This is a genomic window from Streptomyces sp. NPDC107550 (assembly GCF_055639095.1).
This window is the reverse complement of the sequence record NZ_JBVKBC010000041.1, coordinates 1-54,643: the sequence shown is the minus strand read 5'-3', so window position 1 is coordinate 54,643 and position 54,643 is coordinate 1. Positions and strand designations below refer to the sequence as shown.

The 54,643-nt window shown below is 72.5% G+C and carries 43 protein-coding genes, 1 tRNA gene, 1 pseudogene and 1 riboswitch; of the genes and pseudogenes, 26 read left to right on the top strand and 19 right to left on the bottom strand.

Features of this window, described 5'->3' with window-relative positions:
* The 5 genes and pseudogenes from ACZ7LY_RS31790 to ACZ7LY_RS31770 all read left to right on the top strand — a co-directional run.
* Window positions 1-153, top strand: a pseudogene (locus ACZ7LY_RS31790) (flavodoxin-dependent (E)-4-hydroxy-3-methylbut-2-enyl-diphosphate synthase); the annotation flags it as partial.
* 33 nt (window positions 154-186) lie between these two features.
* The gene (gene dxs, locus ACZ7LY_RS31785; protein ID WP_471628220.1) at window positions 187-2,085 is read left to right on the top strand and encodes a 1-deoxy-D-xylulose-5-phosphate synthase; all 1,899 of its coding nucleotides are present in this window, start codon (window positions 187-189) and stop codon (window positions 2,083-2,085) included.
* Window positions 2,082-3,467 (top strand): aspartate aminotransferase family protein, encoded by a 1,386-nt coding sequence (locus tag ACZ7LY_RS31780; RefSeq protein WP_471628219.1) that lies wholly within the window; start codon window positions 2,082-2,084, stop codon window positions 3,465-3,467. The genes dxs and ACZ7LY_RS31780 overlap by 4 nt, the downstream gene beginning before the upstream one ends.
* 91 nt (window positions 3,468-3,558) lie before the next feature.
* Window positions 3,559-4,185, top strand: a complete 627-nt coding sequence (locus tag ACZ7LY_RS31775) for a helix-turn-helix domain-containing protein (RefSeq protein WP_471628218.1) — start codon at window positions 3,559-3,561, stop codon at window positions 4,183-4,185.
* Between the two features lies 1 nt (window position 4,186).
* Window positions 4,187-4,333 carry a DUF6126 family protein gene (locus ACZ7LY_RS31770; RefSeq protein WP_471628217.1) on the top strand — a complete coding sequence of 49 codons (147 nt, stop codon included), beginning with the start codon at window positions 4,187-4,189 and terminating at the stop codon, window positions 4,331-4,333.
* Between the two features lie 12 nt (window positions 4,334-4,345).
* Here the strand turns inward: ACZ7LY_RS31770 and ACZ7LY_RS31765 are convergent, their stop codons facing one another.
* Window positions 4,346-5,143 carry a tyrosine-protein phosphatase gene (locus ACZ7LY_RS31765; RefSeq protein WP_471628216.1) on the bottom strand — a complete coding sequence of 266 codons (798 nt, stop codon included), beginning with the start codon at window positions 5,141-5,143 and terminating at the stop codon, window positions 4,346-4,348.
* A gap of 383 nt (window positions 5,144-5,526) precedes the next feature.
* Window positions 5,527-5,697: riboswitch (cyclic di-AMP (ydaO/yuaA leader) on the top strand.
* A 5-nt stretch (window positions 5,698-5,702) separates the two neighbouring features.
* Between ACZ7LY_RS31765 and ACZ7LY_RS31760 the strand changes: the two genes are divergently transcribed.
* Both ACZ7LY_RS31760 and ACZ7LY_RS31755 read left to right on the top strand, forming a co-directional pair.
* Complete coding sequence (locus ACZ7LY_RS31760) at window positions 5,703-6,458, top strand: M23 family metallopeptidase (RefSeq protein WP_471628215.1); 756 nt, start codon at window positions 5,703-5,705, stop codon at window positions 6,456-6,458.
* A gap of 137 nt (window positions 6,459-6,595) precedes the next feature.
* Entirely contained in the window at window positions 6,596-7,414 is an 819-nt protein-coding gene (locus ACZ7LY_RS31755) for an SGNH/GDSL hydrolase family protein (RefSeq protein ID WP_471628214.1), read from the top strand.
* 364 nt (window positions 7,415-7,778) lie between these two features.
* Here the strand turns inward: ACZ7LY_RS31755 and ACZ7LY_RS31750 are convergent, their stop codons facing one another.
* Complete coding sequence (locus tag ACZ7LY_RS31750) at window positions 7,779-8,399, bottom strand: TetR/AcrR family transcriptional regulator (RefSeq protein WP_471628213.1); 621 nt, start codon at window positions 8,397-8,399, stop codon at window positions 7,779-7,781.
* Window positions 8,400-8,585: 186 nt separating this feature from the next.
* On the opposite strand from ACZ7LY_RS31750, the gene ACZ7LY_RS31745 reads away from it, so the two are divergent.
* Entirely contained in the window at window positions 8,586-10,244 is a 1,659-nt protein-coding gene (locus tag ACZ7LY_RS31745) for an APC family permease (protein ID WP_471628212.1), read from the top strand.
* Here the strand turns inward: ACZ7LY_RS31745 and ACZ7LY_RS31740 are convergent.
* From ACZ7LY_RS31740 to ACZ7LY_RS31725, 4 genes are read right to left on the bottom strand one after another with little or no spacing between them, the layout of a single operon-like run.
* Window positions 10,177-12,255, bottom strand: a complete 2,079-nt coding sequence (locus tag ACZ7LY_RS31740) for an acetate--CoA ligase family protein (RefSeq protein ID WP_471628211.1) — start codon at window positions 12,253-12,255, stop codon at window positions 10,177-10,179. The two genes, ACZ7LY_RS31745 and ACZ7LY_RS31740, sit on opposite strands and share 68 nt — an antisense overlap.
* Window positions 12,252-13,445, bottom strand: a complete 1,194-nt coding sequence (locus tag ACZ7LY_RS31735) for a glutamate dehydrogenase (RefSeq protein ID WP_471628210.1) — start codon at window positions 13,443-13,445, stop codon at window positions 12,252-12,254. Before ACZ7LY_RS31735 ends, ACZ7LY_RS31740 begins: the two co-directional genes overlap by 4 nt.
* Entirely contained in the window at window positions 13,442-15,052 is a 1,611-nt protein-coding gene (locus ACZ7LY_RS31730) for a thiamine pyrophosphate-dependent enzyme (protein WP_471628209.1), read from the bottom strand. Before ACZ7LY_RS31730 ends, ACZ7LY_RS31735 begins: the two co-directional genes overlap by 4 nt.
* The gene (locus tag ACZ7LY_RS31725; protein ID WP_471628208.1) at window positions 15,049-16,206 is read right to left on the bottom strand and encodes an acyl-CoA dehydrogenase family protein; all 1,158 of its coding nucleotides are present in this window, start codon (window positions 16,204-16,206) and stop codon (window positions 15,049-15,051) included. The genes ACZ7LY_RS31730 and ACZ7LY_RS31725 overlap by 4 nt, the downstream gene beginning before the upstream one ends.
* A gap of 260 nt (window positions 16,207-16,466) precedes the next feature.
* Here ACZ7LY_RS31725 and ACZ7LY_RS31720 point away from each other — a divergent pair, with 260 nt between their 5' ends.
* Entirely contained in the window at window positions 16,467-17,624 is a 1,158-nt protein-coding gene (locus ACZ7LY_RS31720; RefSeq protein ID WP_471628207.1) for an MBL fold metallo-hydrolase, read from the top strand.
* A gap of 365 nt (window positions 17,625-17,989) precedes the next feature.
* On the opposite strand, the gene ACZ7LY_RS31715 is transcribed toward ACZ7LY_RS31720, so the two are convergent.
* The gene (locus tag ACZ7LY_RS31715) at window positions 17,990-18,889 is read right to left on the bottom strand and encodes a phosphotransferase family protein (RefSeq protein ID WP_471628206.1); all 900 of its coding nucleotides are present in this window, start codon (window positions 18,887-18,889) and stop codon (window positions 17,990-17,992) included.
* A 338-nt stretch (window positions 18,890-19,227) separates the two neighbouring features.
* On the opposite strand from ACZ7LY_RS31715, the gene ACZ7LY_RS31710 reads away from it, so the two are divergent.
* The 5 genes from ACZ7LY_RS31710 to ACZ7LY_RS31690 all read left to right on the top strand — a co-directional run bounded on the left by ACZ7LY_RS31710 (window position 19,228) and on the right by ACZ7LY_RS31690 (window position 23,482).
* Entirely contained in the window at window positions 19,228-21,375 is a 2,148-nt protein-coding gene (locus tag ACZ7LY_RS31710; protein ID WP_471628205.1) for a sensor histidine kinase, read from the top strand.
* Between the two features lie 137 nt (window positions 21,376-21,512).
* A complete protein-coding gene (locus ACZ7LY_RS31705) occupies window positions 21,513-21,947 on the top strand; it encodes a roadblock/LC7 domain-containing protein (protein ID WP_471628204.1) in 435 nt (144 codons plus the stop codon).
* A 2-nt stretch (window positions 21,948-21,949) separates the two neighbouring features.
* Window positions 21,950-22,324, top strand: a complete 375-nt coding sequence (locus tag ACZ7LY_RS31700) for a DUF742 domain-containing protein (protein ID WP_471628203.1) — start codon at window positions 21,950-21,952, stop codon at window positions 22,322-22,324.
* Complete coding sequence (locus ACZ7LY_RS31695) at window positions 22,302-22,901, top strand: GTP-binding protein (protein ID WP_471628202.1); 600 nt, start codon at window positions 22,302-22,304, stop codon at window positions 22,899-22,901. Before ACZ7LY_RS31700 ends, ACZ7LY_RS31695 begins: the two co-directional genes overlap by 23 nt.
* Window positions 22,898-23,482, top strand: a complete 585-nt coding sequence (locus ACZ7LY_RS31690) for a GAF domain-containing protein (protein ID WP_471628201.1) — start codon at window positions 22,898-22,900, stop codon at window positions 23,480-23,482. Before ACZ7LY_RS31695 ends, ACZ7LY_RS31690 begins: the two co-directional genes overlap by 4 nt.
* A 51-nt stretch (window positions 23,483-23,533) precedes the next feature.
* Here the strand turns inward: ACZ7LY_RS31690 and ACZ7LY_RS31685 are convergent, their stop codons facing one another.
* Complete coding sequence (locus tag ACZ7LY_RS31685; protein ID WP_471628200.1) at window positions 23,534-23,965, bottom strand: hypothetical protein; 432 nt, start codon at window positions 23,963-23,965, stop codon at window positions 23,534-23,536.
* 300 nt (window positions 23,966-24,265) lie between these two features.
* Here ACZ7LY_RS31685 and ACZ7LY_RS31680 point away from each other — a divergent pair, with 300 nt between their 5' ends.
* On the top strand, window positions 24,266-24,574 hold the full coding sequence (locus tag ACZ7LY_RS31680) for a hypothetical protein (protein WP_471628199.1): 309 nt from the start codon (window positions 24,266-24,268) through the stop codon (window positions 24,572-24,574).
* A 148-nt stretch (window positions 24,575-24,722) separates the two neighbouring features.
* Here ACZ7LY_RS31680 and ACZ7LY_RS31675 read toward each other — a convergent pair whose 3' ends face one another.
* From ACZ7LY_RS31675 to ACZ7LY_RS31655, 5 genes are all read right to left on the bottom strand, one after another.
* The gene (locus ACZ7LY_RS31675; RefSeq protein ID WP_471628198.1) at window positions 24,723-26,705 is read right to left on the bottom strand and encodes a DUF2264 domain-containing protein; all 1,983 of its coding nucleotides are present in this window, start codon (window positions 26,703-26,705) and stop codon (window positions 24,723-24,725) included.
* 146 nt (window positions 26,706-26,851) lie between these two features.
* Entirely contained in the window at window positions 26,852-29,281 is a 2,430-nt protein-coding gene (locus ACZ7LY_RS31670; RefSeq protein ID WP_471628197.1) for a polysaccharide lyase 8 family protein, read from the bottom strand.
* Between the two features lie 21 nt (window positions 29,282-29,302).
* Complete coding sequence (locus tag ACZ7LY_RS31665) at window positions 29,303-30,631, bottom strand: M60 family metallopeptidase (protein ID WP_471628196.1); 1,329 nt, start codon at window positions 30,629-30,631, stop codon at window positions 29,303-29,305.
* A gap of 234 nt (window positions 30,632-30,865) precedes the next feature.
* Window positions 30,866-31,972 (bottom strand): LacI family DNA-binding transcriptional regulator, encoded by a 1,107-nt coding sequence (locus ACZ7LY_RS31660; RefSeq protein WP_471628195.1) that lies wholly within the window; start codon window positions 31,970-31,972, stop codon window positions 30,866-30,868.
* An 83-nt stretch (window positions 31,973-32,055) separates the two neighbouring features.
* Window positions 32,056-33,138 carry a hydroxyacid dehydrogenase gene (locus ACZ7LY_RS31655; RefSeq protein ID WP_471628194.1) on the bottom strand — a complete coding sequence of 361 codons (1,083 nt, stop codon included), beginning with the start codon at window positions 33,136-33,138 and terminating at the stop codon, window positions 32,056-32,058.
* A 409-nt stretch (window positions 33,139-33,547) separates the two neighbouring features.
* Between ACZ7LY_RS31655 and ACZ7LY_RS31650 the strand changes: the two genes are divergently transcribed.
* From ACZ7LY_RS31650 to ACZ7LY_RS31610, 9 genes are all read left to right on the top strand, one after another.
* Window positions 33,548-35,005 (top strand): M1 family metallopeptidase, encoded by a 1,458-nt coding sequence (locus tag ACZ7LY_RS31650; RefSeq protein WP_471628193.1) that lies wholly within the window; start codon window positions 33,548-33,550, stop codon window positions 35,003-35,005.
* Window positions 35,006-35,122: 117 nt separating this feature from the next.
* Window positions 35,123-37,465, top strand: a complete 2,343-nt coding sequence (locus ACZ7LY_RS31645) for a right-handed parallel beta-helix repeat-containing protein (protein WP_471628192.1) — start codon at window positions 35,123-35,125, stop codon at window positions 37,463-37,465.
* A gap of 133 nt (window positions 37,466-37,598) precedes the next feature.
* Window positions 37,599-38,846 carry a Gfo/Idh/MocA family protein gene (locus tag ACZ7LY_RS31640; RefSeq protein ID WP_471628191.1) on the top strand — a complete coding sequence of 416 codons (1,248 nt, stop codon included), beginning with the start codon at window positions 37,599-37,601 and terminating at the stop codon, window positions 38,844-38,846.
* Window positions 38,847-39,037: 191 nt separating this feature from the next.
* Window positions 39,038-40,066 carry an L-threonine 3-dehydrogenase gene (gene tdh / locus ACZ7LY_RS31635; protein WP_471628221.1) on the top strand — a complete coding sequence of 343 codons (1,029 nt, stop codon included), beginning with the start codon at window positions 39,038-39,040 and terminating at the stop codon, window positions 40,064-40,066.
* Between the two features lie 138 nt (window positions 40,067-40,204).
* A complete protein-coding gene (locus ACZ7LY_RS31630) occupies window positions 40,205-41,401 on the top strand; it encodes a glycine C-acetyltransferase (RefSeq protein ID WP_471628190.1) in 1,197 nt (398 codons plus the stop codon).
* Between the two features lie 21 nt (window positions 41,402-41,422).
* Window positions 41,423-42,325, top strand: coding sequence for a LysR family transcriptional regulator (locus ACZ7LY_RS31625; protein WP_471628189.1), 903 nt, complete (start codon window positions 41,423-41,425; stop codon window positions 42,323-42,325).
* A 158-nt stretch (window positions 42,326-42,483) separates the two neighbouring features.
* Window positions 42,484-43,434, top strand: a complete 951-nt coding sequence (locus ACZ7LY_RS31620) for an alpha/beta fold hydrolase (protein ID WP_471628188.1) — start codon at window positions 42,484-42,486, stop codon at window positions 43,432-43,434.
* A gap of 67 nt (window positions 43,435-43,501) precedes the next feature.
* Window positions 43,502-43,861 carry an MmcQ/YjbR family DNA-binding protein gene (locus ACZ7LY_RS31615; RefSeq protein WP_471628187.1) on the top strand — a complete coding sequence of 120 codons (360 nt, stop codon included), beginning with the start codon at window positions 43,502-43,504 and terminating at the stop codon, window positions 43,859-43,861.
* Between the two features lie 99 nt (window positions 43,862-43,960).
* Window positions 43,961-45,490, top strand: coding sequence for an MFS transporter (locus tag ACZ7LY_RS31610; RefSeq protein WP_471628186.1), 1,530 nt, complete (start codon window positions 43,961-43,963; stop codon window positions 45,488-45,490).
* Between the two features lie 35 nt (window positions 45,491-45,525).
* Here ACZ7LY_RS31610 and ACZ7LY_RS31605 read toward each other — a convergent pair whose 3' ends face one another.
* Window positions 45,526-46,434 carry a transketolase family protein gene (locus ACZ7LY_RS31605; protein WP_471628185.1) on the bottom strand — a complete coding sequence of 303 codons (909 nt, stop codon included), beginning with the start codon at window positions 46,432-46,434 and terminating at the stop codon, window positions 45,526-45,528.
* 50 nt (window positions 46,435-46,484) lie between these two features.
* Window positions 46,485-47,207 carry a transketolase gene (locus ACZ7LY_RS31600; RefSeq protein ID WP_471628184.1) on the bottom strand — a complete coding sequence of 241 codons (723 nt, stop codon included), beginning with the start codon at window positions 47,205-47,207 and terminating at the stop codon, window positions 46,485-46,487.
* A 149-nt stretch (window positions 47,208-47,356) separates the two neighbouring features.
* Between ACZ7LY_RS31600 and ACZ7LY_RS31595 the strand changes: the two genes are divergently transcribed.
* Window positions 47,357-47,430: transfer RNA gene (locus tag ACZ7LY_RS31595), tRNA-Pro, on the top strand.
* 97 nt (window positions 47,431-47,527) lie between these two features.
* On the opposite strand, the gene ACZ7LY_RS31590 is transcribed toward ACZ7LY_RS31595, so the two are convergent.
* From ACZ7LY_RS31590 to ACZ7LY_RS31575, 4 genes are all read right to left on the bottom strand, one after another.
* Window positions 47,528-47,791, bottom strand: coding sequence for a tyrosine-type recombinase/integrase (locus tag ACZ7LY_RS31590; RefSeq protein WP_471628183.1), 264 nt, complete (start codon window positions 47,789-47,791; stop codon window positions 47,528-47,530).
* Complete coding sequence (locus ACZ7LY_RS31585; protein WP_471628182.1) at window positions 47,722-48,744, bottom strand: site-specific integrase; 1,023 nt, start codon at window positions 48,742-48,744, stop codon at window positions 47,722-47,724. The genes ACZ7LY_RS31590 and ACZ7LY_RS31585 overlap by 70 nt, the downstream gene beginning before the upstream one ends.
* 2,280 nt (window positions 48,745-51,024) lie before the next feature.
* Window positions 51,025-51,744: a pentapeptide repeat-containing protein gene (locus tag ACZ7LY_RS31580; RefSeq protein WP_471628181.1), complete on the bottom strand. Its 720-nt coding sequence runs from the start codon at window positions 51,742-51,744 to the stop codon at window positions 51,025-51,027.
* A 644-nt stretch (window positions 51,745-52,388) separates the two neighbouring features.
* Entirely contained in the window at window positions 52,389-53,756 is a 1,368-nt protein-coding gene (locus tag ACZ7LY_RS31575; RefSeq protein WP_471628180.1) for a transcriptional regulator, read from the bottom strand.
* Between the two features lie 186 nt (window positions 53,757-53,942).
* Between ACZ7LY_RS31575 and ACZ7LY_RS31570 the strand changes: the two genes are divergently transcribed.
* Window positions 53,943-54,284, top strand: coding sequence for a hypothetical protein (locus ACZ7LY_RS31570; RefSeq protein WP_471628179.1), 342 nt, complete (start codon window positions 53,943-53,945; stop codon window positions 54,282-54,284).
* Window positions 54,285-54,643 lie beyond the last annotated feature (359 nt).

Genomic DNA, 54,643 nt, shown 5'->3' with positions numbered 1-54,643 from the left:
GGCAAGGGGCAGATCTTCGTCAAGGGCGAGGTCATCAAGACGGTGCCCGAGTCGAAGATCGTGGAGACGCTGATCGAGGAGGCGATGAAGATCGCCGCACAGATGGAGCAGGACGGCGTCGCGTCGGGCAGCCCCGACGTCACCGTGAGCTGAGTTCTGACGTACGAACGGGAAGGGGGCTCAAGCGTGACGATTCTGGAATCCATCCGGGGGCCGCGCGACCTGAAGGCGCTGGGCGAGCGGGAGGTCGGGCAACTGGCCGGGGAGATCAGGGAGTTCCTGATCCACGCGGTCGCGCGCACGGGCGGTCATCTCGGACCCAACCTGGGCGTGGTGGAGTTGACCATCGCGCTGCACCGGGTCTTCGAGTCGCCGGTCGACAAGCTCGTGTGGGACACCGGCCACCAGAGCTATGTGCACAAGATCCTGACCGGGCGTCAGGACTTCAGCAAGCTGCGCGGCAAGGGCGGCCTGTCCGGCTACCCCTCGCGCGAGGAGTCCGCGCACGACATCGTGGAGAACTCCCACGCCTCCACCGCGCTCGGCTGGGCCGACGGGCTCGCCAAGGCCCGGCAGGTGCAGGGCGGGCACGGCCACGTCGTCGCGGTCATCGGCGACGGCGCGCTCACCGGCGGCATGGCCTGGGAGGCACTGAACAACATCGCCGCCGCCAAGGACCGCCCGCTGATCATCGTCGTCAACGACAACGAGCGCTCGTACGCGCCCACCATCGGCGGCCTCGCGGACCACCTCGCCACGCTGCGCACCACCGACTCGTACGAGAAGGTGCTCGCCTGGGGCAAGGACGTCCTGCTGCGCACGCCCCTCATCGGGCACACCCTGTACGAGTCGCTGCACGGCGCGAAGAAGGGCTTCAAGGACGCGTTCGCGCCGCAGGGCATGTTCGAGGACCTGGGCCTGAAGTACGTGGGGCCCATCGACGGGCACGACGTGGGTGCCGTCGAGTCGGCGCTGCGCCGCGCCAAGCGCTTCCACGGCCCGGTCCTCGTGCACTGCCTGACCGAGAAGGGGCGCGGCTACGAGCCCGCGCTCGCCGACGAGGCCGACCGCTTCCACACCGTCGGCGTGATGGACCCGCTGACCTGCGAACCGCTCGCGCCCTCCGACGGCCCGTCCTGGACCTCGGTGTTCGGCGAGGAGATCGCCGCGATCGGGCGGGAGCGCGAGGACGTCGTCGCCATCACGGCCGCCATGCTGCACCCGGTGGGACTGACCCGGTTCGCCGAGGAGTTCCCGGGCCGGGTGTGGGACGTGGGCATCGCGGAGCAGCACGCCGCGGTCTCCGCCGCCGGCCTCGCCACCGGCGGACTGCACCCCGTCGTCGCCGTCTACGCCACCTTCCTCAACCGCGCCTTCGACCAACTCCTCATGGACGTCGCCCTGCACCGATGCGGCGTCACCTTCGTCCTCGACCGCGCCGGCGTCACCGGCGTCGACGGCGCCTCGCACAACGGCATGTGGGACATGTCCGTCCTCCAGGTCGTCCCCGGCCTCAGGATCGCCGCGCCGCGCGACGCCGACCAGCTCCGCGCCCAACTGCGCGAGGCCGTCGCCGTGGACGACGCCCCGACCCTGATCCGCTTCCCGAAGGAGGCCGTCGGCGCGCCCGTGCCCGCGATCGACCGCGTCGGCGGCATCGACGTACTGCACCGGGACGAGGACCCGCGCGTCCTGCTCGTCGCGGTCGGCGTCATGGCGCCCGTCTGCCTCCAGGCCGCCGCACTGCTCAAGGAGCGCGGCATCGGCTGCACGGTCGTCGACCCGCGCTGGGTCAAACCCGTCGACCCGGACCTCGCCCCGCTCGCCGCCCGGCACGAACTGGTCGCCGTCGTCGAGGACAACAGCCGCGCGGCGGGCGTCGGTTCGGCCGTCGCGCTCGCCCTCGGCGACGCCGACGTGGACGTGCCCGTACGCCGCTTCGGCATCCCCGAGCAGTTCCTCGCCCACGCCAGACGCGGCGAGGTCCTCGCCGACATCGGCCTGACCCCCGTGGAGATCGCGGGCCGTGTCGCGGAGTCCGTCAGGCCCCAGGAGCGCCAAGCCCGCAAGGAGAACGACGCATGACCAAGGAGTTCGACCTCGGTACGCTGCTCGCCGAGCGCGGCGCCGAACGGTACGAGCTGCACGCCAAGTACCTCAACCACCAGCTCCCGAAGATGCTCCACACCATCGGCTTCGACAAGGTGTACGAGCGTGCCGAGGGCGCGCACTTCTGGGACGCCGAGGGCCACGACTACCTCGACATGCTCGCCGGGTTCGGCGTCATGGGCCTCGGCCGCCACCACCCGGTCGTCCGCAAGGCGCTGCACGACGTGCTCGACGCCTCCCTCGCCGACCTCACCCGCTTCGACTGCCAGCCGCTGCCCGGCCTGCTCGCCGAGAAGCTGATCGCCCACAGCCCGCACCTGGACCGCGTGTTCTTCGGCAACAGCGGCACCGAGGCCGTCGAGACCGCCCTCAAGTTCGCCCGGTACGCCACCGGCAGGCCCCGCGTCCTGTACTGCGCGCACGCCTTCCACGGCCTGACCACCGGCTCCCTGTCGGTCAACGGCGAGGACGGTTTCCGCGACGGGTTCGCCCCGCTGCTGCCGGACACCGCCGTCCCGCTCGGCGATCTCGACGCCCTGGCACGGGAGTTGAAGAAGGGCGACGTCGCCGCCCTGATCGTCGAGCCGATCCAGGGCAAGGGCGTCCACGAGGCGCCGCCCGGCTATCTGCGGGCCGCGCAGGACCTCCTGCACCGGCACAAGGCGCTGCTGATCGCGGACGAGGTGCAGACCGGCCTCGGCCGCACCGGCGACTTCTACGCCTACCAGCACGAGGAGGGCGTCGAGCCGGACCTCGTCTGTGTGGCGAAGGCGCTGTCCGGCGGGTACGTGCCGGTCGGCGCCACGCTCGGCAAGGACTGGATCTTCAAGAAGGTCTACTCCTCGATGGACCGCGTCCTCGTGCACTCGGCCAGCTTCGGCTCCAACGCCCAGGCCATGGCCGCCGGGCTCGCCGTCCTCACGGTCATGGAGGACGACCAGATCGTCGCCAACGCCCGCGCCATGGGCGACCTCCTCAAGTCCCGGCTGAGCGAACTCGTCGACCGGTACGAGCTGTTGAGCGAGATCCGGGGCCGGGGCCTGATGATCGGCATCGAGTTCGGCCGCCCCCGGTCGCTCAAGCTGCGCAGCCGCTGGACCATGCTCCAGGTCGCCCGCAAGGGCCTGTTCGCGCAGATGGTCGTGGTGCCGCTGCTCCAGAAGCACCGAATTCTCACGCAGGTCTCGGGCGACCACCTCGAAGTCATCAAGCTGATCCCGCCGCTCGTGGTCGACGAGAGCGACGTGGACCGCTTCGTGGAGGCGTTCACCGCCGTCATGGACGACGCGCACAGCGGCGGCGGACTGATGTGGGACTTCAGCAAGACGCTGATCAAGCAGGCCGTCGCCAACCGCTGAGGCATCAAGCAGGCCGTCGCCAACCGCTGAGGCTTTTGCCTCACAGGCAAGAAAGTTGCCCCGGAGGCAGGGCTCTGGCTGAATCGACAGTATGAGCCCTGCCCTCCCGGAGGAGGCTCCGGAACCTCCGGAGCTGCCCGCCGTCGCGCCCCAGCTCCGCGCCCTGCGCCGCCGCGCCGCCCTCACCCTGGAGGCCGCCGCCCGCGCCGCCGGTCTGTCGCCGGCCCATCTGTCCCGCCTGGAGACCGGCCAGCGCCAGCCCTCGCTGCCGATGCTGCTCGCGCTCGCCCGTACCTACGGTACGACGGTCTCCGAACTGCTGGGCGAGACCCCCGCCGACCGGGACGCCGTCGTGCGCGCCCGCTCCATGGAGCCCACCGAGGCCGGCGGCTGGACCTACTTCCAGGCCGGCGCCCCCGGCCGCGGCATGCAGGCGCTGCGCGTCCACGTACCCCATGGCTCGCAGGGCGACATCGTGCGCGTCCACCCGGGCGAGGAGTGGCTGTACGTCCTCAAGGGGCGGCTGCGGCTGCGCCTCGGGGACACCGCGTACCGGCTGGACGCGGGGGACAGCGCCCACTTCGACTCGCTCACCCCGCACCGGATCGCCGCGGCGGACCAGGGCGGGGCCGAGCTTCTGTTCGTCCACACGCTGTTGCAGAGCCCGACGGCCGCCCTGTGTCTCGGGCCGGCCGCGGGACCGATCCGAGAGGTCTGACATGAGCGACGCACGGCGGCCCGGTGGCCGCAACATCGAGGACAAGCTGCCGCGCGGTCTGTGGGTGCGGCTCGTCGTCTATGTCTTCGCGGGCCACGCGCTCGCCGCGTTCATCTATCTGCTGTTCACGCTCGGCGGCGGCGAGTAGCCCGCGGGCCGGTCAGTCGAGCAGGCGCTCGCGCAGCCGCTCGCGGGTGGCGGGGGAGAGGCCGAGGCCCTTCTCGAAGTAGGCGTCCGTGCCGCCCCAGGTCTCCTCGATGGTCTCGAACGCGGCCCCGAGGTACTCGGTACGGGCGTCGAACAGGGGGTCGAGCAGCTCCATGACCTCGGGGGAGTGGGCGTCAACGCCGGTGGCACTGCGGCGGATCTTGTAGCGGCGGTGCTTCTCGCTCGACTTCAGGTAGTCCGCCTCGATGGCGTCCCGCTCGACGCCGACCGCGAGCAGCGTCACCGCGATCGAGAGTCCGGCGCGGTCCTTGCCCGCCGCGCAGTGCATCAGCGCCGGGACGCTGTCCTCGGCGAGCGCGTGCAGGACGCGGCTGTGCTCGGCGGTGCGGTGGGCGATCATCGTGCGGTACGAGGTGATCATGCGGTGCGCGGCGCGGCCCTCGGAGAGCAGGGCACGCAGCTGCTCGGTGTCGCCGTCGCGGACCATCTGCCAGAACTCGGCGCCGTCGGCCGGGTCGGACAGCGGCAGGTTCACGTTGCGCACGCCCGGGAGTTCCACGTCGGCGCCTTCGAGGCGCTGGTCGGCGGCGTTGCGGAAGTCGAAGACCGTGTGCAGGCCGAGCCCGGCGAGGAACGCGGCGTCCTCGGGCGTGGCATGCGCGAGATGGCCGCTGCGGAAGAGCACGCCGGGGCGCAGACGCCGGCCGTCCACGGTGGGGAGGCCGCCGACATCGCGGAAGTTGCGCACTCCGGTCAGCTCGGGCTCGGTGGACGGGGCGTGCTGCGTCACGGGGGCTCCTCCCGGTCGGACACCGGCCGGCGCGGCTCGCCGGCGGGCGCGTTGTTGACGATACGACATGGGTTCCCGGGGCAACCATCCGTCTGAAGTGCCCTATTTGCCCTGAACTGTCAGGGAATGTACGGACGTTGTGGGACCCTCGTGAGCAGGCTCATACCCGTGACGGTGTGTGGCGGCGGCCCCGGAATTCGCTGCACTCAATTCCCGGTGATTTCGCGCCGCAAAGCAAAAGCCCTTGACGCAGGGTGACACGGTGAACTCCGTAATGATCAAGAAATGCCCCGGCCTTTCCAATTCCTCGCTTGTGGCCGCTGTCGGCACTCCTTTACGGTCCGAGTCATTCCGGTCGGAACGCCTAGTCCTGCCGCCGCCCGGAACTCCGAACCACGACACCCGTGACGGCAGGAGCGGGGGACCCACAGGCAGTACGCCGCCGGGGAACTCCCCCATGCGGCTAGGGGTGAAGCCGGTTCCACCGCGTGGCACCGGCCGGGCATCTCCAGCCCGAACCCGACAGCTCACCTCGTAGGCGACGGAGAGGAAAACCCGCATGTTCGCACAGGGAAAGCACCGCCGCCCCAAGAACCTCCGTATCGGCCGCGCCGCCGCACTCGCCACCGTCGGCGGTGCCGCGCTCGCGCTGCCCCTGATCGGCGCGACCGGCGCCCAGGCCGCCACCGCCCCGACCTACACGGTCAAGGCCGGTGACACGCTCTCCAAGATCGCCTCGGCGCAGCACGTCGACGGCGGCTGGAAGAAGCTGTACGAGGACAACAAGTCCGTCATCGGCGGCAACGCCGACCTGATCGAGGTCGGCGCCAAGCTCACCCTCGCGGGCGGCGGCGCCGCGCAGACCTCCGCGAACCCGGCGAGCACCCCCGCCAAGCCGGCCGCCTCCACCGGCGGCTTCGTCAAGCCCGTCGACGGCGCCGAGGGCACCCCGTACCACCAGAACGGCCCGATGTGGTCCAGCGGCTACCACACCGGCACCGACTTTGTCGTGCCCACCGGTACGCCCATCAAGGCCGTCGGCCCGGGCACCGTCGTCTCCGCCGGTGACGGCGGCGCGTACGGCAACCAGGTCGTCATCCAGCACGCCGACGGCCACTACTCGCAGTACGCCCACCTGTCCTCCCTCGGCGTCTCCGCCGGACAGAGCGTCAGCGCCGGCCAGCAGATCGGCCTCTCCGGCGCCACCGGCAACGTGACCGGCCCGCACCTGCACTTCGAGATCCGTACGTCCCCGAACTACGGCTCCGACGTCGACCCGGTCGCGTACCTGCGCGCCCACGGCGTCTCGCTCTGACGCCCGCTCCCGCGCGACACGCGTGATCCACTCGGCACCCCGGGATATTCCCGGGGTGCCGAGTGGGTTAAATCACCCCACGTCAACCCCTACCTACGATGGCGTAGGTCACAGGCCAGGGTGAAAGATGTGTGGTCGTGGCAAACGAATCGAGATCATTCAGCGGGCGCACGATTCGGTCCTACGCGGCGGTGGGGGACAGCTTCACCGAAGGCGTCGGGGACCCCGGGCCGGACGGCACCTTCGTGGGCTGGGCCGACCGGCTGGCCGTCCTCCTGGACGACCGCGCGCCCGAGGACACCTTCCAGTACGCGAACCTCGCGGTGCGCGGCAAGCTCCTCGACCAGATCGTCGAGGACCAGCTCCCGCGCGCCATGGAACTCGCCCCCGACCTCGTGACCCTGGTCGCGGGCGGCAACGACATCATCCGGCCCGGCACCGACCCCGACGACGTCGCCGAGCGGTTCGAGAAGGCCGTCGCGCGGCTCAGCGAGGCCGCCGGGACCGTCATGGTCGCCACCGGCTTCGACACGCGGGACGTCGCCGTCCTCAAGCACCTGCGCGGCAAGATCGCCACGTACAACATGCATGTGCGCGCCATCGCCGACCGCTACGGCTGCCCCGTCCTCGACCTGTGGTCGCTGCGCTCCGTGCAGGACCGGCGGGCCTGGGACGACGACCGCCTCCACCTCTCGCCCGAGGGGCACACCCGGGTCGCCCTGCGCGCCGCCCAGGCCCTCGGCCTCGACGTCCCCGCCGACCCGGAGCAGCCCTGGCCGGCGCTGCCGCCGCGCGGCACGTTCGAGGTGCGGCGGGACGACATCCACTGGGCCCGCGAGTTCCTCGTCCCGTGGATCGGCCGCCGTCTGCGGGGCGAGTCCTCCGGCGACCGCGTCCAGGCCAAGGGCTTCCGCGACCCCCACACCATCAAGGCCCACCTCCAGGCGGTCTCCTGACGCCATGGCCGACGGGCGTCGCGCTGCGCGGGCGTACGGGGTGGGGCGGGGGCCCGGGGTTCTTCGGCGGGGCTCGGGGTTCTTCGGGGTGCCGGGCCCGCAACTCCCGCGCGGCAGCGAAGGCCCCGGCGCCCCGCCGGGCCGTAACCGCCCCGCGCTCCGGCATCCGCCCCCGGCGAACCGGCCGCGCCGGAAAACGCCGCACCCGCAACACCGGTCCGGGGTCGAACGCCCCGGCGCTCCGGCCGCGCCACAACCGGCCCGCGCTCCGGCATCCGCCCCGGGACGGCTGCTGGCCCGCGTCCAAAACCTGGCTCCCGGGACGGCTAGCGGCCCGCGCCCCAACACCCCGCCCCCGTAACGCCTACCGGCCCGGCGTCGTCAAGTCCGTCCGCTCAAGCCCCAGTTCCCGCGCCAGCGCCTCGTCCACCCACTCCTGGGTGCGGGCGCGGGAGACCGCGCCGGGGTAGGCCGTCATCTGGACGGCGAGGCCGTCGAGGAGGGCGGTGAGGCGCAGCGCCGACGCCGCCGGATCGGGGCACGTGAACTCACCCGCCGCGACCCCCTCGGCGATGACCTCCGCGAGCGCGGCCTTCCAGCGCCGGTCGAGGCCGCTCGCCACCTCCCGCAGCGCGGGCTCCCGCAGGGACGCCGCCCAGCCCTCGATCCACAGGCGCCACCCCTTCGCCTGCCCCGTCGGCGCATACCACCGCACCGCCGCCCGCAGCCGCTTCAGCGCGCTCGTGCGCCGCCCGACCACCTTGGTCAGACGGGCCAGATCGCCCTCCGCCGCGTACGCGAAAGCCGCCGCCACCAGCTTCTCCTTCGTGGAGAAGTGGTACAGCACCAGCGCATTGCTCACGCCGAGCGCCGCGGCCACGTCGGCGATGCGCACGGCCGCCACCCCGCGCGCCTCGATCTGCTCGATGGCGGCCTTGAGCAGCTCCTCACGCCGCTCGGCCACGCTCAACCGGACTCTGGTCACGCGGTAACCCTAAGTGCTCGCACTGACAGCCGGCCTCCCGGCGCCCCGGACACCGCTTCGTGCAGGAGGCTTGACACCCTCTCGTGACGCGCGCCACAGTCCCGACTGTATCCCCCGCTACTGACTGTCCATTCAGTCAATAGCGGGCTCCCGTCGGAGCAGTCCTGTCGTCGCCAGGAGCATCCCGTGACCCAAGCGCCGCCGCACTCCTCGTCCCCGTCCCCGTCCGCCCCGGGCGCTCCCGGCGGCCCGGACCTCTCGGAAGGCTGGAGCGAACAACGCTCCCGGCTCCGGAAGGACCTGCGTCGCCTGGACGTCCTGTTCTTCCTCATCTGCACCCTCGTCGGCCTCGACACCATCGGCTCGGTCGCGGCCCAGGGCCCCGAGGGACTGACCTGGATGGCCGTCCTCGCCCTCGTGTTCTTCCTGCCGTACGGCCTGCTCGTCGCCGAACTCGGCGCCGCCTTCCCCGTACAGGGCGGCCCCTACGTGTGGACGCGGCTCGCCTTCGGGCGGCTCGTCGCGGGCGTCAACCAGCTCCTGTACTGGATCTCCAACCCCGTCTGGGTGGGCGGCAGCCTGTGCATCATCGCCCTCACCACCTGGGAGGAGTTCTTCACCCCGCTGCCCGGCGCCTGGAAGTACGTCGCCGGGCTTGTGTTCATCTGGGGCGGCGCGCTCGCCGTCGTGCAGTCCGTGCGCGTCGGCAAGTGGGTGCCCATCACCGGCGCCGTCGCCCGCGTCGTCCTGCTCGGCTTCTTCCTCGTCTCCGTCATCGTCTACGCGGCCGAGAACGGCGTGCACGCCCTTCCCGCCGACGAGTTCGCGCCCACGTACACGGGATTCATCGCGCTCGTCCCCGTCCTGATCTTCAACTATGTCGGCTTCGAACTGCCCAGCTCCGCCGCCGAGGAGATGCGCAACCCGCGCCGCGACATCCCCCTGTCGATCCTGCGCTCCGGTCTCGCCGCCGTGCTGCTGTACGGCGGCCCGATCCTCGGCATCCTGTTCGTCCTGCCGGCCAAGGAGATCGGCAGCCTCGGCGGCTTCATCGACGCCTGCAAGGCCGTCTTCACCGTCTACGGGGGTTCCATCGCCGCCGACGGCACGGTCACCCTCACCGGCCTCGGCTCCGTGTGCGGCGGGATCGCCGCCGCAGGACTCATCCTCGGCCTGCTCACCTCGGGCGTCACCTGGGCGATGGGCGCGCACCGGGCCCAGGGCGTGGCCTGCGCGGACGGCGCGGGACCGGCCTGGCTCGGCCACATCTCCGCCAAGCACGGCACCCCGGTCCGCGTGAACCTGCTCTCCGCCGTCCTCGCCTCGGTCCTCCTCGTCGTCGCCCTCAACCTCACCGGCGGCAACGGCGAGAAGTACTTCGCCGCCGGGCTCGGCCTGACCATCTGCACGACGTTCATCTCGTACGTCATCACGTTCCCGAGCCTCGCCGTGCTGCGCCGCAAATACCCCGACCAGCCGCGCCCCTACGCCGTGCCGGGGGGACGCGCGGGCGCGCGCGTGGTGAGCGGTCTCGCCACCGGGTTCGTCGCGTTCACGGTCGTCGTGCTGATCTGGCCCGGGTTCGGCGTCGGCTGGTTCGGCACGGCCGGCAGCGCGGCCGACTCGCTGCCCGCCTCCTTCGCGGGCCAGCGCCTCGCCTACACGCTCAGCCAGGTCGTTCCGCTCGCCCTGTTCGTCGCTCTCGGCGCGGTCTTCTACGCGTGCGGGGCGCGCACCCGGCGCCGGGAGAGCGGACCCGGCGCCGCAGCGGCGTCGCTCAGCGCGCCAGCACCCCGTGCGCGTCCAGGGCGAGCGCCCCGCCCGGATGCACCAGCAGGGGATTGACCTCGAGCTCCGCCAGTTCGGGGTGGTCGACGGCGGCCTGTGCGACGGCGCACACGGCCGCCGCGGCCGCTTCCAGATGCGCGGCCGGAGCGCCCCGCCAGCCCGTCAGGAGCGGCGCGTGCCGCAACTCCAGCAGCAGCGCACGCGCGCGTGGCGGATCGAGCGGCGCGAGCGCCAGCGCCGTGTCCGCCTCCAACTCGGCGCTCACCCCGCCCGCGCCGACCATGACGACCGGCCCGAACGCCGCGTCCCGGCGCACCCCGACGATGAGTTCACAGGCGTACGGGGGCGCCGCCATGGCCTCCACGGCGTACCGCCGGGCCCCGGTCGCGGCCCGCATCCGCGTGAACGCCGCCCGCAGCGTCCCCTCGTCCGCGATCCCGAGCGCCACCCCGCCGGCCTCCGTCTTGTGCGCGAGGCCCATCGCCTTGAGGACCAGCGGGTACCCGGTGCGCCGCGCGGCCAGGACGGCGCCGACCGCGTCCGTCACGAACTCGGCGACCGGGAACCCCACCCCGTACGACGCCAGCAGCTCCCGCACGCTCTCGTAGCCGCCGTCGGCCACCCGGTACGCGGGCCTGCGCGCCGACGCCGGGCCGGGCGCCCTGGGCGTCGTACGGGACAGCCGCGCCGCGCCCGCGAGAGCCGTCGCCGCCTGCTCGGCCCGCTCGTAGACCGGCACCCCGCGCGCCCGCAACACCGCGAGGGCGGGCGTGTCCCGGGCCATCGTGTGGACGACGAGGGCGCGCCCGGACGCGGCGGCGGTGTCGGCGAGCCTGCGCGCGACCGCGCACTCCCGGTCCGCCAGCGCGGGATTGGCGCCCGCGTAGTCACCGAAGTAACCGGTGAGCAGCACCGCGTCCACGTCACCGCCGTGCAGCAAATGTGCCGCTACGCGCGCGTAGGCGAACAGATCCGCCTCTCCCGCGCCCGCGAGGTCCACCGGGTTGCCCCGCCCCGCGCCCTCGGGCAGCTCCGCGCCCAGGGCGGCCACGGTGCCAGGCCCGAGCGGCGGCACCCCAAGCCCCCGGGCCGCGCACAGGTCGGCGGCGAGCGCGCCCTGACCGCCGCTGTCCCCGACGACCCCCACCCGGACCGGGCCGGCCCGGCGCACCGGAACCCCGCGCGCCCGCTCCGCCATCAGATACAGCGCGGTGTCCACCAGCTCACCGGCCGAGTCCAGGAGCAGCGCCCCCGCCTCCCGGCACACGGCGGCGACCGTCGCGTACGGGCTGACGAGCGCGCCCGTGTGCGAGGCGGCGGCCCGGCCGGAGGCTGCGCTGCGCCCCGCCGTCAGCAGCAGGACCGGCTTGCCCGCCGCGTGCGCCGCCGCCAGGACGGACGCGAGCCGCCGGCCGTCCCGGAAGTCCTCCACGTACGCGGCGATCACCCGGGTCGGCTCGTGCGCGATCAGCGAGGCGAGCGCGTCCGCCGCGTCGATGTCCCGCTGGTTGCCGAGCGACACGAAACGGGAGAACCCCTCACCCGCGCGCGCGAGATGACAGCCGATCTCCAGCGCCAGATTGCCGCTCTGTGACACCAGCCCGAGACCGCCCGCCGGGAAGTCACCCCAACTGAGCCGCAGTTCGGCCCCCGTGTCGACGACCCCCATACAGTTCGGCCCGAGCAGCCGCGCGCCCCGCGCCGTCACGAGGTCCGCGAGCGCCCGCTCCTCACCGGCCCCGGCCCCGCCCGACGTGATCACCGTGAAGCAGCGCGCCCCGAGAGCGAGCCCCTGCGCGACGATCTCCCGTACGTGGGGCTGCGGCACCGCCACCACCACGTGCTCGGGCGGGGCGGGCGCCGCGGACAGCTCGCGCAGGAACGGTTCACCGCCGAGCCGGCCGCCCTTGCGGTTGACGAGGTGCACGGCCCGCCTGCCCCGGCCGCTGAGCGCACCGGACGCCAGCCAGTAGCCCCACTTCTCCGGGTTGTCGGACGCGCCGACGACCGCGACGGACGCCGGGTCGTACAGCGCCTGGAGGCCCGCCGTCCGGACGGGAGCCGTCACCTGTACCACCCGAACCGCTCCGCGATCACCGGCAGCCGGTCCGCGACGATCGCGTGCGCGGCGGCACGCGGCGTCGTCCCGTCCGCCTCCGCCCGCGCCAGCATCTGGTCGATCAGAGCCCGCATCGAACGCCGTGTGTACGCGAACGCCTCGTCCGCGTCGGCACCGATGTCCCCGAACAGGGTCCACCACCACCAGGCGTTCGTCCCGGAGTTGACCACGACGTCCGGCAGCACCGTGATCCCGCGCCGGGCGAGCAGCTCCTCGGCCTCCGCCAGCACCGGCATGTTGGCGGCCTCGACGATCCAACGCGCGCGCACCCGCTCCTGGTTCCCCGCGTCGATCGCGTACGACACCGCCGCCGGGACCAGCACCTCCGCGTCCACCGCCAGCCAGGCGTCCCCGGGCAGTTCACGGTCCTCGGGGCGCAGCGCCGACCGCTCCACGCTGCCGTACGCGTCGCGCGACTTGAGCAGCGCCTCCACGTCGAGCCCGGCCGGGTTCACGATCGTGCCCTTGAGGTCCGCGACGGCGACGACGTGCAACCCCGCGCGCGCGAGGAAACGCGCGGTGGCGCCGCCCATCGTGCCGAAGCCCTGGAGCGCGACCCGGGCGCCCGCGCGCTGCACGCCCGCCCTGTCCAGCGCCACGAGCACCGCCTCGGCGACCCCGCGGCCGCCCACAAGCTCGTCCAGGCCGATCCCGTCCACGTCCACGGCGAACGCCGCCGCCAGACGCTCCCGGGCCGCTGTCTCGTCGTCCAGCAGCGGGTACACGGCCTGGATCGACGAGACGAGCCCCGCCTCGGCCGCCGCCTTGTCCACGAGATCCTGCGTCAGCCCCAGGTCCTCACCGGTCGTCCAGAACGCCTCGACGTACGGCCTCATGGCCCGCAGATAGCGCACCAGCACCCCGTACGCCTCCGGGGAGCGCGGGTCGCAGTCGATGCCGCCCTTGGCGCCGCCGAGCGGCACATAGCGGGCGGCGGGGTCGTAGTGCAGGGCCTCCTTCATCGTCATGCCGCGCGCGAGGCCGGCGACCTCGGCGAGCGTGCACCCGGGGCGCATGCGCAGGCCGCCGCTGGAGACCCCGCGCACGAGGCGGTCGATCACCAAGTAGCCCGTGCGGCCGGTGACATGGTCGGTCCAGGTCAGCTCGACCAGCGGAACGGAGGGGGCGGGGGCGGTCATGCGGTCTCCTCGGGGACGACGACGATGGTGGGGCCGGGCGTGTCCAGCGCGCGGGCGAGGTGGCCCGCCAGTTCGGCGGGGGAGTGGGCGACCACGCCGTGGCCGCCGTAGGCGCGGGCGAGCGCGGGCAGGTCCACGCGCGCGTGGTCGACAGCGAGCGGATGGTCGCCGCGCGCCCGCATCTCGTCGCGGATCTCGCCGTAGCCGGCGTTGTCGAACACGACGACGGGCAGCGGCAGCCGCGACTGGGCGGCCGTCGCCAACTCCTGGACGCTGAACTGGAGTCCGCCGTCGCCGCTGAGCGCCACCACCTGCCGGTGCGGCTCGGCGTGCTTCGCGCCGATCGCGGCGGGCAGCGCGTAGCCCAGCGTCCCGAACCCGGTCGGGTGCAGGAAGCGGGCGTCCGGCCCGAGCCGCAGATGGGGCAGCGCGCCGTAGTAGCAGCACTGCGCGCTGTCGGACGTGACGACGGCGTCGGGCGCGAGCACCCGGCCCACCGCCTCCATCGCGGGGAGCCAGCGCGCGTCACGCGCGCGTGTTTCGCCGTCCCGCGCCGCGCGCAGTGCCGACACCTCATCGGGCGCGGCGCTCTTGCGGGCCGCGGGAGCGTCCGGGAGGCCCGCCAGGAGGGCGTCGAGGACGGTCCGCGCGTCACCCACCAGCGGCACGGTCGCCTTGATCCCGGCGTACATCTGCGCGGGGTCGGCGTCCACGCGCAGCAGCGCCCCGGACAGGGCCGGCAGCGGCGTCCACGTGTCGGACTCGGCCAGCTCCGTGCCGACGGCCAGCACTATGTCGCGGTCCGCGAGCCACTTCTGCACGGCGGGACTGTGCAGTCCCACTCCGAGGGCCAGCGGATGGCGCTCGTCGACGACGGCCTTGCCGTTCGCCGTGGTGACCACCGGAGCGGCCAGCCGCTCGGCCAGTTCCCGGCAGGCGCCCGCGGCGCCGCGGGCGCCGCCGCCGAGCACCAGCGCGGGCCGCCCGGCACCCGCCAGCGCCGCGACCGCGTCGGCGACCTCCTGCGGGGCGGGCGCGGCCGGCGCGACGGGCGGGGCGAGCCGGACCGGGCCGGCCGGCTCGGCCGCCTCCAGGAGATCGAGCGGGACCTCGATGTGCGCCGGGCGGGGCCGTCCCGTACGCATCGTGGTGAAGGCCCGCGCGACCGCCGCGTCGATCTCCGCGACCGACGAGACCCGGTGGCTGAACGCGGCGACGGCCCGCAGCGCCTCCGTCTGACCCCGCATCTCGTGCAGCAGGCCCGTCGCCAGACGCGGGTGGCGCAGCGGCATGCCGGGGGAGACGACGAGCAGCGGCACGCTGTCCGAGTACGCCTGCCCGACGGCCGCCGCGATGTTCAGCAGCGCCGGGCCCGTCGTCGTGATCGCCACTCCGGGAGATCCCGTCACGCGCGCGTAGGCGTCCGCCGCGTATCCGGCGCCCTGCTCGTGGCGCGGCGCCACATGGGCGACGCCGTAGGCCGGCAGATGGCGGTAGATCTCCAGGTTGTGCGTGCCGGGGATGCCGAACGCGTGCGTCACGCCGTGCGCGGCCAGGGCGCGTACGACGGCCTCGCCGCCGGTCAGCAGGCCCCCGCCCGCGCTCACAGGGACCGCCCGATGACCAGGCGCATGATGTCCGAGGTGCCTTCCTCGATCTCCTCCAGCTTGGCGTCGCGCATCCACTGCTCGACGGGGAACTCCCGCGAGTACCCCCAGCCGCCGAGTGTCTGCACGGCGGCCCAGGTGCAGAACGCGGCGGTCTCCGACGCCGTCAGCTTCGCCATCGCCGCCTCGGCGGTCGCGTCCAGGCCCGCGTCCAGGCGGCGCGCGGCACGCCAGGTCATCAGACGGGCCTGCTCGACGCGGTTGCGCATGTCGGCGAGGCGGAACGCCACCGCCTGGTGCTCGATGATCGGCTTGCCGAACTGCACGCGCGTGCGCGCGTAGTCACGCGCGTACTCGAACGCGGCCCGCGCGACGCCGGTGGCGGCGGCGCCGAGAACCGTGCGGGAGATGTCGAAGGTGCGCATCAGGCCGACGAAGCCGCCGCCCTCCTCGCCCAGCAGGTTCTCCTCGGGCACGAACGCGTCCGCGAAGAAGATCTCCCGGCACACGATCGCGCGCTGCCCCATCTTGCGCATCGGCTCACCGAAGGTCATGCCTTCGGTGTTCTTGCGTACGAGGAAGGCGCTCACTCCGCGCGAACGCAGGCCAGGGTCGGTCTTGGCGAAGACGACGTACTGCTCGGCCTCGCCGGCGTTCGAGATCCACGCCTTCTGGCCGCTGAGGCGGTAGCCGCCGGGGACGCGGGTCGCGGTCGTGGTGATGGAGGCGGCGTCGGAGCCCGCGCCGGGTTCCGTGGTGGCGAGGGCGGTCATGGGGGTGTCGGGGCCGGTCAGCGGCGTCAGCCAGGTCTGCTTCTGCGTGGCGGAGCCGAGGGCGAGGACCGGGTCGGCGAAGAAGCCGTTGGAGCACAGCAGGTTGCCGATGCCGAGGTCGCCGACGCACAGCTCCTCCTGCACGAGCACCTGCGTGAACACGTCCGTGAAGCCGCCGCCTCCGTACTCCTCGGGGAGCATGAACCCGGTGATGCCGACCTTCGCGGCCTTGTGCCACAGGTCCCACGGCGTCTCCACGTCCGCCTCGTCCACGGCACGCGCGCGTGGCCGTATCTCCTCGGCCGCGAACGACCGCGCGAGATCGACGACGGCGCGCTGCTCGGGGCTGAGCGGGACCAGCTCGACGGGGAGTTCCGACACGGTGCCTCCAAGGGACTTTACTGAATCATCGGTCAGTAACCGTCGGCCAGTATCCGGAGGTGCGCTCGGGGCTGTCAATGGACGTGTACTGAATGGCGGGTCAGTTCGGGGTACGGGGGCGTGGGGTGCGGTGCGGGCGGCGCCGGGGCGGGAGTGCCGGGTGTGGCGCGCGGCCCCGGGGAGGGGGCGCGGGGCGCGGCGGGTGGTTGTCAGTGGCGGCGCACATAATGGGGAGCCCTGATCGATCACCGGGAGGCGCCGTGTCACGTTCCCTGAGTTCCGGACTGCGCTCGTTGCAGCCCGCCGCCTTCGGCGCGGAGCCCACCGGCGCCCGCCTGGACCGCATCCGCAGGTCGCCCCATTTCGCGGACGGCTCCTTCCGTAACCCCGAGGGCACGCGCATCCGGCCCGACGCGTCGATGCTGGAGTTCGCCAAGGTGTTCTTCCGCAAGGACGACCGCGCCCGCCGGGCCCCATCCGGGACGGTCCCCGTGCACCCCACGACCCTGGCCGACCTGGCGAAGCCGCCCGCGGACGGGCTGCGGATCACCTGGATGGGGCACTCCAGCGTCCTCGCCGAGATCGACGGCGCGCGCGTGCTGTTCGACCCGGTCTGGGGAGAGCGCTGCTCACCGTTCACGTTCGCGGGCCCGAAGAGACTCCACCCGGTGCCGCTGCCGCTCGCCGCGCTCGGGCGCGTCGACGTGGTCGTCATCTCGCACGACCACTACGACCATCTGGACATGCCCACGATCAAGGCGCTGGCGCGGACGGACACGGTGTTCGCGGTGCCGCTCGGGGTGGGCGCGCATCTGGAGCACTGGGGCGTGCCGGCCGACCGGCTGCGCGAGCTGGACTGGCACGAGTCGACGGACGTCGCCGGTGTCACGCTGACGGCGACGCCCGCGCGGCACTTCTGCGGGCGCGGCATGCGCAACCAGCAGCACACGCTGTGGGCGTCCTGGGTCGTCGCGGGCCCCGACCACCGCCTCTACCACAGCGGGGACACCGGCTACTTCTCCGGTTTCCGGGAGATCGGCGCGGAGCACGGGCCGTTCGACGTGACGATGATCCAGATCGGGGCGTACTCGGAGTTCTGGCCGGACATCCACATGACGCCCGAGGAGGGGATGCGGGCGCACCTCGATCTCCAGGGCGGGCCGGGGGCGGGGCCGATGCTGCCGATCCACTGGGCGACGTTCAATCTGGCGCCGCACGCGTGGACCGAGCCCGGAGAGGGCAGTGTCGAAGCCGCGCGGCGGGCTGCCGCCCGGGTGGCGCTTCCCCGGCCCGGGGAGCCGTTCGAGCCGGGGGTGGGGCTGCCGGGGGAGCGGTGGTGGCGGGGCGTCGCGGTGGTCCCTGTCGGGGGGTGGGCCTCGGAGGCGTCCGGCGAGCCGGAGGTCGTGGTCGCGGGGTGAGGTGCGGGGGCCGGCCTGGGGGCGGTCGCCGGGTGAGGGTTTCGTCGGGGCTGGTCGCGCAGTTCCTCGCGCCCCTTAGGGGGCTGATTTGATCGTCAACTTCCAGCCTCTTCGGCGTTTGAGGGGTGGGGTCTGGGGCGGAGCCCCGGGGTTGAGTGCCGGGTGCGGGTCTGGATGTGGTTGGTCGCGCAGTTCCTCGCGCCCCTTAGGGGGCTGATTTGATCGTCAACTCCCAGCCTCTCCGGCGTTTGAGGAGCGGGGTCTGGGGCGGAGCCCCAGGGGTGAGTGCCGGGTGCGCCCCTTAGGGGGCTGGCTGCGGCCCGGTGTTTTCGGGTGAGTGTCGCCGCGCTGAGCGCGCCGCGGAGTCATGTGAGCAGGGGCGCGAGATAGCCGCCTTCGATGTCGAGGAGGTCGGTGAGCAGACGGCTCGGGCGCCAGTCCTCACGCCGTTCCTCGGGCGAGTCGAGGGCGAGCCAGATATCAAGATCGCGGAGCTGGTCGAGAACCGCGGCGCCGTGGATCAGGGCGCGACCATGAACCGGATCCATGTGACGCGCGGCGATCTCCACCGCGGCGGCGCCTGCCTGCGAGTCGACGAGATGGCCTTCGTCGGACACACGGGCTTCGCACACCAGCCGGCACAGGTCGATCTCGACCGGGCCGAGCACGGCGAACTCGAAGTCCAGCAGGGAGACGACCTCGCCGTCCCACAGCGCGTTCATCAGAGCGAGGTCGCCATGGTTGACGCTCTGCCCGACCGAAGGTGCTGCCCGGAAGTAGCCCTCGATGACGTCATGGAGCCGTGACTTCTGGACGCTGGAGAGTCCCAGCGCGGCCTCGGCGCGTCTGGCCGCCGCCGCAGCATCGCCGAACGTCGCCGGAACATAACCCCCATGTGATGCGACGTACGTCCGGAGAGACGGGCTCGCGTCGTGCACGATCAGGGCTCGCTCCCACAACTGACGGATCGCCTGACGTTGCTCCGCAGGGGCCAGCGTCGGCCAGGCCTCGTGCAGGTTCTGGCCCCGCATCTCCGCGGTCACGATCCATCCATGGCCCTCAACGGTGCCCTCGCCGAGGATCTCCGGGTGCCCGACCTCTCGCGGCAGAGCCCGCACGAACGCGGCCTCGCGGGCCATGTCGACGGGTGTGTGCGCGATCCGCACGGCGATGCCACCGCCGACCCACGTCGCGTTCGAGTACCCGTTGGCTCGTCGCATCCGCGCGAGGTCACCGCCGTACTGGGCCGCGACCTGGGCGGCCAAACCCCGGACGAGGTCTACGCGCGACGGGTCACGATGTTGGTCGAGCGGATGAACGTCCGTACTGGGCTCCTGCATCATCCGAGCACTTTGCCACAAACGTCCGGATGGCGTTCGACGCCCTCTTCTTGGGTTATCGGACTGATGTTCAGAGGGTCATACCAGAGCGGGACGTAGGGCGCTGGAGTTTGGCAACTGCCTCTCGCACGCGCGCCGTCGGCGACTACCGTGAGTGTCCGCCGCGCGACGCCGGGTCGCGCTGCCCGCGTGCCGGTCACCCCCACCCTCCCGACGCCGCGACGACCCCCACGAGACCCAGAGAACGAGGACGAGGACGCCGTATGTCTCAGCTTCGCCAGCCGGCCGCCCGCGCAGAGCGCCGCGAAGGCGGCCGGCACGGCAGGCCCGCCGGGCGGACCGCGCCCCGGCCGGCCGAGACCCACATACGGCCCCAACTGCTGCGCATCGCCGTCCTGCCGCCCCTCGCGGTGGCCCTCGGCGCCAGCGCCGCCGTGCTGTTCACGGTCCGCTCCACGGGCGCCCGGCTCGGCCCGGCGCTCGGGGCCGTGCTCGGCGGTGCGTTCGCCGTCACCGTCCTCGGCATCCTCATCGCGGCCGTGGCCGCCGACCGCGCCGCGTCCGCCGTCCGCGAACGGGTCGTGGGGCTGCGCCGCGCCAGCGCCCAGGGCCAGGCCGAACTACGCGACCTGGTCGAACAGTTGCGTAACGGCGAGGGCCCGCCGCCGCGCCGCGAGCCGCCCGCCCCTGGCCCCGACGCCGACGACTTCGACCGGCTCGCCGCCGATCTGGCCCGCGCCCAGGACGTAGCCGTGACCGCCGTCGTCCAGGCCACGCAGTTGTCCGGGCAGGCCGGCAGCGAGCAGAAGGTCGAGGTCTTCGTGAACCTCGCCCGGCGCCTGCAGTCCCTCGTCCACCGCGAGATCTCCCTCCTCGACGACCTGGAGAACGAGGTCGAGGACCCGGACCTGCTCAAGGGCCTCTTCCACGTCGACCACCTCGCCACCCGCATCCGGCGCCACGCCGAGAACCTCGCGGTGCTCGGCGGCGCCGTCTCCCGCCGCCAGTGGAGCCGGCCCGTCTCCATGACGGAGGTGATGCGGTCCGCCATCGCCGAGGTCGAGCAGTACTCGCGCGTCAAACTCGTGCCGCCCATCGACGGCACCCTGCGCGGGCACGCCGTCGCCGACTGCATCCACCTGCTCGCCGAACTCGTCGAGAACGCCACGGTGTTCTCCGCGCCGCACACCCAAGTCCTGCTCCGCGCCAACGCGGTGACCTCCGGGCTCGCCGTCGAGGTCGAGGACCGCGGCCTCGGCATGCCCCTCACCGAACAGAACAAGATGAACACCCTGCTCCGCGACCCCGACCAGGTCAACGTGGCGAGCCTGCTCGCCGACGGTCGCATCGGCCTGTTCGTCGTCTCCCAGCTCGCCCGCCGGCACGGCATCACCGTACGGCTCCAGACCAACATCTACGGCGGCGTGCAGGCCGTCCTCGTCATCCCGCAGGCCCTGCTCGGCGGCGACGACGAGGGCGGGCGGGCACCCCGGGTGCGCCGGGCCGCCGAAGCCGCCACCGCCGACAGCATGCTCCCCCCGCAGGCCGCGGCCGCGCAGGCGGCGAGCGCCGCCCTCCCCTCCGGGAGCCACCCCGAGCGGGCGGGCGAGCCCATCGCGCACCACGCCCGCGCCGAGCAGGACGCCTTCGCGCCGGGGGCGTTCGGCGAGCCGGACACCTACGAGCACGAGACGCCCGACGAGCACCACGTCTCCCACGGTGCGCAGGACGGGCGCGGCACGTACGGGGGCGGTGCGGGCGGTGACGTACAGGACGGGCAGGTACGAGACAGTCACGTACAAGACGGTCAGGTACGGGACGGGCACGTACAGGGCGGGCACGTAGGGGACGGGCATGCGGAAGGCGGTCACGGGCAGAACGATCGCGCGCACGGCGGAGTTCCCGGCGCGGGCGGGACGGTCGGCGGCGGGGACACGGGAGCCGCCGCGTACGCCGGGGACGGGTACGCGCGCCGGGCGCGCCCCGAGCAGCACCTTCCGCGCCCCCCGGCGGGTGGTACCGCCGTGCCTCGGCAGCCCATGCCGCCCGGCCATGCGCCCCTGCCGCAGCGGACGGCGGGGGGCGCGCGGCCCACGCCCGCCGACGCCGTTCCCGGCATCCGGCCCGAGGACCGGCAGGCGGCGGCCGAGCACGCCGGGACCCTGCCCACCCCGCTCGGGGACGCGGCGCGCGGCGACGGTCCCCGGCCCACGCTGCCCCGGCGCCGCGCGCAGGAACACCTCGCCCCCCAACTGCGGGGCGGGCCCGCGCAGCGGCCCGACGACGAGCATCCCGTCGGGCACGACCCCGGCCTGATGGCGGCCTTCCAGCGTGGCATCACGCTCGCCGAGGCAGCGGAACCCCGTGACGTCCCCCGCCACCAGGACGGCGACGCGGGGAGCGGCGAGTGACCGCTCCGCAGCCCCGGGGCCGGGCCGCACCGAGGCGCCCGTACCGCGCGGCGATACCCGGCGGGGCCCCGCGCCCCGTCCGCGCCGTCCCACCGACCAGCACCACACCCAGCAGTCCACCAAGGAGTCGATCCCCCATGGCGAGCGATGTGCCGACGGGTCATGTGTCCGATCTCGACTGGCTGATGAGCGGCCTTGTCCAGCGCGTTCCCCACACCCACAGCGCCGTGCTCCTCTCCTCCGACGGCCTCGTCAAGTCCGTGCACGGACTCGACGCCGACAGCGCCGACCACATGGCGGCCCTCGCCTCCGGGCTCTACTCCCTCGGGCGGAGCGCGGGCGTCCGCTTCGGTGACGGCGGGGACGTGCGCCAGGTGGTCGTGGAGCTGGACACGGCGCTGCTGTTCGTGTCCACGGCCGGTTCCGGCACCTGCCTCGCGGTGCTCGCGGGACGGGAGGCCGACGCCGCCGTGCTCGGGTACGAGATGGCCATGCTCGTCAAGAGCGTGCGCCCCTACCTCGTGACCGCGCCCCGCCAGCCCGCCGCCGAGCCCACGGCGATGAGGAATTGAGGGTGGCGGCCGCGCAGGACGGGCCGTGGCTCGACGGTGCCGCGGGCCGGCTCGTGCGCCCCTACACCATCAGCAACGGGCGCACCCGGCCCAGCACGTCGATGGACCTGCTCACCCTGGTCATGGCCACCGGGGCGACCCCCCTCGGCTACCTGGGGCCCGAGCACACTCATGCGCTCGACCTGTGTGCCCAGCCCACATCGGTCGCGGAGATCGCCGGGCATCTCACCCTGCCCGCAGCCGTCACCAAGGTCCTCCTGTCCGACCTCGTCGACTGCGGGGCGGTGACCACCAAACCCCCCATGTTCCACGACGACAACCCCACTGACCGGTCCCTACTGGAGGCAGTGCTCGATGGACTACGACGACAGCTCTGAGCTGTTCCCCACCGCGCTGAAGATCCTGGTCGCGGGCGGGTTCGGCGTCGGCAAGACGACGTTCGTCGGAGCGGTCAGCGAGATCGCCCCGCTGAGCACCGAGGAGCTGCTCACCACGGTCAGCGAGGCGACCGACAACCTCGACGGCATCGAGAACAAGGTCGAGACGACCGTCGCCATGGACTTCGGCCGCATCACCCTCGACCCCGAACACGTGCTCTACCTGTTCGGCACGCCGGGCCAGGAGCGGTTCTGGTTCATGTGGGACGAACTGTCCGAGGGCGCGCTCGGCGCCGTCATCCTCGCCGACACCCGGCGACTGGAGGACTGCTTCGCCGCCGTCGACTTCTTCGAGGAGCGCGGCATGGGCTTCATCGTCGCCGTCAACGAGTTCGACGGCGCCTACCGCTACGAGCCCGAGGAGGTGCGCGCCGCCATCGACCTCGACCCCGAGGTGCCGGTCGTGCGCTGCGACGCGCGCATCTCCAGCTCCGGCATCCAGACGCTGCTCACGCTCGTACGCCACCTCCTCGCGCACACCGCGCCCGCCGCGACCGGGTACGGGGCCCACACGTGACGTACGACGCGACGCGCAGGCTGCTGCTGACCCCCATCGACCGGGAAGGGCCCGAACGGGCGCGCAGACTGCGCCGGCTCGACCTCGGACAGCGGGCCGAACCGGCGTTCGACCGGTTCGCGGACCGGCTCGCCGAGGTCACCGCCGCGCCCTACGCGATGGTCAACTTCATCGACGAGAACCGGCAGTTCTTCGCCGGCCTGCACACCCCGCACGGCGAACACCGGGGCGGCGAACTCGGCGCCCTGGCCGCCGGGACCTCGGGCGGCGACGAGGGACGCAGGCTGGCCCGCGAGCACGGGTACTGCCCGCATGTCGTCGCCCGGCGCAAGGCGCTCGTCCTGGAAGACGTCTGCGACTACCCGCGGTTCGCGGGCAACCCCGTCGTCGACGAGATCGGCATCCGCTCCTACCTGGGCGCCCCGCTCATCGACGAGCGGACCGGGCTCGCGCTCGGCACGGTGTGCGTCGTCGACACCGCGCCGCGCCCCTGGGGCCGCGCGGGGCTGGCGACGATCAAGGCGATGGCCGCCGAGCTGATGGAGCGGGTGCGGGGGCGCGGCGATCTGCTCAGCGGATGAGTCCCGCGTGCGTCCTCGCGCGCGTGGCGGTGCGGTGTCCGTGTCAGCGGGTCAGTGGCGGCGCTCCGCGCGCGTGAACCACGCGCGTGCCGAGCTCTGGGAGAGCAGTACGACGAGCGCGATGGCGCCGGCGACCGCCACCAGGCCGCCGCCCGTCCCGCGCGCGGTGGCGCTCAGCGCGATGAGGATCTGAAGGCTCGACAGGACGATGCCCGCGATCCGCACGCCGTTGCCCGCGGTGGCGAACCGGAACGCGAGGATGCCGACGACGAAGCCCAGCGTGTTGCTGCCGAGCGTCGCGCCCGCCGCCTCGGCTCCCCACAGCGCGCCCGCCAGGACCGACCCCACGACCGCGAGTCCCATCAGCACGAACGCGATGGCCCGTGCCGCCGTCACACTTCCCGGCATGGACGTCATCGGCATCTGCCCCGGCGGGTACCCGGGCGCGCCCGCGTAGGGGTACGGGTAGGGCCGGCCGCTCATCGGCTGCTGGTACGGGTGTCCGGCGGGCCCGGGGCCGTACCCGTGGGGCGGCTGCTGCTGTCCCGGAGGACCGAACGCGCCCTGAGGTCCAGGCTGCTGAGGGCCCGGGTTCTGGGGCGGGGGAGGCGGGACGGACACGGGTGACTCCAGGCGGTCGACGGGAAAGTGGCATGAGCATATCCACAAGGACGCGCCTCTTGATCGCGCATTCTTCGCCCGTCAGTTGACCTCAGGTCTGGTTGAGCTTCTACGTTCGGTCTCAGTGGCTCCGACGCCACGGCAGACACGAGAGGAACGCTCATGAAGACACTGGTGCTGGGGAGGACGCCCGCCAGGGTGACGGACGTGGTGGGCACCCTCCGCGAGGACGGGTTCGACGCGCAGGGCGCCAACTCGGACGAGGAGGCGCGCACGCTGCTGGCGAGCGAGGAGTTCGACGTACTGATCATCGGCGGGGGCGTGGAGCCGGAACCCCGCGCGGCGCTCAAGGAGTTCGCGGCCCGGCACCGGGTGCGCCGCGTGATCGACGGGGCGCTCACCGCGCCGTTCGACGTGTACGTGCGGCGCGAGTTCGAGCCGCGGATCCGCGAGGTCGCCGCGGCGGAGTGACGGCGGCGGGAGCCGATCGGGCGGGGCCCCGCGGACACCGGTCCGCGGGGCCCCGGCGCGGTGAGCGGGAGGGCGGGGGATCCCGGGCCGGCCTCAGGGGCGATGCCGGCTCGGGGCAGCGGTCTCGGGGCGAGGCCGGCCCGGGGGCTCAGGGCGAAGCCGGCCCGGGGCGGGGTCGGCCGGGTCCGGTCTCCGGGGCCGGTGGCGGGACCGTCAGTGTCTCGCCGTCCGGGAACGTCACCCTGACGGTGCCGTCGGCGTCCCGCTCGCACGTGATCGCCTCCCGCAGCGCCTCCGGGTGCACGAGGTCGCGGGCCAGCGCCACGAGGGTGACGTGGACGCTGTCGCCGCCCGCGTGCCCGGCCGCCGTGAGGCAGGGCGTCGCGGAGTGCGGGCCGAACGCGTTCGCCTCGACATCGCGCGCGATGTGCGCGTCCTCGTCCCATCCGTACAGGCCGACGATCGCGCTCGTCAGCCCCTCCTGCGTACAGGACAGCGCCCAGCCGGGGCCCTGCTCGGCGTGCGGCCGGGAACGGTCCGCGACCGCGTGCCCGCCCTCGCGGACCGTGACACCTCCCGGCGCCCGCACATGGTGCACGCGCAGCTCCCACGGGCCGTACAGCACGCTCGTGGACACGATCGGGAACTCTTCCTCGCATCCGGGGAGTTGAGCGTGGTGACGGGAGGAGGCGCGGCGGCCCTCGCAGGAGAGGGGATGGATGCGGCGGCGGCGCGAAGGAGTGCCGTCCGGGGCGAGCAGCGCCACGTGGTTGTCGACCGCGCGGGCCCAGGCGTGCGCCGCCGACTCGGGTGCCGTCGCGGAGGAGTAGGCGAGCTTCGCGTAGTGCGGGTCGTCGGTCGCCGGGCCGTCGAGCGGGTTGTGGTCGCTGCCGTGGTTGACGAGGCGGACGATGCCGTCGTGCGGGGTGCCGTGCAGCAGCCAGCCCGGCGCGGGCAGCGCCGTGTACTGACCGGAGGCGCCGTCCTGCGCGGACTCCTCGACGGGCAGCGGCAGTTCGCGCTCCGTCCACACCGGGTGGTCGGCGGGCAGCAGCAGCCCCAGGAACCCCTTGCTCGCCCAGTACGGTGACGCGGGCCCCGAGTACGCCTGCGTCGTCGGCAGGAACGTGTCGTACCAGCCGAGCGTGAGCAGCCCCCGCTCGTCCGGCACGCCGCGTTCCACGAAGTGCCGGGCCGTGCCGGACGCCAGGCGGCGCGTCAGCCCCGGCGCGAGCGGCGAGCAGTCGGCCAGCGCCCCCATCCACACCGGCGCGGCCACCGCGAACCGGTACGTCAGCGAACGGCCCTGGTGCACGGGCGCGCCGTCCGCCCCGAAGAACCGCGGATACGTCCGCAGATACGCCCTCAGCCGCTCCCGGTACACCGTGGCGCGGCCGCCGTCGTCGCCGCCCGGGCCCAGCATCCGCGCCCACAGCAGCGGATACAGATGCATGGCCCAGCCGATGTAGTAGTCGAAGTTGCGGCCGTCGCCGTCGGTGTACCAGCCGTCGCCGACGTACCAGTCCTCGATCCGGTCGAGCCCTGCCTCGATGTCCTCGCGGCTGTGGGGTGCGCCGACCGACGCGAGGAACTGCTCCGCGACCACCTGTAACAGCCGCCAGTTGTTGTCCCAGGTCCGCCCCGAGACGAACCCGGAGAACCAGTCGACCACCCGCTCCTGCACGCGGGCGTCGAGCCGGTCCCAGATCCACGGGCGCGTCTCGTGCAGCGCGACCGCGACGGACGCCGCCTCCACCATCTGCTGAGAGCAGTCGGTGAGCGCCGGCCACGCCTCCGCGCTGTCACGGTCCGTGCCCGTTGTCAGACCCTCCGTATACCTTTCGATCAGGTGGGAGATCGTCGAGGCACCGGCCTCGTCGGTGCCGCCCGCGCCCGCGATCCGGAAGGAGGCCAGCAGAAATGTCCGAGCGAATCCTTCGAGGCCGTCCGAGACGACCCCGGACCAACTGGCCCGGCCCGGCAGCCGGTACTGCGCGCGGCCGGGCGTGGCGTACGGCAGGACCGCGTCCAGTTGCCGGTCGGCCAGGGCCTCCCAGTGCGCTCGCGTCCAGCCCGTCAGGGGCGAGCGGACACGGTCGGTGGGCGGCAAGGAGAGGTACGGGGCGGGCATGGCGGTTCGCTGGCTCCTCGGTCGGACGGCTGGGGCTGCTGCGGCTGCTCGGGCTGCTCGGGCTTCTGTGGGGGCTCCGATGGCTCGGGTCGCTTTGGTCGTCCTGGTGGGGGACGTCGGACGGCGTCTCCCAAGGCGCCCGCCGGTCAGGCGAGTTCCGCGGTGTGCGTGTGACCCCGGGAGCCGCCGACGCGGACCGTCAGCGTGGGCCGGCGGCCCGGTGTCACCGTGACGGTGTCGTCGGCGCGCACCACGCGCCCCACGGGGAACGGCAGCGTCACCGTGAGCGTCGTCGCCGTCCGGCCGGGATCGGCGACCGCCACCGAGACGCCCTCGTCGCGACGCCGGACGAGGACCGTGCCCGGCCCGTCCGACGTCAGGCCCTCGACCGCGCCCGCCGCCCAGAAGTGCGCGGCGAGCAGCCCGAGCCGGGGCGACTCCACGGCCTGCGCCGTCGCCGTGTTGGCGACGATCCGCACCGGCCGGGAGCGGGACCAGGCGTGTGTCGCGGCGGCCGACGCGCCCGGCAGCAGGACGTAGGCGTAGGAGGCGGCCGTGGGGGAGGGCCCATGATCGAACCAGACGGTGGCGTACTGCCGGGACACCGGCCTCGTCGAACCGCCCGTGTCGGCACCGGTGTTGAGCGCGCGCCAGGTGCCCGTACGTTCCTCGCGCAGTGCCCGCAAGGGGCCGCCGGCCGGGAAGACGTAGCCGCCGGTGCCCTCCAGATGCGCCCAGGAAGCGTCCGGGAGCGCGGCAGGCCGGCCCGGGGCGGTCGGCAGCGGGCGCCCGTCGACGGTGAGCCGGGGCGCGCCGTCCGTGTGCAGGTTCCGGTTCTCGACGACCGTCTCGACCGTACGGCCGTCGCTCGCCGTGATGCCGGCGCCGAGTGCGACGACCGCGTTGTCCAGGAAGAACCACGCCTTCTTCGCACGCAGCGACGACCCGTCCGCGATCAGCTCCATCGCCGCCGCGCCCCAGCGCCCGTCGAGCACGGCACCGCCCGCCACCGCGTTCCTCGGGCGGTACGTGCCGGTGCCGGCGCCCGTGCCGAGATCCGCCCGGGGCCGGGTGTCGACGGTCGTGCCCGGCAGCCGGTACGGGTCGACCGTCGGCCAGAAGGCGTCGCCGAACACGTCGAGGTCGTCGCCGTCGTACAGGTACGTCATGCCGTCGCCGGTGTACCAGCCGTGCAGGTTCTCGCCGTTGCCCGCCTCGTACGCGGCGATGCGTTTCGAGGAAAGGGACAGGGCGCACGCCCACCCGGGCCGCCGGTGCACGACGCGGTCCATGTCGGCGAAGACGAAGTGCCCCCTCAGCCGCTCGGCGGGCGCTACCGAGCCGTCCGCCAGCAGCTCCTTGGCGCGGGCCAGGGCGGGGATGCCGACGAGCGAGACGTACGGCGTCCGCCTGTTCCGCTCGATCCAGCCCTTCGCCGCCGCCCGCCAGCGCCGCGCGTACGCCTGCGGGGCGCCCTCCGCGAGTTGGAGGATGTACGACACGGCGACTGCGCCGTCGTCGTGGTCGCGGGCCCGCTCGCGGGAGATCGCCCGACCGCGCACCGCGTCCATCATCACGCCGTCGAACAGCACCGGCGCGAAGGTCCGGTCGACCGCGTCGTGCAGCACCTCGACCGCCGGATCGGTCACCGCCCACGGCGACCCGGCGAGCAGCGCGATCAACTGGCCGGCGCCACCGAGCAGCACACTGCCGTACGTGCCCGTGTAGGCGACGGCGTCGTGCTGGACGAACGAGCCGTCACGGTAGAAGCCGTCCCCCGACGTCACGTACGTGAAGAGACTGTTCCTGCCTCCGTCGCGGACATCGGACAGGCCGTCGCGGGCCAGCGCCAGCGCCGCGGGATCCCGAGCCAGGAGGCCGCGCAGGGCGACGATGACGGCCTTGTCGGAGCGGTTCGCGCCGGTCTCGGCGAAGGTGGGCGCGTTCGTCCGCCGGTCGGGGTTCGGCACGAACCGTGCGACGGTCCTGACGTAGGCGCTCAGGTCCGCCGCGGGCATCCGGGCGCGCAGCAGGACGCAGATGTCCATGAGGGCGCGGGGCGCGCCGATCTCCCAGAACCACCAGTTGCCGGACTCCGCGCGTGTGGGGGAGTAGCCGACGGTGTTCAGGAAGCGCAGCGCGTCCAGCAGTCCGGCGAGGACGCCTTCGTCACCGGTCACGGACGTGCCCGGGGTCGCCCAGGCGAGAGCGACCGTGCGCAGCCGCTGGTAGCTCTGGCCGAACATGCCGGGGTCGGCCGCCGGGGAAAGGTCCGTCCAGAGCGCCTTGCGTCCGGCCGACGCGTCGAGCCGCCGCCACCAGTCGGCGGCCTGCGTGTCCAGGGCTCCGAGGGCGCCGGCGAAGTCCGGGTCGGCCGGGTCGAAGGCGCCGCCGGTGAGCTGCCGGGCAGCCCGCGCGAGCAGGGGCTCGTACGGATCGTCCGAGGCTTCGTCGCCGGTGCCGGAGTCCGGTGTGGTCCCGGTGACAGCGGCGGCGGGGAACTGGGCGAGCGGTACGGCCAGAGCGGTGGCGGCGGCCCCGGCGAGGGCCAGGGTCCGGCGGCGGGTCAAGTCCATGGGCGGGGCTCCCTTACCGGGTCAGTCGGCGAGCGTGGCCGGGTCGACGGACGGCTGCGGCAGGTTCAGGGCGGCCAGCTCCGCGCGGCCCTGCGCGTCCACCGGGAAGGCCCACGTGGTCAGGAAGAACTCGGTGAGGTCCCGGCCGGCGACACGGCTCGCGTAGGTGGCGAGGGCCCGGTAGCGCTTGGCGTTCTCCGTGTAGTCGGACGTCGGGTTCTCCTCGCGGACCAGCCGGTGCAGCCGGGGCCAGAACTCGTCGCCGAACGCGAGTTCCAACTGGCGCAGCGGCACGAGCTTCTCGTACGCGGAGAAGGACTTCTCGTAGGCGAGACCGGCCGTGCCGAACTTGGCGCGGGCGGACTCGAAGTAGGTCAGGCCCGTCTTCGGGTCGACCGTCAGCAGGTTCGAGGGCTGCCCGAGGGCGCGCTGCACGGCCAGCGAATAGATATTGACGGTGACCTCGGTCAGCCCGGCCGGCTTGTACGCCATTTGCTGATGCAGGTGCCCGAGTTCGTGGTACAGGCCCCAGCCGCGCGTGGTCAGTCCCTGCACGGTGGTGGCGCGGTCGAGATAGGCGCGCGGGAAGCCGTTGTAGCCGTGGGTCGCGTAGGCGCCGACGCCGGACGGCACCATCGACACCTCCGTGAAGTGGTAGCCGCCCGCCTTCGGCCGGTGCACCGGCTTGGACGAGTCGAGACCGCTGATGTCGGACTCGGCGTCGATGATCCGCTCCATGAGCCGCAGCAGCGCCGCGTGGTCCTCGTCCCGGTACAGCAGCGCGCCGTCCCGGGTGAGCGTCACGAGGGAGCGCGGCCCGTACAGCTCCACGACCGGAACCGACGTGTATGTGTCCAACTGGCGCTGGTAGTCGGCCTCCTCGGTGTGCCCGAGGGAGAAGACCGCCATGGGCAGCGCACCGCTCTTGAACTTCACGGCGGCGCGTTCGCCCGCGCCCTCCAGCGAGAAGTAGACGGGGCCGCCGTGCGGGTCGGTCACCGTGTTGGACCCGGGCTTGAGCGGGTAGTGGCGCGGCTCGGTGATGGTGCCGTAGTAGTCCCACTGCCCGATCCACAGCACCGGCACCGGGCCGTCGTAGGGCAGGACGTCGAGGCGGAGCGGGGTGCCGGGCGGGACGTAGCGGCCGGTCGGCTGGAACTCGGTGGCGCGCAACGCCTGCCCCAGCCGCAGTCGTTCGGCCTCGGCGGACGGGCGCGCGGTCAGGGGCACGGTGAGCGCGTCGGCGGCGTACGCGGAGGGCACCCCGGCGCACCCGAGGGCGAGCGCGGCGCCGCCGGCCGCGGCGGTGGCGAGGACGGTGCGACGGGACGGACCTGCGGACTGCGGCATGGAAGTCGTCTCCTGACGGTCGTCGGCCGGGCCACGCGGGAGGGCGGCCCGACGGGGGCTCCGCGCGCGGGGGCGCGGCGGGGTGTACGGCGAGCGGGAGAAGCGGGCTGCGCGCCAGCATGTAAGCGGTTGCTGTCCCACCGCAAGAGGGAGAGCCGTGTTTCTGTTCGTTACTACGTCAAGAAGCCTTGATCCGAGCAGCTTCGAGCATCCCCGCTGGTCGCGGGGGGCGCGTCAGGCGGTGCGCGGCGGGGCCACCGAGTCGCGGACCACGAGCTGCGTGCCGAGCCGCAGGGTGCCGGTGGTGGGGGCGCGCCAGTCGTCCTCGTCGCCCCCGTTCAGCGCCACCCGCACCGCCTGGCGGCCCAACTCCTCCAGCGGGATGCGCACGGTGGTCAGGCGCGGGCGCAGCTCCTGCGCGACGGGGATGTCGTCGAACCCGGCCAGCGACATGTCCCCGGGCACGCTCAGGCCGGCTTCCTCCAGGGCCTGGGCCGCGCCCGCCGCGACGATGTCGTTGGCGGCGAACACGGCGGTGAACCGGGGCCCCTCGCGCAGCAGTTCCGTCATCCTGCGGTGACCGAACGCGCGGCTGAAGGCGCCGGGCTGTTCGAGGGCGGGGTCGCGGGCGATGCCCCGCAGTTCCAGTGCGCGCCGGTGCCCCGCGAGCCGGTCCCGCGCGGTGGAGAGGCCGGGCGGCCCGCCGAGGTACAGGATGCGCCGGTGGCCCTGGGCGATGAGGTGGTCGGTGAGGGCGAAGGCGCCGCCCTCGTTGTCGTACTCCACGCCCACGGTCGGCACCTCGTCACCGAGCGAGGGGCGGCCGCACAGCACCAGGACGGAACCGCCGGCGGCCAGTTCGTGGGCGCGGCGGGCCAGTTCGGCCTTGTAGGAGCTGTCGTCGACGCTGCCGCCGACGAGCACCACGGCGTCCGCCCGCCGCTCGTGCATCAGCTCGATGAAGGCCAGCTCGCGCCGCGGGTCGCCCTGTGTGCAGCACACCAGGCACAGCCGGTCGCCCGCGGTCGCCTCCCGCTCCACACCGCGCGCGATGTACGCGAAGAACGGGTCGATCAGCTCGTTGACGATGATGCCGACCGTGCGGCCGGAGGCGCCGGCGAGGGCGCGGGCGTGGGCGTTGACGACGTAGCCGAGGTCGCGCATGGCGGTCTCGACGCGCTCGCGGGTGGCGGCGGCGACGGGATAGTTGCGGTTCATGACGCGGGAGACGGTCGCGGTGGAGACCTCCGCGCGCCTGGCCACGTCCACGACGGTCGCGCGGCGCCGCCCGCCGCCGCCCGCCCCGCCCTCGCCGGACTCCGTGGAACTGTGCCGGGACATCCGTCCCACCCCCTGCTTCTCGTGCCGGTCCGCGTGCGGCCCCGCCGCGCGGTCAGAGCCTATGGCGTGCGGTGCGGGCCCGGTCACGCGATCCGCTCCAGGTCCTCCAGGAGCACCGGGTGGGCGAGGGGCGCCCCGCGCGCGTACCGGGCGAGTTCGTCGACGGCGAGGGCGCCGAGCCGGGCCACCTCGTTGCCCTGGGCGCCCGCGAGATGCGGGGTGAGGAAGACGTTCGGCAGCTCCCACAGGGGGTGGCCGGCCGGCAGCGGCTCGGGGTCCGTCACGTCGAGCACCGCGTCGAGACGCCCGCTGACCAAGTGGGGGACGAGGGCGTCGGTGTCGACGAGGGAGCCGCGCGCCGTGTTCACGACCAGCGTTCCCGGCCGCATGAGGTCCAGGCGGCGCGCGTCCAGCAGATGCCGGGTCTCGTCGGTCGCGGGCGCGTGCAGGGTCACGACGTCGCTGGCCGCGACCAGGGTGTCGAGGTCCGTGCGGGTGGCGCCGAGCAGTTCGGCCTCGGCGTCGCTGACGTACGGGTCGTGCAGGAGTGCCGTGGCGTCCAGGCAGCGCAGCAGACGCAGCACGCGGCGTCCGATGTGCGAGGCGCCGACGACGCCGACCGTCAGGCCCCGGGAGCCGAGCCAGGGGAGCCGGTCGAGATCGGGGGCGGTGCGGTGGGTGCGCCGGGTGCCGAAGAGGTGGGAAAGGGGGAAGGCGCGTTTGGCGCCGAGGATGATCGCGGCGAGGGTGAACTCGGCGGCCGGCACGGCGTTGGCGGCGGCGGCCGAGGAGACGGCGACACCGCGCGCGTACGCCTCCCGGCAGAGGAACGTCTTGACGGTCCCTGCGGCGTGGATCACCGCGCGCAGCCCCGGCGCCGCGTCCAGCTCCCGCGCGCCGAGCCGCGGGCAGCCCCAGCCGGTGAGCAGCACCTCGCACCGGGCGAGGGCGGCGCGGGCGGCCGGGCTGTCGAACTCCCGCAGCACGCCCGCCGGCCGGAGGTCCGCGACCGCCTCCAGCCGCGCCCGGACGTCCGGCGGGAAGACGGCGTCGAGGTGCGCCGGGTCCATGGCCAGGACCGTGCGGGGCCGCCGCAGGGGCGGCGGGGCGGCGATCGGGGCGGCGACGGCCGTGCTCTCGGCCGCCGCCTCGTCAGTGCTGCGCACCCTGCCTCCGTAGGACAGTGGACAGTAAACGTGTTCTATAGCGTGACCGAAAGCTAGGGAGGTCCGCGCGGGAACGTCAAGGTCATGGGGCGGGGCTGGCAGGGAGTTGCCCGGAAAACGCCGTAAACGGGGGTAGGTAGGGAAGGGAGGGGAGTGCTGTTGGAGGTGGAAGGTCGGATGAATCTCTTGACGGGTGGGTTAATCGCTTACTAACTTGCCGCCGCGGCAGCGCAGTTCCCGCGCCGCCGACCGGACCGGCCCGCTCCACCGCAAGCACCGCGCACGCAACCGCCCGCGCCCACCACCGCCCCCGGCTCGTACTCCGGACCCAGTTCGCGCCCACCCACCCCGCCAGGCACGCGTTCCGCACCCGGCTCGCGTCCCTCCGCGCAGAAGGGCACCGCATCCCGTGACCTCCACCAGACGCACCCTGCTCAAGGGCGCCGGCGTCGCCGCGCTCACCGTTCCGCTGTTCGGCGCGCCCGCGTCGGCGGCCGGGTTCGACCCGAAGCCCGGGTCCGACGGTGTCGGCGACCCCCTGTTCCCGACCCTCGGCAACGGCGGCTACCAGGTCGTCCACTACGACCTGACCTTCGACTTCACGCCCGTCGCCTACGACTTCACCGCCCGCGTCGTGCTGTCGGCCAAGGCCACGCAGGACCTCTCCGCGTTCAACCTGGACACCGACGGCCACACCATCGACGCCGTCACCGTGCAGGGCCGCCCCGCCCGGCACGCCCTGTCCCTCGGCAAGTCCGGCCAGGAGCTGACCGTCACCCCGGCCGCGCCGCTGCACAAGGGCGCCCCGTTCACCGTCGCCGTCGACTACCACGGCAACGGCAAGGCGCCACGGGCCGGACTGACCGGCTGGCGGTTCGGCAGCGACGGCGGCTTCGCCTCGGCCGTGCAGTCCTCCCGCGCCGACACCTTCCTGCCCTGCAACGACACCCCGTCCGACAAGGCCGGATGGACCTTCCACATCAGCGCCCCGAAGGGCTATGTGGCCGCCGCCAACGGGGAGTTGACCGGCAAGGACAGGCGCGCGGACGGTTCGGCCGTCTGGCATTTCGCCCTGCGCGAGCGCATGCCCACGGAACTGCTCGGCATCGCCGTCGTCAAGGGCACGTACCTGTACGGCACGTCCCACGCCGGGCTGCCGCTGCGGCACATCGTCCCGCAGGGCCACGAGGACACGTACGGGCCGATCGTCGCGCGCACGCCGGACCATCTGGCGTGGCTGGAGGCGAAGTTCGGGCAGTACCCGTTCTCCGTGTACGGGCTGCACATCTACGACGGGTACACCGACGCCCTGGAGAACTCGACGCTCACCCTCATGGGCACGAACTGGTTCAAGCCCAACCCCAGTGGCGATCCCACGTACGAGAACACGATGGTGCACGAGCTGACGCACCAGTGGTTCGGCGACAGCGTCACCCCGCACGACTGGCAGCAGGCGTGGCTCAACGAGGGGCCCGCCACCTACTACGCCGCCCGTTACGGCGAGGAGCGCGGCTGGTCCGTCATGGCCGACAAGATGCAGGCCACCTACGGCAAGCTCGACGCCGTCCGCGCCCAGGACGGGCCGCCCGGACTGCCCAAGGCGCTCGGCGGGACCAATATCTACGACGGCGGCGCCCTCGTCCTTTACGCGCTGCAACTGCGGCTCGGACTGCGGACGTTCGACCGGGTCATGGGGCAGTGGCCGCGCCGGTTCAAGGACCGCACGGTCACCAGTGAGGACTTCATCCGGCACGCCGTGGACATCAGCGGCGACCGGTCCGTCGAGGCGTTCCTGCGGGCCTGGCTGTTCGGCGCCACGAACCCGCCGATGCCGGGCCACCCGGACTGGACCGCCGGCCCCGCCTGATTTGCTGCTGCCCGAACTGCCGCCCGACCTGCCGCCTGACCTGCCCCCCCGACCTGTTCGTCCGCACGACCTCCGACCCCGCGCCAACCCGCAGGCGCTCAACCAGAAGGTCACGCCATGAGAACCGGCCCCCGCGTTCCCCGCCCCGCCCGCGCCCCTCGCCCCGCCCGCGCCCCCCGCCCCGCCCGCGCCCCCCGCCCGGCCCGCGTCCGCCGCGCTGCCGTCACCGCCCTCCTCGCCCTCGCCGGGTTCGCCCTCACCCCGCTGCCCGCAGCGCAGGCCACCCCCGCCACCGCCGCAGCGCAGCCCACCCCCGCGCCGAAGGCCCTGCACGCCGCCCCGCACGGCAGCGGCGATGTCTGCACCCCCGGCCACCCCTGCTCGCTCACCGGAGCCCGCGACGCCGCCCGCGCGCTCACAGCCCGCGCCGCCACGGGCCGTGCCGTACGCGTCCAACTCGCCGACGGCACCTATACGTTGACCGGCCCGCTCACGCTCGGCGCCGACGACTCCGGTGTCACCTGGGCCGCCGAACCCGGCGCGCACCCCGTCCTGTCGGGCGGCCGCCGGCTCACGGGCTGGACCCGCGCCGCCGACGGCACCTGGACGGCGAAGGTGCCCGAGGGTGTCGCCCCGCGCCAGTTGTTCGTCGACGGGCGCAGGGCCGTGCGCGCCCGGGGCGACTCCTGCCCCGCCGCCGTCTGTGACGCCACGAAGACCGGCATGACCGGCGCCGAGAAGACCGGCATCGCCCACTGGAAGCGGCCCACCGACGCCGAGGCCGTCATCCGGGTGCGCTGGCGCAACTACCACTGCCGTATCGCCGGGGTGCGGGGCGACGCCATGACCTTCGCCCAGCCCTGCTGGACCAACTCCGCGTCCGGCACCGACCGCACCGGGCCTGCCTGGGACTCCACGGCCGTCGACTCGGCGCGCTACACGAAGGTCGCCTTCTTCGAGAACGCGCGTGAACTCCTCGACAAGCCAGGCGAGTTCGTCTGGGACTCCGCTGAGCGGGCCGTCACGTACCTGCCCCGCAAGGGCGAGGACCCGCGCCGGGCGCGCATCGTCACGCCCGCCACCGAGAACCTGCTGGTGCTCGACGGCGCCCACGACGTCCGCGTCACCGGCATCGCCTTCGCCTACGCCGCCTACCTCCAGCCCTCCACCGACGAGGGGTACGCCGGGACGCAGGCCGGGCTCACCCTGACCGGCGCCACCGGACCCGTCGACCACGCGGGCCGCCACTACACCAAGCCGGCCGCCGCGCTCACCGTGCGGGGCGGGCGGAACGTGACCGTCGACCACGCCGACTTCACCCACCTCGGCGGCGCCGGCGCCGTCTTCGAACGGGGCACGCAGGACTCGGCGTTGACCCGTTCGCACTTCACCGACCTGTCCTCGGGCGCCGCCTACATCGGTGACACCGAGCCCCTGCCGAGCGCCGAGCTGACCGGCGCCCGCAACACCGTCTCGTACAACACCGTCCGGGACACCGGAGTCGAGTACACCGACGCGGTCGGCATCTGGGCCGGGTACGAGGCGGGCACCGTCATCGACCACAACACCCTCGAAGACCTCCCGTACTCGGCCATCTCGATCGGCTGGGGCTGGAACCAGCCGGAGGCGCGGACCTCGGTGCTCCGCGACAACCGCGTCACCGCCAACCGGATCACCGACGTCATGCGCGTGGGCGACGAGCAGCACGACGGCGGCGCCATCTACACGCAGGGCTCCCAGCCGGGCACGGCCGTCTCCGGGAACTACATCAACCGCAGCGCCTACGGGAACACCGAGCGCGACGGCAACGGGATCTACCTCGACGAACAGTCCAGCCATATCGCGGTCACCGGCAATGTCATCACCCGCGTCGGCTACAAGTGGGTCTCCAACTGGGCCGATTACGGCATCGACAACCACGCCACCGGCAACTGGGTCGACACCGACGCGCCCGCCCTCGCCGGCACCGGCTCCACCGCCACCGGCAACCACACCGGCCTCGACACGCTGCCCGCCGAAGCCCTCGCCGTCGCCGGACGGGCCGGAGCGGACGGCCACGGCCGCGTCGAACAGCTCCGCCCCGACCTCGCCCGCGCCGCCGCCACCACCCAGTCCTCCACCGAGGGCACGGCGAGCGCGTCCCGGGCCGCCGACGGCGACACCACCACCGACAGCCGCACCCTCGCCGAGCCCGGCGCCTGGTGGCAGGCCGACCTCGGCACCGCCCGGCACATCGGACAGGTCGAGGTGTGGAACGACGCCTCCATGACGACCGGCGCCTTCGACGTCCTGCTCTCGAACGACCCCGGCTTCGCCGACGCCACCACCGTCCGCGTCCGCATCGACGGCAAGGCCCTGCGCCCCACCGTCCTCGACACCGACACCGAGGCCCGCTACGTACGGATCCAGCTCACCGGCACCGGACGTGTCGGGCTCGCCCAGGTCCTCGTCCACCCCTGAACGCAGGGACGGGAAAGCCCGCGTGACCCGCGTACGGGAGAGCCCGCGCCCGCACCCCGTACAGCAGAACCCGCACCCTCACCCCGTACAGCGGAACCCGCACCACCACCCCGTACCAGAAAGGCGGTTACCCATGACCGAGACCGGACGCTCCGCCGTGAGCGGCACCGGGGCGGGCGGCGAGCGCGGTGATCTGCGGCTCGGTGTCCTCGGCTACGGGCTGCGCGGTTCCCTCGCCCGCACCGCCCACCGCCCCGGTGCGGGCTCCCGCGTCACCGCGCTCGCCGACCCCGACCCGGCAGCCCGCACCGACGCCGCGCTCGGTTTCCCCGGCGCGCTGATCACCAGTGACCACGAGAAGGTCCTCGCCGACCCCGACGTCGACGCGGTCCTCGTCCTCACCCCCGACCACACCCACGCCGAACTGACCCGCGAGGCGCTGCGGGCGGGCAAGCCCGTCTTCGTCGAGAAGCCGCTCGAAGTCTCCGTCGAGGCGTGCGACGCGATCCTGCGCACCGCCTACGAGACCGGGACCCGGCTGTACGTCGGCCACAACATGCGGCACATGCCCGTCGTCCGGCTGATGCGCGACATCATCGCGCGCGGCGAGATCGGTGAGGTCAAGACCGTATGGGTACGTCACTTCGTGGGGTACGGCGGCGACTGGTACTTCAAGGACTGGCACGCCGAACGCCGGTACACCACCGGCCTGTTGCTCCAGAAGGCCGCTCACGACATCGACGTCCTGCACTGGCTCGCCGGCGGATACACGCGCCGCGTGCAGGCCCTCGGCGACCTCATGGTGTACGGCGACAACCCGCACCGCCGCGCGCCCGGCGAGCCCAAACACGCCGACTGGTACACGAAGGACGGGCATTGGCCGCCGCACACGCAGCGCGGACTCAACCCCGTCATCGACGTCGAGGACGTGTCGCTCGTCAACCTGCGCCTGGACAACGGGGTGTTGGCCGCATACCAGCAGTGCCACTTCACCCCCGACTACTGGCGCAACTACACCGTCATCGGTGACGCGGGCCGCCTGGAGAACTTCGGCGACGGGCCCGGGGGAGTGGTCAAGGTGTGGAACGCGCGCCGCTCCACGCACCGCGCCGACGCCGACGCCGAGTACCCCGTCCCGGACGTGGAGGACAACGCGGGGCACGGCGGCGCCGATCCGCTGCTCGTCGACGAGTTCGTACGCTTCGCCCGCGACGGGGGACGCACCGACACCTCACCGGTCGCCGCCCGCATGGCCGTCGCCGCCGGCATCCGCGCCACCGATTCCCTGCGCGACAGCGGCACCCCCCGCGAGGTCCCGGACCTCGATCCCGGACTGGTCGCCTACTTCGAGAGCGGACAGGTCCGCCCGGCACGGAAGTGAAGGTGAGAAGGGGCCCGGCCGGGGCAGGCGTAAAGGAAAGCTGCGGCAGCGCTTAAGAAAAGCTCGATGGACCCGGGGCGCCGCCGTACGGAAGAGTCCTGGGCGGCGGCGCCGTGCCCGCCACCCCCACCTCTTCCCCGCCGGCGGGCCGCCCCGCGCTGCCCGTGGACGCGACGACAGGAGCCGAACCGTTGAAGGCGCTGGTCAAGGAGAAGGCCGAACCCGGACTGTGGCTGACGGACGTGCCCGAGCCGTCCATCGGCCCCGGTGACGTACTGATCAAGGTGCTGCGGACCGGGATCTGCGGCACCGACCTGCACATCCGGGCCTGGGACGGCTGGGCGCAGTCCGCCGTCAGCGCGCCGCTCGTCCTCGGCCACGAGTTCGTCGGCGAGGTCGTCGAGACCGGCCGTGACGTCGCCGACATCGCCGTCGGCGACACGGTCAGCGGCGAGGGGCACCTCGTGTGCGGCAGGTGCCGCAACTGCCTGGCCGGCCGCCGTCACCTGTGCCGCGCCACCGTCGGTCTGGGCGTCGGCCGCGACGGCGCGTTCGCCGAGTATGTCGCGCTGCCCGCCTCCAACGTGTGGGTGCACCGGGTGCCGGTCGACCTCGACGTGGCCGCGATCTTCGACCCGTTCGGCAACGCCGTGCACACCGCGCTGTCCTTCCCGCTCGTCGGCGAGGACGTGCTGATCACCGGCGCCGGGCCCATCGGTTTGATGGCGGCGGCCGTCGCGGGGCACGCCGGCGCCCGTAACGTCGTCATCACCGACGTCAGCGAGGAGCGCCTCGACCTCGCCCGCAAGGTCGGCGTCAGCCTCGCCCTGAACGTCTCGAAGTCCACCATCGCGGACGGGCAGCGCGAACTGGGGCTGCGCGAGGGCTTCGACGTCGGCCTGGAGATGTCCGGCAACCCCGTCGCCATGCGCGACATGATCGCCAACATGACCCACGGCGGCAAGATCGCCATGCTGGGCCTGCCCGCCGAGGAGTTCGCCGTCGACTGGGCGAAGATCGTCACCTCGATGATCACCGTCAAGGGCATCTACGGCCGCGAGATGTTCGAGACCTGGTACGCCATGTCGGTCCTGCTCGAAGGCGGCCTCGACCTCGCGCCCGTGATCACCGGCCGCTACTCCCACACCGACTTCGACGCGGCGTTCGACGACGCGGCCGGCGGGCGCGGCGGCAAGGTCATCCTGGACTGGACCGCCTGACGCCCCGTCCCGCTCGTACGAACGCCTGCCCCCCTTCCCGCCCGTACGGACGCCTGTGCACGGCCCGCTCGTACGGCCCCGGCGAACCGCCCCCCGTACGGCCCTCGTGAACTCCCCACGCTGACAAGGACTTTCCGCATGTTCGACCACGTACGCGACGACCTGCGCGCCACCCTCGACGAGATCCGGGCCGCCGGGCTGCACAAGCCCGAGCGGGTCATCGGCACCCCGCAGTCCGCGACCGTCGCCGTCACCGCGGGCGGCCGGCCCGGCGAGGTGCTGAACTTCTGCGCCAACAACTACCTCGGCCTCGCCGACCACCCCGACGTCATCGCCGCCGGGCACGCCGCCCTGGACCGCTGGGGCTACGGCATGGCCTCCGTCCGTTTCATCTGCGGCACGCAGGAGGTCCACAAGGAGCTGGAGGCACGCCTGTCCGCGTTCCTCGGTCAGGAGGACACGATCCTCTACTCCTCCTGCTTCGACGCCAACGGCGGCGTCTTCGAGACCCTCCTCGGCGCCGAGGACGCGGTGATCTCCGACGCCCTCAACCACGCCTCCATCATCGACGGCATCCGGCTGTCCAAGGCCAAGCGCTTCCGCTACGCCAACCGCGACATGGCCGACCTCGAAGCGCAGCTCAAGGCCGCGGCCGACGCGGGCGCCCGGCGCAAGCTGATCGTCACCGACGGCGTCTTCTCCATGGACGGCTACGTCGCCCCGCTCACCGACATCTGCGACCTCGCCGAGCGCTACGGCGCCATGGTCATGGTCGACGACTCGCACGCCGTCGGCTTCGTCGGCCCCGGAGGGCGCGGCACGCCCGAGCTGCACGGCGTCATGGACCGCGTCGACATCATCACCGGCACGCTCGGCAAGGCCCTCGGCGGCGCCTCCGGTGGTTACGTCGCCGCCCGCGCCGAGATCGTCGCCCTGCTGCGTCAGCGCTCGCGCCCCTACCTGTTCTCCAACAGCCTGGCGCCCGTCATCGCCGCCGCCTCCCTCAAGGTCCTCGACCTCCTTGAGTCGGCCGGTGACCTGCGCGCACGCCTCGCCGAGAACACCAAGCTGTTCCGTACGCGGATGACGCAGGAGGGCTTCGACGTCCTGCCCGGCGACCACGCCATCGCCCCCGTGATGATCGGTGACGCGACGGTCGCGGGCCGGATGGCCGAACTGCTGCTCGAACGCGGCGTCTACGTCATCGGCTTCTCCTACCCGGTCGTCCCCGAGGGCCAGGCCCGGATCCGCGTCCAGCTCTCCGCCGCCCACTCCACCAAGGACGTCAACCGCGCCGTGGACGCCTTCGTGGACGCCCGCGCGCAGCTCGGCTGACCGGTTTGGGACAATAGCCGCATGATCGAAGCGCGGCGGCTGCACATCCTCAGGGCGGTGGCCGACCATCGCACCGTGACGGCCGCGGCCGCCGCGCTCTACCTGACCCCCTCCGCGGTGTCCCAGCAGCTCAGCGCGCTGGAGCAGGAGACGGGCCACAAGCTCGTCGAGCGCGGTGCCCGGGGTGTGCGCCTGACCCCGGCCGGCGAGATCCTGCTCACGCACACGAACGCGGTCCTCGCCCAGCTGGAGCGCGCCGAGGCCGAGCTGGCCGCGTACAGCACCGGCGACGCGGGCACCGTCACCCTCGCCTCCTTCGCCACCGGCATCGGCCTCGTCGTCGGCCCCGCCCTCGCCCGCCTCGCCGCGTCCGCGCCCGGCATCCGGGTCCGCGTCCGGGACGCCGAGGGTGACGCCAGCCTCCCGATGCTCCTGGACCGGCAGATCGACGTCGCCGTCGCCGTCGAGTACCGGGGCGCGCCGGGCGCCGACGACGACCGGATCACGCGCGTGCCGCTGTACGCGGAGCCCTTCGACGCCGTACTGCCGCGGACGCACCGGCTCGCGGACGCCGAGCGGGTGCCCGTCGCGGACCTCGCCAAGGACACCTGGATCGGCCCCTACCCCGGCAACCCCTGCCACGACGTGGTCGTCCTCGCCTGCGAGCACGCCGGGTTCTCCCCGCAGTTCGCGCACTCGTCCGACGATTTCCGGGCCGTCGTCGCGCTCGCCTCCGCCGGCGCGGGCGTCGCCCTCGTGCCGCGCTCCGCGCTCACCGGCACCGACCTCGCCGACGCCGTGGTCCGCCCCATCGACGGCGCGGCCCCGACCCGCAAGGTCTTCGCCGCCGTCCGGCACGGCGCCGAGGCCCACCCCCTGATCCGCCCGGTCCTCGACGCCCTCGGCGCCGCCGCCCGCGCCTGAGCAGGCTCCCGGGGCCCCGGCGGGCGGCCGCCATGCATGAGGCGGGGCGGGAAGGGGAGGCGGTAGGGACAGCACACCGCACGCACCACCGCATGAGCATCCCGGGCCGGTGCACTCCGCCCGCCCGGAGCCGAGGCACCCCGGACAGGAGCCGCCCCATGACCCTCCCCGCCCCCACCACCAGCGCCCTGAGCACCGGCGACGGCGCGGCCGTGGCGACGTACACCTGGATGCCCGCCGACGGCAGGCCACGCGCCTTCGTGCAGATCGCCCACGGCGCCGCCGAGCACGCCCTGCGCTACGACCGCTTCGCCCGCCGCCTCACCGGGCACGGCTACGGCGTCATCGCCTCCGACCACCGCGGCCACGGCGCCACCGCGCAGTCCACCGGCGGCTACGGCGTCACCGACGACACCGAGCCCGGCAGCGCCGACGCGTGGGTGGCGATCGTCGAGGACCTCAAGGCGATCGGCGACCAGGCGCGGGCGCTGCACCCCGGCGTCCCCTTCGTCCTGCTCGGCCACAGCCTCGGCTCGATGCTCGCCCGCGAGTACGCCCAGCGCCACCCCGACGACCTCGCCGGGGTCATCCTCTCCGGTACGTTCCGCTCGCTGCCCGGCGCCGACAACGAGGCGTCCATCGGCCGCCTGGAGGCCGAGATCGCCCGCGACGGCCGCGCCGCCCTCTCCTCGTACGTCCCCGACCTCTTCGCCTCCTTCAACGACGCGTTCGAGCACCGCACCGGCTTCGAGTGGCTCTCGCGCGACGAGCGGGAGGTCGACGCGTACGTCGCCGACGAGCGCTGCGGCTTCGCCTTCTGCGCCGGGCTCAGCCTCGACTGGGTGCGGGCCGTGCGCCGTATCAACGACCCCGCCAACCTCGCCCGCATCCCCGCCGATCTGCCCGTCCACATCGCCGTCGGCACCGAGGACCCCTGCAACCAGCGCATGACCCTCGTCCACGAACTCCTGGAGGACCTGCGCTACGCGGGCGTCGAGGACCTCACGTGGAAGGGGTACGAGGGTGCCCGCCACGAGATCCTCAACGAGACGGTCCGCGAGGAGGTCGAGGCCGACCTCGTGGCCTGGCTGGACAAGCGGATCCCCTGACGGGGCGGTCGACTGTCGGTGGGGCTCGCCACGGCCGACTGTCAGTGGGGCTCGCTACCGTTTCCCCATGCCCGACGCCGACGACGTACGCGCCATCGCCCTGTCCCTGCCGGACACCACGGAGAAGATCGCCTGGAGCATGCCCACCTTCCGGGTGGCGGGCAAGATGTTCGCCACGCTGCCCGAGGAGGAGACCTCCCTCGCCGTGCGCTGCCCGAAGCAGGAGCGCGACGAGTTGGTGCTGGCCGAGCCGGACAAGTTCTGGATCGCGGACCACGAGGCGTCCTTCGCCTGGGTCCGCGCCCGCCTCGCCGCCCTCGACGACGAGGACGAACTGCGCGCGATCCTCGCCGACTCCTGGCGCCAGGCCGCCCCGCCCCGACTCCTCGACGCGCACCCGGCGTTGGGGCTGCCGCCCACGGGCTGAAATCCGTTGGGGGCGTCCCGAAGCCGCGTGGCATGATCCATTCGTAAGGGTGTGCGACGGGACGGCCGTGCGGTGGGCCGGGGAGGAGCGGGACCGGGCATGGGAGAGGGTGCGCCACAGGGGCGGGGCGAGGACCGGAGACCGACGCGGCGGCGCACGGGCACGCGGGAGCGGTCGCCGGGCATCTGGTCCCGCGACTTCGGCCTGTTCTTCACCGCGCGCGCTGTCGCCAAGCTCGGCGACACCATGCTCCCCGTCGCCCTCGCCGCCGGACTCCTCCAGTACGGGTACGGCGCAGGCGCGGTCGGCCTCGCCATGGCCGCGTCCGTCGGCTGCTTCGCCGGGCTCGTGATCCTCGGCGGGGTCTTCGCCGACCGCTTCGACACCCGCCTGCTCATGATCGGCGCCGACGCGGTCCGCCTCGTCACACAGTCCCTGGCCGCCGTCATGTTCTTCACCGGGCACGTCGTCCTCTGGGAGATCTGCGTCATCGGCGCGGTCAACGGCGCGGCCGCCGCCCTCTTCCAGCCCGGCGTCGCCAGCACCGTGCCGCGCCTGGCCGCCGACGTCCAGGCCGCCAACGGCGCGATCCGCGTCGCCGAGTCCGGCGCCCAGCTCGCCGGGCCCGCCGTCGCCGGCATGCTCGTCGCCTTCGCCTCACCCGGCCTGGTCTTCGCCGCCCACGCCGGTACGTACGCGCTCAGCGCCCTGTGCCTGCTCCTGCTGCGCCTGCCGCCCGCGCCGCCGCGACCGGCGCCCGTACGGGGTGGCTTCCGCAGGGAACTGGTGGAGGGCTGGCACGAGTTCCGTTCCAGGCAGTGGCTATGGGGCGTCATTGTCATTTGGTGCGTCCTGATGATCGGCGCGTCCGGCCCCGCGATCCCGCTCGTGGCGACCCAGGTCACCCAGGAGCACGGGCCGCGTGTCTACGGCCTGATCAACTCCGCGCTCGGCGCCGGGACCGTCGTCGGCGGCCTCGTCGCCCTGCGGCTGCGCCCGCGCCGGATGCTGCGCGCCGGGTCGATCGCCCTGTTCGGCTTCGCGCTGTTCCCGGCGACGGTCGGCGCGGGCCTCGACGTGCCGTGGATGATGGCGGGCTGCGCGGTCGCGGGCGCGGGCCAGTCGTTCTGGGGCGTCATGTGGGCGACGAGCGTCCAGACGCAGGTGCCGCGCGAGGTCCTCAACCGCATCCACGCCTACGACGTCGCCGGCTCCCTCGCGATGGCCCCGGTCGGTCAGGCCCTCGCCGGGCCCGCCGCCGGGGCGTTCGGCACGCATCACGTGCTGCTCGCGGGCGGCGCGGTGACCTTGCTGGTGTCGGTGGCGCTGCTGAGCGTCCCGGCGATCCGCGGCCTGGTCAGAGCGGACCAGCCACCGCTGGGGCCGGGGGCGGTGGCGGGCGGCGCCGGTGCGGGTGTGGCGGGTGCCGGTGCCGGCGCCGGTGCGGGTGTGGCGGGTGCCGGTGCGGTCCCCGCAGGGGGTGCGGGGGTGATCCCGGGTGGTTCGCCGACGCCGGACCTGGCGGCTCCGGACCAATCGGTGCCGGGGGATCTGGCGACGCCGGGGGATCCGCTGGTCTCGGGAGCCCAGCACTCCCGGGAGGCGGACGAGTCCCGGGAGTGCTGCTGATCTCGGGGGACCCACTGCCCCGGCCGCCGACACGGTCACGCGGGCGCAGGGAGAAAGCCGCTGATCCGTTCCCGTAGCGCCCCCGCGTCCAGGCCGTGTGCCGCGACGTGCTCCTCGATGCTTCCGTAGCGCCGCAGTTCCCGGCGGCCGACGCCCAGCCCGAGCACCCGGTGCGGAAGGTCGGACAGGGCGTCGTTCGCGGCGGCCGTGGACGTGCCCGCCAGATACGGCTCCACGAGGACGACGTCGGCGGCATCCGCCCCGCCCACGGCCCGCCGCAGCGCCGCCGCGTCGAAGGGCCGTACGGTCGTCGCGTACAGGACGCTCACGTCCAGCCCCTCCGTCGCAGCGAGCACGGCGTCGAGCATCGGGCCGACGGCCACGACGACACCCCGCCGCCCCTCGCGCAGGGTCAGGAACCGGGCTCCGTCGACGGGCAGCGCCTCCCGGTTCGCGTGCACGGACAGGCGTACGTACATGCGCTCGTCGCCCGCACGGACCGCGTGCCGCAGCAGCGTCTCGGCCTCGTCGGGGTGGCCGGGGACGTGGACGCTCCAGCCGTCGAGCGTGTCCAGCAGGGCGACATCGCCGGGCGACATGTGCGTGAAGCCTCCGGCCGACACGTCGTACGAGCCGCCCGCGCTGACCAGCACCCCGCCGACGCCCTGGTGTCCGAAGTCCAGCTTGACCTGCTCGAACGGCCGCTCCACCAGGAAACTGGCGAAGGTGTGCAGCACCGGCCGCATCCCGCTCAGCGCGAGCCCGGCCCCGGCGCCGACGAGCAACTGCTCCCTGATCCCGACGTTGATCACCCGTTTCGGGTGCTTGCGGGCGGCGTCGGCGAAGGGGGCCGCGCCGATCTCGGCGAGGACGACGGCGACCCGGGGGTCCTCGTCCAGCAGCTCCGACAGCACGGGGGCGAAACGATCACGCATGGTGTCCACGGGGACGTCCTTCCTGGGGTGGTGCGCGGGGGCGGCGGGGGAGTGCGTGCTCACGCGAGCTTCGATTCGACCTGGGCGATGACCGCGTGGGGACGGCCCGGGTGGGGGTCGGTGAAGGCCGCGTACAGCGCGTCGTGGTCGCGGCCGTCGACGGTGCGCGTCGACCAGCCGCCGGCCTCGAAGCGGGCCGCGATGCCGCCGGCGCGGCCGTAACGGGCGGAGAGGTTGTCGATGACCACGGTGTGCAGTCGCTCGACGCGGGCGGGTCCGGCGAAGGCGATGGCCTCGTGGTTGCTGCCCTCGTCGAGTTCGGCGTCGCCGACGAGCGTCCACACCGCCGCGTCCTCGTCGCCCTGCGCGCTCAGGCCGAGCGCCGTGCCCACGGCGAGCGGCAGCCCGTGCCCGAGCGACCCGCTGCCGATCTCCACGCCCGGCACGAGGAGCCGGTCGGGGTGGTGGCCGAGCGGCGAGTCGAACGCCCCGAAGCCGCGCAGCCACTCCACCGGCACGAACCCCTTCGCGGCGAGCACCGCGTAGTACGCCATCGGGCCGTGCCCCTTGGACAGCAGGAACCGGTCCCGCGCCGGGTCGTCCCTGCGCTCCGGGGAGACCCGCAGGACGCGGTCGTAGAGCACCCACAGGACATCGAGGGTGGAGGTGGCGGCGGGGCCGTGCTTCTCGTCGCCGGTCATCAGGCTCATCAGGTGGGGCAGATCCGCGTACCCGAGGGTCCGGCCGCCCGCGTCGTGTGCGCGTCGCGCTGTCGTCGTCATGCCACGAAGCGTGCAACCTCAAGTTTGGTTGAGGTCAACCCCGGCGTGCCGCGCCACCCGCGACCGAAAGCGATGCGCGACCACGGCCCGGAGTGCGGTATGGTTTCCGTGCGCGTTCAGCCGGGGGGAAACCCCAGGTCAGCGCGGAACGGGACGTGGCGCAGCTTGGTAGCGCACTTGACTGGGGGTCAAGGGGTCGCAGGTTCAAATCCTGTCGTCCCGACTCGAAAGAGTCGTAGATCAGGGCCGGTTTCGGAGACATCCGAAACCGGCCCTTGATCATTCTTGGGGACCAGCTGGGGACCGCGTGCCTTGACCAGTCAGCGGGTCATGACGATCGGGCTCGGCAGTGAGCGTGGTGCGCGGAGCACGCCGAGATGTGCCGACAGCGCTGTTCCGGCGGCCGTGATCTTGTGCACGTCCGGGTGCAGGTATCGCTGGGTGGTAGTCAGCGATCCGTGGCCGGCGATCCTGCGGAGGACGTGTACAGGAACGCCGGCGTCAGCGAACCAGGTCAGTCCGGTGTGCCGGAGATCGTGGCGGCGCAGTGTTCGTAGCCGAGCCTGGTGACGACGTCGTCCCAATGCGTCGCATCGCGAAGGGCCGCGGTGGAGATGCGTCCGCCACGCGGGCCGGTGAAAAGGCGGGCGTCGGGATCAGGGCCGGCGGACAGGATGCGCTGGGCGATGAGAGGGCGGATCTCTTCGATGATGGGAACTTTGCGGGCCCGCTTGCCCTTGGTGCCCTTGTCGGTGAGGCCGCCTGGTGCGGGCGTGGTCTGGCGCCGTACGGTCCAGATCCACTGGGTTGTATCGATGTCGCCTATTCGGCACCCTGACACCTCGCCGATCCGGGCTGCGGTGCACGCGGCGAAGATGATCACGTCTCCCCAGCCGCGATACTGGTCGTGAGACGCGGCCACGAGAGAGTCAGCCAGGGAGACAAGTGTCTCCCAGTTGGGCAGGGCCAGCGCGCGAGGGTCGAGAAGCTCGTCCTCGGCTTGCTTGTAGAGCTTCTGCCAGCCGGTCACCCGGGCGGGGTTGACCTTGATGATGCCGTCACGGACGGCCTGCTCCATGACGCGGACCAAGACCGCGATGGTGTTCTTCACGGTTGAACGGCTGTGCTCGTCGGCGATCCAGTTCTGCACGGCGCGGTCGACTACGCCGTTGGTGATCATCCGCACGGCGAGATGCCCCAGCGCTGGGACAACGCGCAACCGCCATCCCGACAGGTAGGGGTCCAGCGTTTTCAACTCCAGGCCGCGCAGGGCGAGGTCCATGTTGGCATCGCCGTACTCGGCGAGCTTCATGGTGGCCAGTGACGGGCTCAGGCCGGCCTGTGCGGCCTCGATGATGGATTGCAGCCACCCTGCTGCTTCGTCTTCGGTCTCCTTTCCCTCGGACAGCGACAGGCGGCGCTTACTGGTCGGATCGGTCCACCGGACGCGCGCCCGATATGGGCTCGGGCGATCAGGGCGGTACTCGATATCGGTGGACAGCCGGACGCCGACGGGGACGTTGGGCTTATCGGCCATTGAGTCCCTTCGTAGGGACGGTACGTCGCCGGCGCAGCCATTCTTCGACGTCCAAGGCGCTGTACATCGACGCGCTCCGAGAGCGTGACGAAAGGAGGGCCCTGAGGGGGTTCAGCAGTGCGCCAGCGGCGAAGCGTTGAGGCGTCCATTCTTAGGCAAGTAGCGAGGTCGCTGGTGGAGTACCAGGAGCTGGCCAGGAGTGACGCGGGGCCTTCTGGTGTGACGACCTGCTCATTAGGAGTTCCGGGGTGCGCTGTCGGCTCCTTCGTATGATGTGGCTCGGCGTTGGTGGCTATCGGTTCACTCGGCAAGTGGGGGTAGTTTCTGGGGAGTACGGACATTAGACGGATCTGTGGAAGTGTCCAGAGACGGACGGCACAGTTCGCAATCCGAGAACGAGCGCGGCAATTCTCCTTCCGGTAGTGGCGGCGCGCCTTCCCTCTCGCTTACTCCGTGGTCATCCTTGGGGGGCGGACGTTGACGACGTAAATGGTCTCCGAGGGCGCCCGGTTTGGGTAACCGGTGGTTCCGGGCTATGTTGCGACCGTAGGGGATGGCGGCAATGCATCAAGCCGCTCAGGCAACAGGGCTGCTTCCCTATCGTGGCCGTGGATGCTGCCCGAAGTTCTAGGATCTCCTACGGTGCTCGCTATGTTGCGGCAGCGCTGCTGGGGTGGTTCGCATGGTGGTGTGTGCTCGGATCTGCGAGTTGGTGAGGTCCTTGAATCACGTCCGAGGTTTACGGAGCCGCTGGCCTCGATACCCAGCAGGGACGGGCCGGCTGTTCCACGGAGCTGGCAGGCGGAATCGCTGGTCGGGCTTGTCGGCGTAGTCTCGATGCTTTCCCGATGACCCACCACGTGGAGTGCGTGGCGATCCTTGAACCGGCCGTGAAGGGCTCCTGACCTGCGGTTTCTCGCGTGCGCATTATGTGCGGTGTGGGCGTTACGGGCGATATCTTGACGCTGAAATGACGCTCGTGACGCTCATTTGACGCTCGTTCTGACGGGGCGTCACATGGCTGATCGTGCAGGTCACGTCGGCTGGGAGGTGCGCTCCCGTGGGCTGGTTTTGCGGGTGCTTGAAGAAGATCCCGCCGGGTTACGGGCCCGCCGCTGGTTGCGGTGGCAGGCGCGCTGCTGCCGTACTTCGGCGGGCCGACCGCGTGGCGGGCCGACCGCGTGGCGGAGCGGGCGTCAGTAGGTGTGGCCGTAGGGACTCCAGTGCCCGAGTAAGGGCTTCAGATCGTCTGGGCGTGGCTCGGGAATGTCGGGCAGCCGGGGCAATGTGTTCAGTGGGTCGGGGCGCTTCACGCGGGCTGCTGCCCAGTCGATCCAGGCTTCGACTTCGGCCCGGGTCTGGCCTGGAGGTATGGCCTCGCCCCGGGTGCGTACAGCGTTCACGTACTCCGTCAGCCGGGTGACGTGGCGCTCTATGTCGCTTCCTGCGCCTCGAAGTGCCTGACGCGGTACGCCTCGGCGTATCGGATTCGGGCTTCTTCCATGGCGGCTTCCCAGCGGATGCACTTCTGGCGTGCCACTTCGATCTCGTCAAGGCGTCTGCGTTCAGCAGCTTCGCCGCGGAGGGTGACCTCGTGGGCGATGTCGGCGAGCTACCCTTCCAGGGGGGCGTATCAGATCTTCCGCTGGTCCGATGCGGCTGGCGCCGCTGAGGACGAAACGGAGACGCTCGGACGGGTGTAGTCGGAGCGGGGGATTCTGGCCCAGGAGTCCTTCTTCGCCGCCGCGAGCTCCTTCTCGGTGGCGACGTCCTCGGTCCGGTCTTGCTCCTGGAGGACAAGGACCCCACCGTCGGGCCCTGTGCGGTGATGGTCGGCGCCTTCGGCTTGTGGCTGTGCAACGACCCCGACCGCCCCCACAGCTGGCTCGTGGCCAGCGTCGGCCTGTGGACCGAGCCGCAGTTCCTCGACCAGGAACCCGCTGCCCGCCTCGGGCACTTTGGCTTCACCCCGCACGAGCCGCTGCTATTCCTCCCCGCCCCCAGGTCCCGTGACCTTCGCCGCCCGGGTGACCGGCTGCGCCTTCCCCTGCCAGAACTCCTCGCGCGCCACGTCGGCCGGCGCGCTTGGCGTGGCCCATCAGTGGACCGCGAACGATCCGACTGTCCTCGCAGGGCGCGTCCGCAGTCAGCTTACCGCGCTGCCCCACCTGACCGCCTCGCGCTGAGTCTTAGGGGAGCGCGATAATTGGCGCTGCCAGCCTTGGCCCGGCGGAGCCCTGGCGCACACCGCGGTCGCAGTTGAAAGCGGGATACCAGGGACTACGAGAGCGAGTCAGGCAGCTGTGTTCTGCTGTTAATACGGGCCGACTCAACCTGCCGCTTCGTCAGTTCCCTCGCCCCGCTCAGGTCTGCCCCGCTCAGGTCTGCCCCGCTCAGGTCTGCCCCGCTCAGGTTCGCCCTGCTCAGGTCGGCCTTGCTCAGGTCGGCCTTGCTCAGGTTCGAATCGCTTCGGTCTGCGTAGATCAGACTCGCCCCGCTCAGGTCCGCGTAGGCCGGGAGTGCACCTCTGAGGTCCGCGTCTCTCAGGTTCGCGCTGATCAAGTCTGCGCGGCTCAGGTCTGCGGAGCTCAGATTCGAATAGTTCAGGTTTGCGTTGCTCAGGTCCGCGAAGCGCAGGTCCGCCTCGCTCAAGTCCGCGAAGCCCAGGTCCGCCTTAGTCAAGTCCGCGCGGCTCAGCTTGGCCTTAGCCAGGCCGGCCCTGGTCAGGATCGCGTTCCTCAGGTTCGCGCGGCTCAAGGCCGGCCCCGACGTGTGGACTGCCGGGTCTGCGGGTGTGAGTGCGGCTCCGCGGAGGTTGGCGTCGTGGAGGTCCGGGGTGAAGTCATCGTCGTAGGTTGGGTTGCGGTCGGCGAGGGCACTGAACGCGGCGTGGACGTCGGCCAATACGGCATCGCTTTTCGGGGGCTTGACGGCGTGAGTACGGATGTAGGTGGCGAGGACGTTGGCGATGGTGGGCTGGTCGCGGTGGGAGTCCTGCATGATCCGCTGCAAGGCGTAGATGCCCGCCCAGCCGTACGTCCATCTTGTCCTCGCCTAGGTTCCCCACCGCCGCGGTTTACCGGTCGGTGATCTGCCCCTCCTTGACCAGCTGTCTGTCATCCCGTGCTTGGGCATCGGCCTGCCGAGCCTGCTCGTTCGCCTGCTGCGTCTGAACACCCGAGAACCAGAGCCCCCCGACCGCCGCAACCGCGACAAAGACCAGCTCGATCCACCGTGCCCAGTCCAGACCTCTCGGCCGTTCATCATCATGAGCAGGGGCGGTCTCCGCCAGCCTGGCAGAGCTCGTGCCAGGGCCTGCGGAGGTCCGGGCGGAGAGACGAGTGGTGCGGCGTAGTCGTGGGTGGCGGCTAGTCGGGGGAGGCATACCGGTATTCGATCCCGAATGCCCTTACACCGCAGCGATATCGCCTCCGTTGTCTTGAACAGGGTTCGTTGGCCTCGGGGGGCGGAATGTTCCGCACCAGCCGACCTAACGACCGACCGATCGCCTGGGCTCCTGACGGTCAACTTTTCGCTGACTGCGCTGTACGCGGTATCGCCTATCGGCCTGGCGGTCGAACGCCAGCCAAGGTCACTCTGTCGCTGGTGATGTCGGCGTCGGGGCAGCCGGTGGTGCAGGCTTTTCATCTGGTGTCGGTGTAGTCCAGGAAATCGGCGACGGCTGGGACACCGCGCCGGCGCGCGAGCTTGTTGCGCAGGTCTTCGAGCGTGCTGGTGCCCCGCGCGGAGGTGACACCGCCCATCCGGTCGACGGCTTCGTGGGCGGTGGCCACCGCGGCGTCCACGTCTCCTAGGCCGAGGTGGGCTTCGGCGAGCCGGGCCAGGTAGATGGCGTGACCGCGAGGGAAGGCGTCGCCGTTGTATGCCTCTTGGGCGGTGTGGAGGCTGGAGGCTTCCTGGAAGTGGACGACCGCCTGCCTGGGGTTGCCCAGGTTGAGCGCCGAACTCCCGATGAGCTGGTGGGCCTCACCGAGGTTGTACCAGTAGACGCAGGGGAGGTCGTCCTCGATGGGGCCGGCGTTCTCGTAGGCGTCCAGAGCGGCGTTGGCGGCATGGTGAGCGGCCCGGGAGTCGCCGGCGTGTGCGTGGGCCCGGCAGGCGCGGGCGTGAAGCATGGAGGTCATACGGGCTGATCCGGTCCTGCCCGCGTTCGACAGGGCGGCTTCGATCAGGTCGACGGCGCCGCGCGGGTTACCTGTCGAGTAGTGCTGGATGGCCCAGAACGCCAGGGTGTTCGCGCCGACTACGGGATCGTCGGCGCTGGCAGCGGCCCGCAGCGCGGTCGCGTAGTGGCGTTCGGCCGCGGCCGGGCGGCCGCTGTCGTAGGCAGTCCAGCCCGCGCTGCGGGATGCCTCGGCCGCCGCCGCGAACAGGCGGCGCTCGACGCCTTCACCGAACGAAGCGTTCTTGAGGGTGGCGCTGATCATGCGGACTTCGGCGCGTGCCGCGCCGTAGACGTCGCCGGAGCCGACGGCGTCGTCCAGCCTGCGCAGGCTCTCCAGGCGCCGTTCGAAGTGCTCGGGGACGTCGTGGCCGATCCGGCGGCCCGTGGCGGGAGCCGTCCCGGCCGGGGCAGCGGCGGACCACTGCGCCACGGTGGCGGCCAGGGTGACAGACGTGGTGATCAGAAACTTCCTGCGGTCCACCGGGCCTCCTGTGGTCTCCAGTGCCTGCACCGCGCCCGTGGCCGTCCACGGGAGGGTGAAGAGGGTGTGGTCCGGCACGGCTAACAGAAGCCAGCCCGGCCAGCCGTGGGCGTGGATCGCCTCGGGCGGAATGCCTTCGAGGGCGGCCATGGCGAGTTGGGTGTGGTAGCTGGGTGGGTACAGGCCCGCGATCCACCGGGACGCCTTCTCCTTGCGGCAGGCCATCTGCCCGTACCCCATGCGCTGGTGCTGCTCGGCGACGCGGAGCAGGTACGCCTCCGCCGTCGTGCCGCGTGCGGCCAGCAGGTAGGCCAGGGGATGTCGTAGAGCGGTGTCAGTGGTCACGGACCGACCCTTCGCGGACGCGGGCGGGTAGCACCAGTTTCCCGGCTCTCCCCGGACAGCGGAAGCCCGCTGTTGGAGAGCGGCAACGGTCGGCAACCAGCCGCAACGGGCGGCAACGCCTGCGGGCTGTGCGGCGGTTCGCCGGTGCGGTGTCCTGGCACTGCCCGGCAGACAGGAGGCGTTTTGATGCCCACACTCTCCGCAGAGGCGACGGCCTCGCAGGACGGCCGCATGAGGCCCAAGGTGCTCGATCAGGTTGCCCGGCCGGTGGACCTGGAGGAGACCACCGTCGAGCAGATGCGGGCCGAGGCCCTCGGCGCTCCCACGCGCGGCGTCGTCGCGTACGGCGACTGGATTTTTGACGCGGTCTGGCACTGCCTGTTCGGCGTCCTTCTGGTCCCGTACCGCCTCGTCGGGCGGAGCGACCGCAACCTGCGGCGCTACGCTCTCCAGCATCGGGAGATACTGGACGCGGCTATCGCCGCTCAGGCGGCGGCCAATCAACGCACGAACGGTGGTAATCAGTAGGACCGGGCTGGCACTCCAGAATCTGAGCGGGCGGCGCGGCAATGGCCGTCAAGCGGCCGCAGACGTCGACGAGCGTGTCCTCTCTGACCTGGTTGTTGGTGAGGTGACCGACTGCCGCGGGTGCTTGTAGTCGAGCGAGGAAGACCATGCAGGGCAGTCGTCTGGCCGTCGGCGGATTCTTTGAAATCTGGAGACGCCATGCCTGATGACCTAGATGCGCAGACCGCCTCGGAACCTGAAGTCAGGTCGGGTAAGCGCGCCAGGCGCATCGCAGTGATCGCTGCCGGTGCTGCCGGACTTGTCATCGGCGCAGCCGTGGTGGGAGGTGTCTGGGCCCTGACGGACCACAACGGCGCAAG

Excerpts from the sequence above, each read along its gene's own strand:
- ACZ7LY_RS31685 (WP_471628200.1), bottom strand. The coding sequence starts at position 23,965 with ATGAGCGGCCGGCCCTACCCGTACCCCTACGCGGGCGCGCCCGGGTAC.
- ACZ7LY_RS31680 (WP_471628199.1), top strand. The coding sequence starts at position 24,266 with ATGAAGACACTGGTGCTGGGGAGGACGCCCGCCAGGGTGACGGACGTG.
- ACZ7LY_RS31620 (WP_471628188.1), top strand. The coding sequence starts at position 42,484 with ATGACCCTCCCCGCCCCCACCACCAGCGCCCTGAGCACCGGCGACGGC.
- ACZ7LY_RS31675 (WP_471628198.1), bottom strand. The coding sequence starts at position 26,705 with ATGCCCGCCCCGTACCTCTCCTTGCCGCCCACCGACCGTGTCCGCTCG.
- ACZ7LY_RS31625 (WP_471628189.1), top strand. The coding sequence starts at position 41,423 with ATGATCGAAGCGCGGCGGCTGCACATCCTCAGGGCGGTGGCCGACCAT.
- ACZ7LY_RS31660 (WP_471628195.1), bottom strand. The coding sequence starts at position 31,972 with ATGTCCCGGCACAGTTCCACGGAGTCCGGCGAGGGCGGGGCGGGCGGC.
- ACZ7LY_RS31775 (WP_471628218.1), top strand. The coding sequence starts at position 3,559 with ATGAGCCCTGCCCTCCCGGAGGAGGCTCCGGAACCTCCGGAGCTGCCC.
- ACZ7LY_RS31760 (WP_471628215.1), top strand. The coding sequence starts at position 5,703 with ATGTTCGCACAGGGAAAGCACCGCCGCCCCAAGAACCTCCGTATCGGC.
- ACZ7LY_RS31780 (WP_471628219.1), top strand. The coding sequence starts at position 2,082 with ATGACCAAGGAGTTCGACCTCGGTACGCTGCTCGCCGAGCGCGGCGCC.
- ACZ7LY_RS31615 (WP_471628187.1), top strand. The coding sequence starts at position 43,502 with ATGCCCGACGCCGACGACGTACGCGCCATCGCCCTGTCCCTGCCGGAC.
- ACZ7LY_RS31640 (WP_471628191.1), top strand. The coding sequence starts at position 37,599 with ATGACCGAGACCGGACGCTCCGCCGTGAGCGGCACCGGGGCGGGCGGC.
- ACZ7LY_RS31585 (WP_471628182.1), bottom strand. The coding sequence starts at position 48,744 with ATGGCCGATAAGCCCAACGTCCCCGTCGGCGTCCGGCTGTCCACCGAT.
- ACZ7LY_RS31670 (WP_471628197.1), bottom strand. The coding sequence starts at position 29,281 with ATGGACTTGACCCGCCGCCGGACCCTGGCCCTCGCCGGGGCCGCCGCC.
- ACZ7LY_RS31600 (WP_471628184.1), bottom strand. The coding sequence starts at position 47,207 with ATGACGACGACAGCGCGACGCGCACACGACGCGGGCGGCCGGACCCTC.
- ACZ7LY_RS31645 (WP_471628192.1), top strand. The coding sequence starts at position 35,123 with ATGAGAACCGGCCCCCGCGTTCCCCGCCCCGCCCGCGCCCCTCGCCCC.
- ACZ7LY_RS31630 (WP_471628190.1), top strand. The coding sequence starts at position 40,205 with ATGTTCGACCACGTACGCGACGACCTGCGCGCCACCCTCGACGAGATC.
- ACZ7LY_RS31580 (WP_471628181.1), bottom strand. The coding sequence starts at position 51,744 with ATGCAGGACTCCCACCGCGACCAGCCCACCATCGCCAACGTCCTCGCC.
- ACZ7LY_RS31695 (WP_471628202.1), top strand. The coding sequence starts at position 22,302 with ATGGACTACGACGACAGCTCTGAGCTGTTCCCCACCGCGCTGAAGATC.
- ACZ7LY_RS31610 (WP_471628186.1), top strand. The coding sequence starts at position 43,961 with ATGGGAGAGGGTGCGCCACAGGGGCGGGGCGAGGACCGGAGACCGACG.
- ACZ7LY_RS31570 (WP_471628179.1), top strand. The coding sequence starts at position 53,943 with ATGCCCACACTCTCCGCAGAGGCGACGGCCTCGCAGGACGGCCGCATG.
- ACZ7LY_RS31665 (WP_471628196.1), bottom strand. The coding sequence starts at position 30,631 with ATGCCGCAGTCCGCAGGTCCGTCCCGTCGCACCGTCCTCGCCACCGCC.
- ACZ7LY_RS31705 (WP_471628204.1), top strand. The coding sequence starts at position 21,513 with ATGGCGAGCGATGTGCCGACGGGTCATGTGTCCGATCTCGACTGGCTG.
- ACZ7LY_RS31735 (WP_471628210.1), bottom strand. The coding sequence starts at position 13,445 with ATGACCGCCCCCGCCCCCTCCGTTCCGCTGGTCGAGCTGACCTGGACC.
- ACZ7LY_RS31710 (WP_471628205.1), top strand. The coding sequence starts at position 19,228 with ATGTCTCAGCTTCGCCAGCCGGCCGCCCGCGCAGAGCGCCGCGAAGGC.
- ACZ7LY_RS31770 (WP_471628217.1), top strand. The coding sequence starts at position 4,187 with ATGAGCGACGCACGGCGGCCCGGTGGCCGCAACATCGAGGACAAGCTG.